Consider the following 56,456-nt stretch of genomic DNA (forward strand, 5'->3'; position numbering starts at 1 on the left):
CCAGTCTATAGCACTGGCGTGTGGATTGGCATCATGTGATGAGCTGGCAAGCGCAGCAACCTGTCATACAGGCCGCCAGGCGGTAGGCGGACGCAACCACTCCTGCGTGGTCGGCAACAAAAAAGCCCGCCGAGGCGGGCTTTTGCTGATGTAGCGCGTGCTTAGCGAGTACCAAACACCACTATGGTCTTGCCGTGTGCCGAGATCAGATTCTGATCTTCGAGCATCTTCAGGATCCGGCCGACGGTTTCACGGGAGCAACCGACGATTTGGCCAATCTCTTGGCGCGTGATCTTGATTTGCATGCCATCTGGGTGGGTCATGGCATCTGGCTGGTGAGCCAGGTTCAGCAACGTCTGGGCAATGCGGCCAGTCACGTCGAGGAACGCCAGGTTACCGACCTTCTGGCTGGTCGTCTGCAGGCGACGCGCCATCTGCGAGGAGAGTCGAACCAGAATTTCCGGGTTGACCTGAATCAGTTGACGGAACTTCTTGTAGGAGATCTCGGCGACTTCGCAAGGGCCCTTGGCACGCACCCAGGCGGTACGGGTGGGGTTTTCGCTGTCGTCGAACAGGCCCAGTTCACCGATAAAATCGCCCTGGTTCAGATAGGACAGGATCATCTCCTTGCCTTCTTCATCCTTGATCAATACAGCAACCGATCCCTTGACGATGAAGTAGAGGGTTTCCGCCTTCTCGCCAGCATGGATCAACGTGCTCTTTGCAGGGTATTTGTGAATATGGCAATGAGACAGGAACCATTCCTGGGTCGGGTCGGATTGCGGTTTGCCAATAACCATTGTGAGTCCTCTTGATTACACCACCCGATGAGGGACACCGGGTCTGTCTTATTGTTGTTGCCCTAGCATACGGGGCTTCAGCCCCAAATGGCAAGGTTCACACCCGATCGGTACTACGATGTCGAGCACGGTCAACGGCCACTGCGCCGCACTCATCCGACAACCGGGAGATGGCCCATCATACGCATTGAAAATCACAAACTGAAGGCTTACTCCGGTCAGGATCCAACCGGTAGATGAGCTTGTGATCCTGATCACTGGCACTTTTTACCGACTTAGTCTAGCAGACTCGAAAGCGGCTGGTTATGAACCGACTGGACATTCTTCTCTTCCTGGCCCATAGCTAATGAGCGGTACAACAACCTGAGGACAGGCGTGGTTTGCATGCCCTTTGGGCAAGGTAACAACCAAGGAGCTGTTATGAACAAGAGTCTGCTGTGTCTGGTATTGGCAGGCCTGGCTGCCTGTAGCAGTCAGGATAAGCCACAAGTCGAGATCTGGAATTATCAATGCGGGGATACCCCCTTGATGGTGCGACATGATACCCGCGCGGATATGGTCGATTTTATGGCTGGCGGTATTATGCACAAGCTGGATCGCGTCGCGGATGACGAGGCACTCAAGTATAGCGATGGGCGCACCCTGTTCTGGAACAAGGGCGCCACGGCCACATTGGAGCAGGGGGGGCAGCCGTTGCTCAGTGCCTGTCAACAATCCTCCGGTCCGAGCGCTGTGGCTTCGGCGGCGGAGCCTGTCATGCCGGCCAGCTGATGTGACTCATGCGCTGTGTGCAACACAACAAGGGCCGGTCATTCCGGCTCTTGAGCGTTGCGTTTGACCTCGACGCGAAATTGAGCTGCCGGCATGATGTTGACCGTCTCGTGTAACTCGCTGAAAACCAGCACCACTTCCCCGCGTTGCAATTGGGCTCGCACCTGTTCGACTTTCTCGGCCAGACTGGCTTCGACCTCGCCATAATCGGTGCCTTCGCGTAACACAAAATGCTCGATCAGGTTATCCAGCGTATCTTGATTCAGGGATTGCCAAGGTATCAACATCCATCACCTCTACAGCAGACTGGCTTGCGGTCCGCTACTCTCCAGCAATGATGCTAGTGTCGTCAAGGCCTGTTCCAGTGAGGCCATATCCAACGGATGGCTGATAGAAAGCCTGACTGCCTGGGGTGCATTGAAGTGTCCTGCCGCAAACAGCTCGGCACCGGCCAGACCTATGCCTTCGGCCTCTGCCGCGGCAATGAAACTGGCTGCGCGCCATTGTTCTGGCAACTCCAGCCAGGCATGCATACTGCCGGGTGCGTATCGCAAGGCAAAGTGGCCCAGATGGTACTGCAAGCGTTCGGCTCGCTGTGCCAATTGCTGACGTTGTTGCCGTAATAATGCGTCGGCTTCGCCTCCTTGCATCCAGCGACAGGCCAGCTCGATCAGTAACGGACTGACCATCCAGCTGGTGGCGCGAATGGCCTGCTGTGCCGCCGTATGCAAAGACAGCGGCACCAGCATGTAGCCGATTCGCAAACCGGCACTGGTTCCCTTGGAGAAACTACCCAGGTAGATGACCCGCTCCGGAGCCAGGTTGACCATGGCGGGGGGGCGATCGGCCGGTAGCAGTCCATGCACATCATCTTCAATCACCCAGAGTTGATGACGGGCACAAATGGCCAGTATGGCCTCGCGACGGGCAGTGGACATGACGGCTGTGGTCGGATTTTGTAATGTGGGAATCAGATAGATGGCGCGGAATAATCCATCCTGACAGGCCTTATCCAGCGCGTCGGGAATGATCCCTTCTGCATCCATGGGCAGACCTCGCAACTGTAGTTTCAATGTCTGCGCCAGTGTCATGAGTCCAGGATAGGTCAAGCCTTCACAGAGCAGCGCCTGGCCGCTAAGACCCAGCATCATCACGGCCAGGAGCAATCCATTTTGCGCCCCGTAGTTAAAAAACAACCGTTCTGCCGAGGCGTCGATTTCGTGGCGCTGTAACCAGTCGGCAAAACAGTGACGTTGCTCGAAGTTGCCATCGGCACTGTCGTACTCCATCAGGCCATTGATACAGTCACTCTCCTGACTGAGGGCCAGTATCGCGTCGCGAAAGGCTGCACTGCGATCGAGGGCGACAGGCAGGTTTTGCCACAGCTCGATGCGTCCGGGTTTTTCCTGACGTAAATGCCACACATGCGAGGAGGATTGCTCGGCGTCGCGGACATAGGAGCCTGAGCCGACGCGGGCGGTAATAAGACCACATTGCTCAGCCTCATGATAGGCGCGGGTGATGGTCCCAACTGTCACACCGAGGCGGTCGGCGAGGGCTCTGTGAGTCGGTAAACGGCTGCCGGCACTGAGTTCGCCATTTTGGATGGCCGAGCGCAGTGCTTCGAGTAATTGTCGGTATAGCGGGCCACGCCCGGAGAGTGTCGGAGTCCAAATTGTCATCGTGACAATAAAACAATTGATCATATTGTTTGTCAATATTACCGTGATTGTGTGCTGTTTGCAGCACAAAATGTTCTTCACAATGATTTTGTATCGATACAATTTGCATCCGGATGCGTTTCCCTTCATCAAGGAGACGTGCAAATGATGATGGAATGGTTATGGCCGCTGGCGGTATTTGCTGCGGTGAGTTGTATTACACCTGGCCCCAATAACCTGCTACTGACGCAGTCTGGTGCCAGATTCGGTTTTCGTCGCAGCGTACCGCATGTCTGTGGCATCGCAGCAGGAATGGGGGTGATGTTGCTGGCTGTCGCCAGCGGGTTGGGTTCGTTGTTTAACTCCTTACCCTGGTTGCAACAGGCGATGCGTATCGGCGGCACCCTATATCTGCTGTGGTTGGGGTATATGATTGCCATTGCACCACCGTTAACGGCTAAAGCAGCGGATGAGGGGGGGATGGTGGATTCACCCTGGCGGTTTTATCAGGCGGTGCTTTTTCAGTTTATAAATCCGAAGGCGTGGCTGATGTCCATCTCGATGATTGGCAGCTTCACGTTGTTGGGACGAGAGTACTGGTCGTCTGTGGGCTGGATGGTGCTGGTCTTTAGCCTGGTCTGTTTACAGTGTTGTCTGGTGTGGGCACAGTTCGGGGCTCAGGTCGGCCGCTGGTTGCGCACCCCACAGGCATGGAGCTGGTTCAATCGCATTATGGGAGCCTTGACGGTCGTCTGTGTGGTGATGATCTGGCTTTGATTGGCTTAAGGTGCGTAACTTGCTATAACAGCCCGCCATTGGGAGGCGAGTTCGCCTATTGAGTGTGAGGCTGGGAATGGATTTAAGCTGGTTTTTACCTTTATTGGGTTTTGCTTTGGTTACCTGTGGGACTCCGGGGCCGAACAACATGCTGTTGACGGCGGCGGGAGCGAACCTGGGCGTTCGAGCCAGTTTGCCGATGCTGCTTTCTGTGGTTAGCGGACTCAACCTGATTATGTTGGCAACGGCATGTGGTCTCGGCGCGCTGTTCGAGGCCATGCCGGCTCTGCATTTAGCGTTGAAGTTGATCGGCAGTGGTTATCTTTTATGGTTGGCGTGGCAACTGGCGCAAGCTGGCGTGCCTGGAGAGCGCAACGTCAGGGATATGCCGCACTGGTTGCAAGCGGCCTGCCTGCAATGGGTCAACCCCAAAGGCTGGTTCATGGCAATTTCAGCCATTGGCGGTTTCACGTTGGCTGGGCAGCATTACTTTGTCTCCGCCGTGGGGATCTTGCTGACGTTCTTCCTGATGGGGCTGTTAACTGGGCTGTTTTGGGTATTGTTCGGTGCTCAGGTGCGTCGCTGGATCAAAAGCCCACTGGGCTGGCGTCGGTTTAATCGCGGTATGGGGATACTGACGGCGGCGTGTATCTTTATGATTTGGTTATAGCTGGTCGGCGCTGTTTTCCCGGCATCGGACTAGTGTTTGCGGCAAATGGGTGTAAAATTTGCGCCGATTTTGCGCCCATTTGATGATAAAGACCCCAACCATGACTGAAGCCTTGAAGCCCGCCGATTTGTTTGCCGATATTCGTCCGTATCATGATGACGAGGTGCCTGCCGCCCTTGAGCGTCTGATGAATGATGACGAGTTACTGGCGGCCATCGCTCATTTTCGTTTCCCTCGCCTTTCCCGGTTTTTGGGTGTTCTGCTCAAGCCGATGATTCGTCGCGCGTTACATAAACGCTGGGCTCTGGTGCGAAGCGTGCGTGATGTGCAGACGGAAGTTGCTCATTTTATGGAGCAGATGATTGCTTCCACCACACAGGGAGTGACGTACTCCGGGCTGGAACATCTGGAGTCGGGCAAGAGTTATCTGTTTATCTCCAACCACCGTGATATTGCGATGGATCCGGCGTTCGTTAACTGGGGTTTGTATAAGTGTGGGCTGGATACAGTACGCATCGCCATTGGCGACAACCTGCTGCGCAAACCTTGTGCTACTGAGCTGATGAGACTGAACAAAAGTTTCATCGTCAAGCGCTCGGCCAAAGGGCCACGCGAGATGATGAAAGCGTTCAGTGAGCTTTCTGCCTATATTGCTCATTCATTGCAAGAGGGGAGCTCAATCTGGATTGCGCAGAAGGAAGGCCGGGCCAAAGACGGTGACGATAGAACCGACCCGGCGATTCTCAAAATGTTTTACATGGCAGGAAAGCATCAGAAGATCCCCTTTGCCGATTACATGCAGGGTCTGAACATAGTGCCGGTCGCGATCTCCTACGAGTTTGATCCTGGTGATGAGGCCAAGGCTCGCGAGTTGGTTGAGCGTGCGCAAAGTGGTAGCTATGAGAAGGGTGAATTTGAGGATATTGACAGCATTGTCGCCGGCATCGTCGGCTTCAAGGGGCGGGTTCATGTCAGCATCGGCAGCCCGTTGAGTCAGATCCCGGATACGCCGGAGGCGCTGGCCGAGAGCTTGGATCGGGCGATTCATGGTCAGTATCGACTGTTCCCGAGCAACTTGCTGGCGGCTGGGGAGAGTCAGGGTATCAGCGAAGCGGAACGTCAACAGTTTGCCAACCGGATCGCGGCGATGCCAAGTGAGTTGCAGTCTACCGCCCGTGCCATGTATGCACGCCCGGTGCTAAATCAGCGGCAGTCGCTTGAAAACTGAGTCAAATGAATAACAGACAGGGCGCCTTGAGGCGCCCTGTTTCATTGCTGTTGCGGCTATTGTGGGGTAAAGCTTATGCCACGGCTTTCAACGCACTGGCATCGCTGTCAATGACCAGGATGTTAGCACGCCGGAAAAAGTTGAATTCGGTGGCAGAGGCCCAGGTATAGGCGCCCATCATGCCACCGATCACCAGATCGCCGACATCCAGTTCCGGTAACATGATCTCATCTGCTATCACGTCAATGCTGTCGCAGGTCGGGCCGGCCAGCACCGATGCCTGGCGCTCACCCTTGGCATACGGAGCACTCTTCGGGTAGTCGATGTGATCGAACAGTTGGCCGCTGTAGCTACCGTATAGACCATCATCCAGATAGTACCAGGTACGGCCAAAGCGCTCGGCTTTGCCCATGACACTACTGATCGAGGTCATGGCTGGTGCCGAGATGAAACGGCCGGGTTCGGCCAGTAGACGGATCCCCTCGGGGGTATTGGCCAGCGCGGCGCGAATCGGGGCACAGAAGGTGCCGATATCGAACGTCGCGCCTGAATAGTCGACCGGGAAGCCGCCGCCGATGTCCAGTACCTGCAATGGCATGCCTTCAGCCTCGGCCTGGCGGAGCAACCCGTTGCATGCCTCGATTGCTTCCACATGACGACGGGCATTGGGTACCTGAGACCCTACATGGAATGACAGGCCGATAACATCGATACCCAGAGCCTGGGCTTCGCGGAGCAGCGGCAGCACCCTGTCCGGGGTACATCCAAACTTCTTGGATAGGTCGACTTTAGTTTCCGGATTGGGGAAGCTGACGCGCAGCAGCAGACGAGCCTGATGCCTGTAGGCAACAAACTTGTGCAACTCAACCGGGTTATCGAATACAAAAACATTGCAGCCGAATTCGAGGGCATGGCGAATATCAGAATCGCGTTTAATCGGATGGGTATGAATGCAATCGTTCGGGTCAATTTGGGCATCGCGCATCAGGTCGACTTCACCGTTCGTTGCGAGATCGAAACAGGCGCCTTCGGCTTTGAGTGTTTCCACTACCCCCATGTGAGGTAATGGTTTTAGCGCGTAATGCAGTGTCACTCCTGGCAAGGCTGCTTGCAGCGAGCGATATTGATGGCGGACTGCCGCCTGATCCAGCACCAGCAGCGGTGAGCCGTATTCGGCCACCAGGCCGCGGTAATCCATTCCCGGAACGAATTGGCTGTTCATCTTATGCACACACCTCACAAAAGGGCCATGGCCCTGAGCCTAGTTAGGCTCCGACCTTACTGTCGGAGCAGCGTTAGTTTTGAAATCGCGCGCATTATCTGGCATCTGCCTAGCTATGCAATAGTGCTTATTGAAGATGCAGATATGGTGAGGGGTGTAAGGTAAATGAATACAGTGTTTATGCTTGGCATATATCTGGTTATTCGACAATTAAATCTGAAAATGTCGACCTGTAGCGGATAAAAGGTTGTCGATCTCTCGGTTTTTGGGCTTTTACGAAGAATATTGTTGCAAAGTGACTTTGATGAATAAAATTTCTCAAAAAGAGAAGAAAATGCCAGATTCAAGACCTGAATACCTTGCGGGTTCTTGAGGCGGAGTGCCTGCGCGCAACGAGATGAGGCATTGCAACTAAGGGCGATTCAAGCATGGATGGCAAGTGCTGTCAGAGCCTCAAGGTTGCCAACGGAGGGTTATCTGCGCCAGATGTGGCCAATTCAAAGTGCCGTTCAGCCATCTCACTGATCGGCACGAGGACGGGAGAGCCCCAGACTACCAGCATTCCGCTTCGGCAGCCGTTTTGGTTGCTGTCTGGTCTAGCTTGAAGGTTCCGCAGCTGTCGCCACTCATGTTTCCGGTGGGTACTGCCTCTAACGTATAGCTGGCACTATCGGCCGCCGGGGAGCTGGCCAGTCGCAAATCATAATATTTGGTTCCGCCGTCGCGAGGCACCTGAGTGAAGGGCAGCGTTATGGTTTCGCTGGCACATTTATAACAACCATCGGCACTAAACTTGCGTTCCATAAACTGCGACAGCTCGAGCAGCGCGGCTTTGGCTTCCCCTCTGCGGGTTGACTTGACGTGCTCCAGATAGCTGGGATAAGCGATTGCTCCCAATATGGCCACCACACCGACGGCGATTATCAGTTCAATCAAAGTGATCCCGCGGCAAGGTTTGTTGTGCATGATGGTGTCCTTATTGTTAGTGGCCGATCCTGATCCCAGGATCGGCCTGAGTGATCATTATCGTAGTTGCCGCCAGGACTGTCGGCCCTTTGCGCTAGGACTGATGGCTTCCAGGGTCTGTTTAATTGTCCCTGAAGAGCCACTGGCGTATTTAATCTCAGTCTTGCTATCGCTCTTTTCGACAAACGTTGATTTGGTCAGAATTTCGTCAAAACTCTTGCCGCTGACAGGTAAGGTCCCATCACTGGTTGTCTGGTTGTCGGTGTCGTTAATATAACCGTCGATGTTGATGTCAAATACGGGATAACCCAACCGGGAGCCAGTTAGCGGGGCTAGCTCAAGCAACCATGACTTGCCACCGTAATCGCAGGGATCGGTTGATGGCAGCATGGTGGTGACAATCAACTGATCCTCACGCAGTTGCAGGTCATTGACGACGCGCTCTCCGACAGGTGAACTCAGGCCGGGTGATATCAGATTCAGGTACCAGCCATATTTTTCGTTGTAGTTGACCTCGTTATTGGAGATGACCCGCACCGAGAGTCCTGAATTACTGGTGGCGGTGGTTTCCGTAACGATGGTTTGTTGTACCAGTTGGCTCTTGGTGAGTGCCGTGGGACTCGCTTCAAGTTTGTCCCATACCCCGTACAGGGTTTGTAGTTGTGTCGCGGTGCGGTCACCATCCCGGAAATAGCTGCCGGTACCAAATAGCACCATGACACCACCGTTGGGATGGGCGATCACCATGGGGCGTGCCGTGATCGGTTGGCGATTACTGGTGGTACAGGTCGCATCGACACAGGCCGTGATGATCTTGTTGACGGTCCAGTTATTACTTTGGCTGGCGCGTAGATCGAAACGCCACAAGTTGCCTAACAAATCGCCGGCATACACCAGATCAGTGACTCTATCGCCATCCAGGTCGACAGGGATCGGCGTACTGAGTCCGTTCATGTTGCCACTGGTACTGGCCTCTGTGCCTGCCAGTACTTTGAGTAGATTCGCGTTTTGTAGATTCAAGACAATCAGCTTGGCGGCCCGGGCATCTTCGTAACCATTCGGCACTAACGCCGTCCAGTTTCCTCCTGATAGTTGACCCAGCGTCGGCTGTGGAATGGTAAATCCTAGTTCGCTGCTGGTGTATTCCCACAGGGCATTGCTGGCACCAAAGCTGTCAGGATTGGTCACGTCGAGGGCGAACACTGTCTTGCCGCCAGCCCCCGTGGTGCCTAACAGTATGGTTTTCCAATTACTGCCAAACTTGGCATCGCCAACCTTCGGGCTGCCATCCACCAGATACTGGTGATTTTGTGGGTAATTGGCATCTGTTAGTTTATTGAGTTTCAGCACTGTCTCGGCAGGAATGTAGGCAAAGCGCTCGACACCATCCGACTCCCGAAATGCGTGCAGCATGCCGTCATTGGCACCGACATACAGCATGGCGGTGCGGCCGGCCTTGGTGGCTGTGAAAGCATCGTCGCCGACGCCATAGTCTTGAGTGCTGACCAGGACGGGGCTGGAATTGACAATGTCTCCGAGTCGTTTGCTGCGAGTGCGGAAAATGCCATTGGTGACATTAAGCTCCTGACTCTGGTCTCCGCGCAACCAGGCGACGCGTGCTTGTCCCTGACTATCCGTGGTGCCATCGGCCTTTTTATTCAAGGCTGTTTGTTGTGTGCTATCCAAATTGGCCCACAAGAAACTGACGACGGAACCATTGGTTTTGCGGGTATAGATATTCCGTGAGCTGGCGGTCGGTATATTGGACGAAGCCAACCAGGCAGGTGTTGCTCCTATGGTGCCATCGGTTGCAATGGGATAGGCCGTCAGCTCGCCACTCCAGTCGCCAGAATTAAAACTGGCTTGATATAGTCGGCTGTTACTGCTCAGGCGTGCGGTGTTGCTCACGGTCGCGCTGGAGGAGCCGGTGCGCGCCTGTACCTGGGCAAAGGCATCCGTCAGTGCATCGACAAAGGCCTGGGGATCGTTGGCATTATAAAAACCTCCTCGGCTGTTGACTGCCGCATGCCAAAGGTCGTCTATTTTTTTCGGAATCTCGCTGCCAAATTCACCACTGCTAATAGTTGGCCATGACAGGGTGCCCGCCTTTAATTGTGCAAAGGTGGCATCGCTGTAGGTCAACTGTCCATTGAGGCCGTAACTGACGGTGAAATTGACCATGTGCTGCCAATAGGCGGGATCATCGGTTGATGCTGGAACCTTGTTCTTGATGTTGGGTTGTAAATCCCGCTTCCAGTAATAGGCCGCGACATCCGCCAGCACATTACTGCTGCTGTCGCGATACGGCGGTTCGGCTTTGAATTTAATCTGGGCACCACCACTGTCATTGGTGATATAGCTGCCATCGACGTTGTCGACATTGGCGGTGGCATCCGTGGTATTGGCCTGGGAACTGTTCCAGTAACCATCCGTCATCAGAATATGGTAACTCTGGCGGCAGGTCTTGAATTCGCCGTAAGTGCTCTGCCCGGGGTTATCTGCCCATGGGCTTGAGCTATTGGTTGTGCGCTCAAAGTACTTGCCAACATCATCCATGGCGCGTCGCAAGGGGGTATAGCCATTGGCATTGACGGCATACAGCCAGCTGAAAAAATCGCTACGTGCCGTGCCTGTGAATTTTCTAACCCCCTTATAGATAGTCGCGGTTGCGACGTTATCTACAGTACGGCTACCCGAGTTGATACTGCCATAGCCGACTCTGACCTTGTCGTTTAACGCATAAAAAGCTCGCCCAATACCGGCTTTGGCTGCATCCAGACGGGTACTGTAATAAAGCTGCCAGGTGAGGAAATTTTTCTGTTCTTCAGTAAAGGTGCAGGTTGGCCTGTTGGCGCAATCAGTGCGATTTGGACCCCCGGTATAAGAGGTCACCCCCGAATAGATCCGTACCGCTGTCCCTGACTCGTTGTAATACACGCAGTTGTATGTGTAACTCCCGACGCGTCCCGTGCGGGTGCAGCTATTGGTGGGATCCGGATATTCGCTGCCATCACTGTTGATCCAGGGAAGGTAGGTGACTTTGGGGTTGTAATACAGCTTGTTATAGGTCACCGATTTTGCGTTATTTCCGCTGGGTTGGGAGTTGTCATTGGTCAGGTAGGTGTCGTCCATCGAACCAGAGTCATCGATAGTGAACATGATATTGGGTTCAATGGCATTGTCGCTTTGTAAATAAAGTGGTTTGTTGGCGATGACATCCGCGTCGGCTGCTGGCGCAACGAGTGATGATACCGATAACCACAGCATTATCATCAGTGTGTTCGGGAGCATTACTGGTTTCATGTTCAGGATCCTTATTCCAGAACCGGTTAACGCCGGAATGTGGATTGCAATACAGCCCGGCTATGTGCGGTTTGTCCGACGGCACTGGCGGTAACCCGGTAGATGATCGTTGTCTCAAGCGGTGTATCTGCTTCTAGGCTCTTCCCTTTATTGATGACTTCGGGCAAGCGTTCTACAAAATAATGAGGCGTGTCAGCGATACCACTGATGGCGGAACCACTACGCCAGATGGTTGTGTCGTCACGCCAATCGGTGGCGGTGGCACCACTCGCCATCTTGTCGTAGAGGCCATTGCTGCCATTCGCGGCAAAGGTCAGGGTGGCCCCCGAGGTCGCAATCAGCTCTTCCCCATCTCTGAGCACCGCTTCAGCGGCTAGAAAGGCATGTTCACTATCGCGGCTGTTACTGGTCATTTTCTCTTGCAGGGAGCTGCCTTGCATCGCGACAAGCCCTGTCAGGGTCAAGAGCAGTAACATAATGAGGCAGATGACGAGTACCATGCCCCGTTGATGTTGATAGCTCGACGATGTTCTCATGCTATCTCCTAATTCAGACGATTGCGCAGCACGGCAGTGACCACAGTGGGCATGTACCAGCGATCGTCGCTGGTGGTCATGGCGCTGCCATTGAAGGTCAGGGTTTGTGAACCGGTAACAGCCCCTGTCTCAGACGAACCGAGCAGAAGCTCCATTTGGATTGTTAAAACCTGACTCCATGCCGTTACATTGGGGGCTGTTACATATCGGTCAGTCTGCCGATCGGCATTGGTATCAATGCCATACAGAATCTGCAGGTCATATACGCCGTCTTGCATCACAGTGGCCATGCCGCCATTCAGCTTGCGAAAGAGGGCCGGTCTGCCGCTCACACTGTTCGTCGCCAAGTAATATGTCTCGCTGCCATAGCGCATGATTTCGGCATTGGTGCTGTAAATATTCAGTTTGTTGTTAGGATCCCAACTGGCAAGGCTGCTTTGATTGCCGGGGGTTAAGCTGCTGACACCATGCACTATGTTTGCTTTGCCGCCGGAGAGCGTAATATTTGTCACCTGGAATATATGGCCCTTATTGCAGTCAGTGACGATGGCGATATCGCCGACGGCTAACACGTCATTGGCCTCTTCGACTGCGAATAACTGGGCGGCATTGTTGGTGGCGACGATGCTCAGTGGCTGGGAGTCCGGGCGCTGGACAATCAACAAGTCGGTACCCGTCAGAGGGGCCGGATCGCCGGTAAGGTGCGCCGCAAGTTCTGTCGGCAGAGCCGTACTGAGATTGTCATAGCCAAGAAGACCAGCATTGAAGTTATAGGTGACGGTACTGGCGTTGTTCAGGGTATTAATTAACGTGATGTCCTGTTTGCTTAGGCAGCCGCGATATCCAGCCATGCGTAATTGTCGCGGCAACTCGCTTTGTAAGTATCGGGCGGCCTCCTGCACTTCCGAAACGGCCTCGCCAGTCTTATAGGTTCGATTGTTGGCGACAAACACCTGCAAGACTGCCGCGGTCAACAGCAGACCTAGCGTGATTGAAATCATGATTTCAACCAGGCCAAAACCCTGGTAGCGAGCAGTTGACGTCCAACGAATCCGGCTCATATCTATAGCTCCGTACGGTATATGAATTGTTGGTTGGACGGCGCGTCTTTAAGCCGTGATTCGTTCCACTCAATTGTAATGATGAATTCAGCACCAGAGCGGCTCACACTCCCATCCCCATCGGGGAGTGTTGCCAGGCGTCGTTTCCAGTTTTGCAGATCTACAGCATTGACAGCGGTGCCGGTGGGTGCCGCACTGGCTAACGCTATGTCATAACTGCCTGCTCTGGCGAGGGTCTGATTGGCTCGCATCAAATCGGTGATTTCATGTGCCAGCTCAGTCGCCAGGCTGCGCGTCATCGCGGTCTGGTTACTTTTTAGCGATGTGGTTTGCAAGGCCATCATTCCCAGCACGCCTAGCGCCAGAATGACCAGTGCAATCAGTACCTCCAGTAAGGTGGCTCCATGCGATTTTGAATAGCGCGGCTGTTTCATATCGCCTCCAATGCCTGGTCAACTGCTGCAACTGACACGCGTCACACGCGCTCGCCCTGAAAGCTCAATCGTTATTTGCCGTTGTTCGTTGTTTTCACAACCGCTGGGCTTTAGCCGGAGAGTGACGGCCGAGGAAGGGATAACCAGATTGCCTTGACCTGAGAGTTCTATGCGCGCCGGGGCATTGGTAATTGTGCTCTTGAGCGGATCGAAGCGGCGAAACAGTTCGTCGGCGCCGGAGTCGAATACGTCGTCGCCATCGTCGATCCTGATCTCCCATCCGGATGACCAGTCATTCGTGGTCAGGGGGGATATCCAAACCGGGACGCCACGTTTAACCGCTTCGCTGCGTGCCAGATGAATGGACACCAGCAACATGTTGGCTTCCGCTTTAGCGCTGCTATCGCGGATAAGATTGTTAAAGGCCGGCACTCCGACTGTGGCGATGATAGCGACTATGGCTATAGAGACCATCAGCTCGAGGAGCGTGAACCCCAAAGTGCATATTTTTGGCATTATTCCCCCGATAGGCGGTTGGCGCGTTAAAAATTCAGCTACTCGGCTCTACCTGTTTGGATTGTCGGAATTGCCATGTCGGCTGACAAGGCCGCGTTCTATCGCTCGTTGAGCGAACTCATCTTTCTTTCATCCCTTTTCTTTCCTTATTTTAGTCGCTAAGCCAGATATCCTCCTGTCGGAAAGCCTTTTCTTTGTAATTAAAAGTTATATTAGGTAAAGCAAATAGACTCAGAAGGATGGTTGTGGCGGAGTCTTTAGCTCGGCGTGGAAAAGCGATTTTCTTCACTGTGTAATCGATTACCCTGATATTTATCCTGCAAGGAGGGATGTTTTTATGAGGGTTTTTAATTAATTCGGCGGTTTCGACTTCAATGCGGTTCGTTTTTTGTTTTTGAGTAAAAAATCTTTATTAAGTTAATGTTTTTTTAGTTATTTATTTTATTGGTTTCTTAGTTTATTAAATGGTCTGGTGCCGTTGTGCGTGGCAATAGCCCAGAACGCCCCGGTTTTTCACGTGTTTTGGGTACTGAAAAAAAACAACTCATCCTTGTTTATCAATCGAAAGCGGATTAGTTAATGAATCGCTATCTGCCTCGCAAAACGGGATAAACAAGCTGTGTATTTGTTGAGTACGACAAAGATTGATGCCAAAGTGGCAAACGGCTTCGATAGGAGCCTTGAAGCAATGTATAGAGGTTTGTCTATGAACAGGCGGCTGATCATCGGTGGTACGAAGTACATCAGGGGTGTGACCTTGATCGAGCTGTTGGTGGCGATAGCCATAGTTGCGATCATGTCCGCAATTGGTATCCCGTCATTTCAACGCTACAAGCTGGAACAACAGGCTGAAGCCCAACGAGAGGCAATGTTGAACAGTTTGTCCACGGCAAGGGTCGCGGCGCAGCGTTTTTCTGTTCCAGTCAATGTCTGCCCTTCCAGCGATGCGGCCAGTTGTGGCAATGATTGGAATCAGGGATGGATCGTGTACTTGGATAATGATCGAGATGACCAGTTGTCCAACGGTGAGCAAGTGCTGTTTGCGCACCAATACCAAGGCAAGATTCAGATCCTGACAGCGAATAGCCGTTTTCGCTTTTTGCCAAATGGGATGACGACGACCGCCAGCCTCAACATCTGTTCCGATGACATGTCTGAATTGAACCGTGCCATCTCGATCAATCCGGTTGGTGCCATTGAATTGCAGGGAAGTAGCGATGCCAATTGTGCAACACCTTGATCATGGCCGCCGGCATGGTGGCTTTACCTTGGTGGAAGTCCTGGTTGCCGTGGTGGTCATCGCCATTGGGCTGCTGGGATTTGCCTCTTTACAAATGACCGGTATGCAACGCCTGGAAGAGGCGAAATTCAGTCGCACTGCGGGCGGTTCGGCTCGCGACCTGATTGAGCGCATCAGCTCATTACCCGATCTGGTCAAAGATGGCAGCTTTGATTTCACCAACCTTGATAATGGTACCAGTCCGCAATGGGATACCGATTGCAGGACCGAGGCTTGTACGCATGCCCAACTGGCAGCCATGGAATTGGGGTTGTGGTTTGAAGAGCTCAGAACGTTTGCGCCTTCTCCCCGTTTCTCGGTGGAAAGCCAGGCCCAGGCCGTCGGGACTCTGGTTACGATAAATCTGGTTTGGGATGCAGCGCGTACCGGTGCAGGGGCGTCCGCTTGTCAGCAAAATGGCAATGTTTTTGTGGCGGACAGCCATCAGTGTTCCCGTTTGGAGTTGGTGATTCCATGATGCAAAACAGAGTCCGCGGATTCGGTCTAGTCGAAATCATGATAGCCATCGTTCTGGGGCTGTTTCTGGTGATGGGGCTGTACACCATGTTGAGCAGCAGTCAGCAGAGCTATGCCTTGGGGCGAGCCAATAGCAGCTTGAGCAATTCCGGGCAACGGGTGAATCAATTAATCTGGAACCAGCTGCATCAGGCTGGATTTGTGAATTATCAGCGCAGATTGTTGAATCAACCCTTGCCGGCAGCAAACGGGTGGTTAAAAAACCAGAGTGTTAGCGGAGATAACGATCTCAACACTGCGGGTGTGATGGCGGATACCGATCGGCTGCGCATTCGTTTTCGCGGCTCGAGTGTTGGCGATAATGATCCTGCGCAGTCCGCGGTCACAACGGCCGATGGGCGCATGGTTAACTGTAACGGTACCGCGATCGGCAACACCCAACTGTTGACGGTCACCTTATTCGTCAATACCAGCAACGAATTGATCTGCGAGGACAGTATGGGGAACTCGGTTGTAATGGACCGTAATATCGAGTCCTTGCAATTTCGTTTTCGCCGTAGTGGCAACGATGAGCCGTTTGTTACGGCGGATAATGTCGGTGCGGCCAACTGGGCTTCGATTGTCGCGGTAGAGTTTTCGGTTCTTGCATCCATGCCTTCCGGGCAGCGCGTTGAAGCAACCGCTCGCGACTATCAATTGCTGGACAAATCCATTGACGCTGCCGCAGACAGAAATTTACGGCAGGTGCTCAATGGCAGTATCACACTGCGCAATCTTGGAGTGGATTAATAAACCGATGAAACAACAAGGAATGGCACTGGTCGTGGCGTTGGTCATCACCCTGATAATTGGCATTATCGCTGTCGCCATCGGGAAAACCGCGCTGCAAAACCAGCAGAACGCGGCGGCAGAGCTGGATTCACTCAACAGCTATACCCTGGCCCAGTCGGCGATGAATACCGCTGAGCGTGTATTTAGAAATACCGTCATCAGTGACAAGGAACGTATCTATAGCGACCACGCCAACACCATATCAACCACGATTGATGCCAATGCCGACTGGTGGCGGGATACCAGCAATTGGGCGTCAAACACCGTTTCTGTCGCTGGTCTGGAAGGAAATGCCCCGCAATATCGCATTGAAGAGCGCGAATTTGCTCCGCTGTCGGCCGACCTGGAAGAAAAAAATGGCCGCCAGTTTTTTCGGGTGACCAGTCGTGGTGAAGGTAAAGGTGCGGCGGTAACCATATTGCAATCCTATATTGGTGTCCTGGCTCAGAAGCGGGAATAACGAGGCGTAACGGGATGAAGAAACAACATGTGGCGGGTTTTACTCTGATTGAGGTGATGATCACTGTCGTGATCGTTGCCATTTTGGGCAGTATTGCGGTGCCGTCCTATTTGTCGCATGTCCGCGACTCGCGTCGGCAGGAGGCCAAGCGGGCGATGCTGGAAGCGGCTCAGACCATGGAGAGCTTCTATGCCATGAACATGACCTATGTCGGTTCATCGAATGGTACCACCCCCTCCATTTTTGCAACCAAGGTGCCGAAGGATGGTAATGAGCGGTACTACACCTTGAGTTTTGATGAAGAGCCTACTGCCACGACCTATACCCTCAAGGCCGAGCCCTACGCCGGACAAGTGGATGACCGCTGTGGCACTCTGACATTGACCCGGGCTGGCGCGAAAAATGCGGCCGAAAGCGATTGTTGGTAAAGGAGTTATTGATGAAACGGATCACCGGATGGCTGAGCGCGGCCGCGCTCCTGTTGGCCACACCCCTGACATCGGTTGGCGCTAATTTATCGTTGCCGGATGCGCCGCTGTTTGTTCCGGGGCAGAATATTGCGCCTCTGGTAATGCTCGTCATGGGCCGGGATCATACCCTGTATTACGAAGCCTATAACGATGCCACCGATCTGGATGGCGACGATGTGCTGGATACCTATTTCCGTCCAGTTGCCAATGAAGATGGGGCCGCCATCCGCTATTACGGTTATTTCGATATCGATAAATGCTACAAATATGAATCGAATATCTTTGTTCCAACGGGCATCACCTCCAGTGGCAAATGTAAGACAGAAGGGGGAGGGGGTCGTTGGAGCGGTAATTTCCTGAATTATCTGACAACGAGCCGGGTCGATGCATTGCGCAAGGTGTTGTATGGCGGCATGCGTCAGAGTGACAGCTCCAACACGCCAGTGTTAGAGCGCGCCTATATTCCGCAGGATGCGCATAGCTGGGGGAAAACCTGGAATCCCAAGTTCATGAATACGTCAGCCAAGGGCAATCTGTTGCTGTCGGATTATTCGGATCTGGACGACAGCTATGGCTATCTGTTTGCCAATACTACGCTGATGGGGAGTACTAACAGCGAATCTTCGACCAATCCGCCTTTGCTGCGCGTGCTGAAGTTAACGAGCAACATGGCGTTGACCTCCGAGTCGTTAAGCAGCGTGACCACCCTCTACTACAGCGGTAGCACCAACAGCTGGGGCAAGACGGCCATGACGTCGCTGGGTAACGGCAAATGGCAGATCAATGTAACCCTGAACGGTTCGAGCAGCTTTAAGTTTTATGCCAACCCGACGATCAGCCGAAACGGCAATGTCGGCAATGATGGGACTTGGCTGGGGGATTCATCCTCTATGCCGGACGGCATTGCCGAAACCAATAGCTCGAACATCGAATCCAGCCTGAGCGGTAGCAAGTGGATTATTTTTAATGCCAACACCTATCGCTACACCATCTCTGATACCGCAGAGACCGCCAGCAGCTTCAATCCGTTGACCGATGCCCGCTACCTGGTATGGAACTGGTTAAGTAAAGAGAGTCCGGTGGCTGGCAGCACTATGGTGCTGGGCTCGGGGACAGTTTCTGTGGCACCCACCGATTACAACGTCCGGGTACGGGTGTGTGCGTCCGGTTTGCTGGAGAGCAATTGCAAGGCCTATACCTCGGGTTCGGGGTCCAGCACCAACTATTTCCCCGTTGGCCTGCTGCAGAATTACGGTGAGGGCGATGCGCCGAAGATGTACTTCGGCCTGCTGACCGGCAGTTATAAGAACAATACCCAAGGTGGGGTGCTGCGCGCCAAGATTGGCAAAATCGACGATGAAGTCGTGCCGACCACCGGCAAGTTCAAGACTCGGACCGGCGCGACCAACGGCCCTGGCATCATCGCCACTCTGAATAAACTCAGGGTGACGCAATTCAATACCTCCCGCAATTATTCAAACTGCGGATGGGTCACAACGCGTGCGATAAATAATGGCGAATGTACCTCATGGGGGAACCCGATCGCCGAAATGTTATATGAGAGCCTGCGCTACTTTGCCGGAGCCAAGACGCCTAGCAGTGCTTTCACGGTCGGTTCCGGCGATGAGCTGTCGTTGCCGGAGGACTCCTGGGATGATCCGTTTGCCCTGACCGATGGCCAGGGCCAGCCACAGTGCGCCAAGCCGGTCAATCTGGTGATCAGCGATGTTGGCACCTCGTATGATTCGGATCAGCTCCCGGGCTCTGCCTTTGCCAGCTATTCCGGCAACCTGCCGACCAACATGGCGGGGCTGAATGTCAGCACCTGGACCCAGACCATCTCCAGCCACGAGGGGGTGAATGGCAAGCTGTTCTTCATCGGTCAGGTGCTGGGGCAGGATAACGCCGGGATCCCGAGCGCCAAGAACATCAGCACGCTGGCCGGCATCCGTGGCCTGGCACCGATGGAGCCGACCAAGCAGGGCAGCTACTATGCCGCCGGTCTGGCCTATTATGGCCATCAAACGGATGTTAACCCCAGAAGCGGCAGCCAGAAGCCGCAGACGGTTGTGGTCGCGATGGCATCACACCTGCCGCAAATCAAGATCCGCGCCAGTGGCAAGGTCATCACCCTGATCCCGTTTGCCAAGTCGGTAGGCGGTGATCAAATCAGCTCCGCCCAAACGGCCTTCCAGCCGACGAACACCATCGTCGACTTCTATGTGCAATCCATCAGTGAGACCGAGGGGTTGTTTCGCGTCAACTACGAGGATGTGGAGCAAGGCGCCGACCATGACATGGACATGATCGTTCGCTACCACTACAAGGTGCTGGATAACGGCCAGTTGAGCATCACCTTGAGTTCGGAATATGCCGCGGGGGGCATCAAGCAGCATGCCGGCTACGTGATCTCGGGTACCACGGCGGACGGCGTCTATCTGGATGTGCGAGACCAGGATACCGGTGCAAGCAGCGACGTGGCCTACTATCTGGATACCGCGTTGGCCACTGACGCGCCCTATCCTAACAATGCGCGCAACCTGTCGTCGAATACGACGGCGTTGCCGCTGGAACGGACGCGGACCTTTAGCGTCAACACCTCAAGTACTGCGAGCACGGCGGATTACCTGCCATCACCGCTGTGGTATGCCGCCAAGTGGGGCAGCTTTGTCGATGTCAATGGCAATGGTGTGCCGGATACCACCGAGTGGGACGAGGATGGCGATGGCGAGCCGGACAACTATTTCCTGGTGACCAACGCCAACAACCTGGAAAGCCAGCTGCAGAGCGCATTGGATGGGGTGAGTGATCTGGCTCGTTCGGCGACGTCTGTCTCTTATACTTCCAGCGAGCTGACCAGTGATTCCCAGGCCTTTATTGCAACGTTTGAGGCCAAGGATTGGTCTGGTGATCTCATCGCCTATCCGATCAGCTCAGGAGTCATGCAGGCGACGCCCAGCTGGAAAGCCAACACTGTGCTGACCAGTCAGGGCGAGAGCAACCGCATCATCTACACCATGGATTCGGATGGTAGCAAGCGGTTGTTTACCGCCCCGACCAGCTTGACCGGAAGCTCCTCCGGGCTCAGTCAGGCACAGATTACGGCGCTGTTGGCGGGCTATCCAACCAACTCTGCCACCACCTACAAGCTGTCGTATGTACAGACGTTGGTGAACTATCTGCGCGGTAATCGGACCTACGAGAGTGATGCCTATACGGTGCCGGGGCTGGGAACGGCATTCCGTGAGCGGAATGGATTGCTGGGTGATAACGTGCACTCCAGCCCGGCCTATGGGGTCTCGGCCGGTGACGGTGTCAAGTTTGTCATCTTTGGTGCGAACGACGGTATGGTGCACGTGTTGAACGCCACCACAGGGCGGGAGATCTTCGCCTACATCCCGTCGACCAGTTATGCGAATCTCTACAGTCTGGCGTCCAAGGACTATAACCATAAGTACTTTGTGGATGGCACCATCAAGATTGTCAACGCCACTGTAGGCTCGACCAGCAAGACGATCGCGGTCGGAACCTTTGGTCTCGGCGCTAGAGGGGCATGGGCTCTGGATCTGACCAATCTAAGTGATGTCTCCAACAGCCAGAGCGCGGCGCAAAGCCATCTGTTGTGGGAGTTGACCAGCAGTGCGTCAACCAGCATCGGCTTCATCCCCAATGCCCCTGCTATCACGTCTCTGGGGTCAGGTGGCAATACCACCTGGTTGGCGATTTTCGGTAATGGGTACAATGCGACCGATAGCAACGGCGAGGGGGCACTGTTAGTGGTCAACCTGTTGACAGGGGCCCTGGAGAAGACACTGCTGACCGGAGTGAAGGCGAGCAATGATCCGACCGGTGCCAATCGCTCGAATGCGGTGACCGAACCCGTCATTGCAGACAGCAACCTCGATGGCGTCGGAGATTACCTCTACTCCGGAGACCTGTTTGGTAATGTCTGGAAGGTGGACATTACGGGCTCCGATCTCAGCAGTTGGAAATTTATCACCGACATCGATGGTTCAACCGATGGTTCGACGCCAAAACCGTTGTTCAAGGCGGTGAGCCGAGAAGGGACGGCGCAACCGATAACCGTCAGACCCAGCGTGGCTCGTCATCCAGACAGTGGCTTGTTAGTCTTTGTTGGTACTGGCAAGTATGTTGAAGCCAGTGACACCTCTGTGGTCAGCCAGCCGACGCAAACGGTGTACGGCATATGGGACAAACCCGGCCGCACAGCCGATTTCACGCGCGAAACCATGCTGGAACAGACGCTGGAAAATGAAAACACCAGCGTGACACCGCATCAAAGGGAGACCAGCAAGAATCTGATCGACTGGAGTGTCCATGACGGTTGGTATCTGGATCTTTACTACGATGGCAGCAACAACGGTGAACGGATCAATTACCGCATCCTGGTTACCAACAGTACGGCGGCCATCACCTCAATGATTCCGAGCGATGATATCTGCTCTGGCGGTGGTCGCGGCTGGTATATGGAGGTCGATATCTACAGCGGTAGCAATGATGGTCTGGTCGAGAACTCGATGGAGCTGGAACGTTTGCCGTCGGAGCCGGTGTACAAGTACGCGGTGAATTCCGATGGTGATTACGTCGCGGGCAAGACCATAGTGATTGATGGTGGTGAGGTGGTGAACACCCCGACCTCCATCATCAAGACCGGTATGGCCTCCTGGCAAATGCTCTACTAACGGACGCTGACATCATCACATACGGAGGAGTCCAGCTGGGCTCCTCTTTTTTTTGTGATTGTTGGCCACGTCTGCGGCGCTGTTCCTATTTTGATTGCTGCAGCAGGCGATGCGCTGCATAAGGTGTCGAGTGTCACAGGGTATGGGGCGCAAGCCATGCCAGAAGTGACAAGCGCGCCTTAGGCTGACGCCGCCTATGCTCCCGGTGGGTTGGACGGGGGAGCAGGGGATGAATACTCGGGGTGTGACTTTGATTGAGCTGCTGGTGGCAATGATGATCATCGGCGTGTTGGTGACGATAGCCTATCCCGGGTATCAGCACTGCATGCACCAGAGCCGGCGAGGAGAGGCGATAAACCAGTTACTGGCGTTGCAGTTGCGACAGGAGGCGTACCGGGTCGAGCAGGGGCAATACAGTGTGTCGCTGAGTGACCTGGGCCCGGCAAGCGATGAACACTACCGTTATGCGCTGCAGGAGTCGGCTGCCGGATATCAGCTGACCGCGGAAGCCAAAGCGCACTCACCACAGCGTGAGGACAGCGGATGCCAGCGGTTGACACTCGATGGAGATGAACAACGTTGGCCTGCGAGCTGCTGGCCTTGAGCTAGCCCATGGTCAGCAGGCTGGCGGACAGGCAGTCTTCATGGGTGTCATAACAGAGCCGGTGCCAAGGTGCCGGCTCGGTTATTTGCCGCCCTGTGGTGGCGGAGGATTAGCGGGCGTTACTGCGGCCTCACCAACCATTCAACGCGGCTGTTGGCCGCGGCGTGTTGTGCCAGACGATCCCGCAGCCGTGGCAGCAGACTCTCGAGCTGCGTATCGAGCTGCCAGGGCGGATTGAGGATCAGCATGCCGGAACCGTCCATGCCCCATTCTGCCTGTTGTGGTGCCACCTGCAGCTCGGCCACCAGTTGCGGACAGACCAGTCGCTCCTGACAGGCCTGCAGCAGATCGCGGCTGCGGTCGTTGGCTGCGGCCAGGATCGGGTACCAGACGGCATAGATACCGGTGGGCCACTTGCGCAGTGCCTTCTGCAGCGTACTCACCACGCGGCCATAGTCCTCCTTGAGTTCATACGGCGGGTCGATCAGCACCATGCCGCGGCGTGGTGTCGGTGGCAGCAGGCCGAGCAGCCCTTCGAAGCCATCGCGGTGGTGCAGCGCGGTGCGCGCATCGTGGCCCAGATGGCGGCGCAGGATCTCGATCTCCTGATTGTGCAGCTCCATCAGTGCCAGCCGATCCTGCTCGCGGGTCAGGTGACGCGCTACCTCCGGCGAGCCGGGATAGAAACGCAGCGTCTGCTCGTTCAGCGTTTCGATCACGCTGAAGTAGTCGGCCAGCTCGGGCCAGTCGGCGCGCTCCTCCCACAAGCGGGCGATGCCGTCTTGGTATTCGGCCTTCTTCTGTGACCAGTCGCCGCTGAGGTCATAACAACCGCCGCCGGCGTGGGTGTCCAGATAGCAGAACGGCTTCTCTTTTTGCCGCAGTTGGGCCAGCAACAGTGTCTCGACGGCATGCTTGAGCACGTCGGCATGGTTACCGGCGTGAAAGGCGTGGCGATAACTCAGCATGGGGGTCTCCTGTTTCAGTCAGCGCTCACCACTATGGTCAGCATAGTGGCAATATTTACTCCGCAGCAGCAAACTCCTGCTCGCGTTGTTGCAGATCTTCACTCAGCGTCATCCACTCCAGCTCAATCGCTTCCAGCTCGCCCGTCAGCGGCCCCTGTTCGGCCAGCAGGGCCGTCAACTTCGGCTTGGCGCCATCGGTATAGATCTCGGGATCCGCCAGATCAGTTTCGATCTGTTGCAGGCGCAGCTGGATCTTCTCCATGCGCGCTTCGAGTTTTTCCAACTGCTGTTTCAACGGTCGGATCGCCTGGCGGAACTCGGCTTCGCGCCGCTTCTGATCCTTGCGTGCCGCGGCCGAGAAGGCGCCCGCCTCGGCGGGTTTGTCGGCGGCCGCCTGGTTGCGCTCCTGCTCCAGCAGCCACTTGTGGTAGTCGTCGATGTCACCATCGAATGCCTCGACGCGGCCGCCGTGCACCAGATAGAACTCGTCGGCGGTACTGCGTAGCAGGTGGCGGTCGTGCGAGACGATGACCATGGCGCCCTCGAACCCTTGCAGGGCCAGGTTCAGCGCCTCGCGCATGTCCAGATCCAGGTGGTTGGTCGGTTCATCCAGCAGCAACAGGTTCGGCTTGTTCCACACCACCAGTGCCAGCACCAGCCGTGCCTTTTCGCCGCCGGAGAAGGGGCCGACCGGCTCCAGTGCCTTGTCGCCGTGGAAACCGAAGCCGCCGAGGAAGTTGCGCAGCTCCTGCTCGGGACGATCCGGGGCCAGCCGGGTCAGGTGGGCCAGCGGGCTGTCGTCGTTGCGCAGGAACTCCAGCTGATGCTGGGCGAAGTAACCGATGCGCACGCCCTTGGCCGGCTCAAGGCGGCCGGAGCGCGGCGCCAGCTCACCGGCCAGCAGCTTGATGAAGGTGGACTTACCGGCGCCATTGCGGCCGAGCAGGCCGATACGCGAACCGGGTACCAGGTTGAGCTTGATCTTGTCGAGGATCAGGTTGTCGCCGTAACCGGCGCTCAGGTTCTCCATGACGATCAGCGGCGTGGGCAGCGCATCCGGGGCTCGGAAACTGAACTGGAACGGTGAGTCGACGTGGGCCGGCAGTATGCGCTCCATGCGTTCCATCGCCTTTAATCGGCTCTGGGCCTGACGCGCCTTGGTCGCCTGGTAGCGGAAGCGGTCGACATAGGACTGCATGTGCGCCAGCGTCTGCTGCTGCTTGTCGTACATCGCCTGTTGCTGTGCCAGCTGTTCGGCGCGCTGCAGTTCGAAGTCCGAATAGCCACCCGTGTATTCGTTGAGCTTGCCGTTCTCGATGTGAATGATGCGTTCGATGACGCGGTCGAGGAAGTCGCGGTCGTGGGAGATCAGCACCAGGGTGCCGCGATAACTCTTTAACCAGCCTTCGAGCCAGATTACCGCATCCAGGTCGAGGTGGTTGGTCGGTTCGTCGAGCAGCAGCAGATCGGAACGGCACAGCAGCGCCTGCGCCAGGTTCAGGCGCATACGCCAGCCGCCGGAGAAGGCACGCACCGGCGACGCGTGCTGTTCGCTGGCAAAGCCCAGGCCGTGCAGCAGGCTGCCGGCGCGGGCCCGGATGCTGTAACCGCCGATGGCCTCGATGCGGCCGTGCAACTCGGCGACGCGCAGGCCGTCACCGTCACGCTCGGCCTGCTGCAGCGCCGTCTCCAGCGCGCGGTATTCGCGGTCGCCGTCGATGACATACTCCAGCGCCGGTTTGTCCAGCGCCGGGGTTTCCTGGGCGACACTGGCCAGCTGCCAGCCGGCGGGCACCGACAGGCTGCCGTTATCGACCGTCAGCTCGCCCTTGAGCAGCGCGAAGAACGATGACTTGCCGCAGCCGTTCTTGCCGACGAGGCCAACCTTGTGGCCGGGGTAGATGGTGGCGCTGGCGTTATCCAGCAGCAGGGTATTGCCGCGACGCAGCTCGATCTGACTGGCGATGATCATGAGGATGTCCGTGCTGAAAGCGGGGAGGGTGCCAGATAGCGTTGCTGGCACTGCTGATACTGGGCGGCGCTGGCCAGGCCGGCCTGGCGCCAGGCCGCCTCTTCACTGTGGCCCTGGCGCAACAGGGTCTGGGTCTGCAGCAGTTGCCACTGCTCCTGCCAGCCGATCAGGCTGCAACCGAGCTCGTGCTGGAAGAGATCCATCACCTCGCGCGGCGACAGTCCCTGTTCGCGCAGGCAGGCGTTGGCAATCGCTGTCAGATCCTGGCCCTGTATCAGTTGCTGCAGCGCAGTCTGCAAGCCGGCCGGCAGTGCGCGCTGTGGCTGGCTGTGTACCTGCCACTCCGGCAGCAGATCACCCAGCAGGCGCAACAGGCGCCCGGCGTGGCCCTGCCAGTCATGGGGTTGCGGCAAGTGCAGCAGTCGCTGCAATGTGGCGACCAGCAGCGCATCACCATGGATAAAACCGGCGGCAGCGGGGCGTGAGCCGCTGACCCGCAGCGAGAAGCGGATGCGGCTGAGACAGGCGCCTTGCCACAGCGTCAGGCCATGCAGGCAATCGGCAGGCAGCCAGAACAGATCGCCAGCCCGCAGCACCTGTTCGTGGCGTCCGAGGCGCAGCAGGGCCGAACCGGCGCTCAGGTAGAGCAACTGGTCGGCGACGGCACGCCGGCGGCCGAGCGGCAGCAGGATCGGCGTAATTTGGGTGTCAATGTGAACCGGATAGAACATGGAGGCCTGTCGGCTGCGTTGAATTGGCGCCGATTATACGGAAAAAGGGGCCTGGGGACACATTTTCACGCCAAAAGCGCCGTGTCAGCGCCCTGGCTGCGGTAGGCGGCGGTTTTTTTTTCCGGTATGCTGGTGCGCAGTTTTTCCAGCCGCTCATGGGGCGGCGCCAACAGCGGGAATCCGACATGAAAGTAAGCCACCTGAGCGTAGTTACCCTCGACTATACCGTTTCTGATGAGTCTGGCGATGTGCTGGACAGCACCGAAGGCCGCGAGCCGCTGGTCTACCTGCACGGCGCCGGTTTTCTGGTTCCGGGCCTGGAAAAAGCCCTGTATGACCGTGCGGTCGGCGACAGCTTCGAGCTGAACGTCGATGCCGCCGATGCCTATGGCGAATATGACGAAGATTTGGTGCAACAAGTGCCGGGCGAGCTGTTCGATGGCATGGAAGTGGCTGAAGGCGATACCTTCGTTGCCGATACCGATGATGGTCACCGTCCGGTGACGGTCGTCGAAGTGGCGGAAGATTTCGTCAAGGTCGATGCCAACCACCCGCTGGCCGGCGTTAACCTGCATTTCAACGTCACTGTGCGTGATGTGCGAGCGGCGACGGCCGAAGAGATTGCCCACGGCCACGTACACGGCCAGGGCGGTCATCACCACGAACATGAAGGCTGCTGTGGCGGTCATGGTCATGACCATGGCGACGATCATGAGTGCTGTGGTGGCCACGGCCACGCCCACAAGCATGAAGATGACCACGAATGCTGTGGTGGCGGTGGTTGCGGTCGTCACTAAGCGCTGCAGCCCGTACGCGGCTGGTGCCTGGAAAAAGCCCTCGCGAGCGAGGGCTTTTTTGTTGCTGTTGGCCGCCGTATCGCGATATTCGCCATCATCATTGCCGCGATGACAGGGGCGGGCGTGATGAATTCGACTCACCGCCGTCAATGATATATTTAATGCGACCGGCGCAGATTATTTTTTAATTCGAGTATTAATATCGCAGTTAATTCCAGAGCGCTTTATTTTTTAATTAATATCCTGATGTTTAAATAAAAAATATATTCAATCTTCGTGCTATTTATTTAATATTCCGTCGATGGATGTTGGCTAAATATTATTTCATTGGTGCGGAAATAAATAATATAACGGCCGCAGTGAGCGGCCGTTAAGGGTAGCGTGAGCGGGGCTGGCTGGTTCAACCGGCCAGGAAAGCCTCGATCTGGCGGCGGATACCGGCGCTATCGAGACCGTAGGCGGCGAGGATCTCCTCCTGGGTGCCCTGTTCGATGAAGCGATCCGGCAGACCCAGTGTCAACACCGGCTTCAGGCAACGCAGACGCTGCAACGCCTCGATCACCGCCGAGCCGGCACCGCCCATCAGGGCGCCCTCTTCCAGCGTCACCAGCAGGTCGTGGCTGGCGGCGAGTTCGGCCAGCAGTACTTCATCCAGCGGCTTGACGAAGCGCATGTCCGCCAGGGTGGCATCCAGCGCCTCGGCGACCGGGGCGGCCTGATGCAACAGGGTGCCGAAGGCCAGCAGGGCCACGCGCTGGCCTCGACGCATGACCCGTGCCTTGCCAACGGCCAGTGCCGTCATCGCCGGCTGGGGCTGGGTGCCGTTGCCGGCGCCGCGCGGGTAACGCACTGCGGCCGGCGAATCCAGCAGAAAGCCGGTGTAGAGCATCTGCCGGCACTCGTTTTCATCCGACGGCACCATCAGCGTCATGTTCGGTACGGTGCGCAGTGCACTGATATCGAAAGCGCCCTGGTGGGTCTGGCCGTCGGCGCCGACGATTCCTGCGCGGTCGATGGCGAACAGCACCGGCAGGTTCTGCAGCGCCACATCGTGGATCAACTGGTCGTAGGCGCGTTGCAGGAAGCTCGAGTAGATGGCAACCACCGGCTTGAGCCCTTCAATGGCCATGCCGGCGGCCAGCGTGACGGCATGCTGCTCGGCGATGGCGACATCGAAATAGCGCTCCGGAAACTGCTGCGAGAACTCCACCATGCCCGAGCCTTCGCGCATCGCCGGCGTGATGCCGATCAGCCGCTCGTCGGCGGCGGCCATGTCACACAGCCAGCGGCCGAAGATCGCCGAGAAGCCCGGCTTGCCGCCGCTGCTCTTCGGCAGGCATTCGTCGTCCGGGTTGAATTTCGGTACACCGTGATAACCGATGGGGTCTTTTTCGGCCGGCTCGTAGCCTTTGCCTTTCTTGGTCATCACGTGCAGCAGCTGTGGCCCCTTGAGCTGGCGCATGTTGCGCAGCGTGCGGATCAGCGCATTCACGTCATGGCCGTCGACCGGGCCTATGTAGTTGAAACCGAACTCCTCGAACAGGGTGCCGGGGATCACCATGCCTTTGAGGTGTTCCTCGGCACGGCGCGCCAGCTCCTTGACCGGCGGCAGCCCGGAGAGCACCTTCTTGCCGCCTTCGCGGATCGTGGTGTAGAGCTGGCCGGAGAGCCAGCGCGCCAGGTGATTGTTCAGCGCGCCGACGTTCTCGGAGATCGACATCTCGTTATCGTTGAGAATCACCAGCAGATCTTCATGCAGATCGCCGGCGTGGTTCAGTGCCTCGAACGCCATGCCGGCGGTCAGGGCGCCATCGCCAATGACGGCCACGGCCTTGCGTCCTTTGCCCTCCTGGCGGGCGGCGATGGCCATGCCCAGCGCGGCACCGATTGAGGTGCTGGAGTGGCCGACCGACAGCGGGTCGTACTCGCTCTCTTCGCGCCACGGGAACGGATGCAAGCCGTCCTTCTGGCGGATGGTGTGCATGCGATCGCGGCGGCCGGTGAGGATCTTGTGCGGGTAGGCCTGATGGCCGACATCCCATACCAGACGGTCAAACGGCGTCTGGTAGACATAATGCAGGGCCACCGTCAGCTCGACGACGCCCAGCCCGGAGGCGAGGTGGCCGCTGCTGCGGCTGACGGAGCGCAGCAGGAAATCGCGCAGCTCGGCGCACAGCTCGGGCAGCTTCTCCGGCGGCAACTGGCGCAGCTCGTCGGGGGTGTTGGCCTGCGCCAGCGTCGGGTAATCGGCAATGTTCAGACTCATGGATTTATTGTCAGACTCTCAATAGGTGCGTTCGACGACATAGTCGGCAAAGGCACGCAGGATATGCGTGTTATAGGGCAGGGTCGCCAGGGCGGCCAGTGCCTGTCGGTGCAGATCGCGGGCCATGGCCTGCGCCTGCTCCAGCCCCATCAGTGCCGGATAGGTGCTCTTGTCCAGCGCCTGATCCGAACCTTGTGGCTTGCCGAGGGTGGCGGTATCCCCCGTGATATCCAGGATGTCATCCTGCACCTGGAACGCCAGTCCGATAGCGGCGGCGTACTGCTGCAGCGCGGCCAGCTCGGCCGGAGGCAGAGCATGATGGCACAGGGCGCCGAGCGTAACGGCGCATTCGATCAGCGCGCCGGTCTTGTGACGGTGGATCTGCTCCAGCGCCGCCAGACCGACTTTTTGTCCTTCTGCGGCCAGATCCAGTGCCTGCCCGCCGCACATGCCCTGATAGCCGGAGGCACGGGCCAACTGGCTGACCATCTGCAGCTGGTTGCCCAGCAACGGCGTCGGCAGCGGTGTGTCGCTCAGGATCGAGAAGGCTAGCGTCTGCAGGGCATCGCCGGCCAGAATCGCGGTGGCCTCGTCAAACGCCTTGTGTACCGTCGGGTGACCACGGCGCAGATCGTCGTCGTCCATCGCCGGCAGGTCATCGTGGATCAATGAATAGGCATGGATGCATTCGATGGCCGCCGCCGGGGCATCGAGAATGTCGTCGGCGACACCGAGCAGTTGGCCGGTGGCATAGACCAGGAATGGGCGAACCCGTTTGCCACCGAGCAACAAGCCATGGCGCATGGCCGCTTTCAGCGTAGGACACAGTTCCGGTTGCGCATCGATGTGCTGCTGCAGCAGTTGGTCTATCCGTTGCCGATAGTGGCGTTGAAAGCCATCGAGGTTCACTTACTGCTCTCCTTGTGTCGGGTCGAAAGGCACCAGCTGCTCTTCTCCATCCTGATCTGCCAGCAAGATGCGCACCTTCTGTTCGGCCTGGCTCAGTCTGGCCTGGCCGGTGCGGACCAGCTGGATGCCGCGCTCGAACTGCTTGAGCGACTCATCGAGCGGCAGGTCACCCTGCTCCATGCGTTGCACTATCTGTTCGAGCTCCTCGAGGGCCGCCTCGAAACTCAGCGTGTCTGCTCGCTTGCCGGCCATGTGGTCTCCTGCGTGGTCGGGATGACAAAACGGCGCCATCTTAACACCTCCTAACACGAAGCGGGAGCAAGTGAGGCAACTGACGTCACGGAAGCGAATTGTCACACGCTATTTGGGGTCGGCCGCCGGCATGAGTATAATTGCGACCCTGCGCCGCCCTGGCGGCGTCACCTTGCTGTCGGCATGCCTTGCGGCACTCCGGCCTTGCCGCTTTGCGGCCATTATTTATTGAGTCCACGTTATGAAATTTATCGTCAAGCTGTTCCCGGAAATTACCATCAAGAGCAAGTCGGTTCGCCAGCGCATGATCAAGGTGCTGCAGGGCAATGTGCGCAACGTGCTGCGCCGGATCGAGGCGACGGCGCGGGTGCGTATGGATTGGGACAAGCTGGTGGTCAGCTGTGATGACGACAGCAAGCGCGATGCCGTGGTCGAGGCGCTCTCCTGCACTCCGGGCATTCAGGCGTTCCTCGAGGTGCAGGAGTTCCGTTACCACGACCTGCATGACATCTACCTGCACACCGCGGCGGCCTACGGCGATCAACTGGCCGGCAAGACTTTCTGTGTGCGCGTCAAGCGTCATGGCCAGCATGCGTTTACCTCCATCGAAGTCGAGCGCTATGTCGGTGGCGGCCTGAATCAGAACCACGTCACCGGTGGCGTGCGCCTGAAGAAACCGGATCTGCAAATCAATCTGGAAATTGAAGACGACAAGCTCTATCTGATCACCCAGATCCACCCCGGGCTCGGCGGTTATCCGCTGTCGACCCAGGAGGATGTATTGAGCCTGATCTCCGGTGGTTTCGACTCCGGCGTCTCCTCCTATCAGTTCATCAAGCGGGGCTGCCGTGTGCACTACTGCTTCTTCAACCTCGGTGGCGCGGCCCATGAGGTTGGCGTCAAGCAGGTGGCCTATTACCTGTGGAACAAGTTTGGCGCCTCGCACAAGGTGAAGTTCCTGGCAGTGCCGTTTGAGCCGATCGTCGCCGAGATCCTCGAGAAGATCGATAACGGCCACATGGGGGTGGTGCTGAAGCGGATGATGATGCGCGTGGCGGCCAACCTGGCCGAGCGCATGAACATCGAGGCACTGGTGACCGGCGAGAGCCTGGGTCAGGTTTCCAGCCAGACGCTGACCAACCTGTCGGTCATTGACCGGGTCACCGAGACGCTGATCCTGCGGCCGCTGGTGACGATGGACAAGCAGGACATCGTCGATACCGCCCGCCGCATCGGCACCTTGGAGTTTGCCGAGACGATGCCGGAATATTGCGGCGTCATCTCCAACAAACCGACGGTCAAGGCACAGATGAGCAAGGTGCTGGAAGAGGAGAGCAAGTTCGACTTTGCCATCCTCGAGCGCGTGATCGCCGAGACTCGCTGGATGGATATCCGCGACATCGCTAACCAGACCCGTGAGCAGGTGCAGGAAGTCGAGACAGTGCAGGCGTTGTTAGCCGATGAAGTGATCCTGGATATCCGCTCCCCGGATGACCATGAGGATCGGCCGTTGGTTGTGGCCGGCCATGCCGTGGTGCATCTGCCGTTCTACAAGCTGGCAACCCAGTTCGGCGATCTGGATCAGAGCAAGACCTATTTGTTGTATTGCGACCGCGGCGTGATGAGCAAGCTGCAGGCGCTCTACCTCAAGGAGAAGGGCTTCAACAACATCAAGGTGTATCGCGCCAACTGAGACATGCCCTGTCGTAAAAAGCGCCTGCGGGCGCTTTTTTTTTGGCCGGTCTCCACCTGGTGACCCCGTGATGATAGCGACCTGGGTGCCATTTGCGGCAAAGACGATACAGATGGGGCTGGCACCAGTTGAGTACTTTTGTTGCGAATGTGATCTGGGTCACCATCGCCAGGGGTGAGGGCAGGGGGTCGCTGTGTGATGCCCGTCACGTTAATCACCGGATTTGACCGCCGGTTAACAATCTATTTACCAAATTACGTGATCGCGATCGCGCTGGATGTGGGGGGGTGCTGGTGGAATAGTGATGAAAATCGCAAAAAAAACCCGTTCTTGGCAGCGCTTTCAGGTGGAGTGGTACATTAATCGTGCACCAACTAACTCGGGGTAGACGGTTCGGCAAAACCGGGCACCCCTCCACTCAACCATTCAACAATGCTTCAAACGGGGTGTTGATATGCTATCACCGGATACCAAGGTCAAGATACAGAATTTTGGCCGCTTCCTTTCCAACATGGTCATGCCAAACATAGGCGCCTTCATCGCCTGGGGCTTTCTGACCGCACTGTTTATCCCAACCGGCTGGCTGCCGAATGAGACGCTGGCCAAGATGGTCGGCCCGATGATCACCTACCTGCTGCCGCTGTTGATCGGCTTTACCGGCGGCAAGCTGGTAGGCGGCGATCGTGGCGGTATCGTCGGTGCCGTGACGACCATGGGGGTCATCGTCGGTACCGATATTCCGATGTTCATGGGGGCCATGATGGTCGGCCCGCTGGGTGGCTGGGTGATCAAACGCTTCGACCGCGCCATTGATGGCAAGGTCAAGTCCGGCTTCGAGATGCTGGTGAACAACTTCTCGGCCGGTATCATCGGCATGCTGCTGGCGATTGTGGCATTTTATCTGATCGGGCCCTTCGTCAAGGTACTGTCGAACATTCTGGCCGGTGGGGTCGGTATGCTGGTGCAACACCACCTGCTGCCGTTGACCTCGATCTTTGTCGAACCGGCGAAGATCCTGTTTCTGAATAACGCCATCAATCACGGTATCTTTTCGCCGCTGGGTATCCAGCAAGCCACCGAGCATGGCAAGTCGATCTTCTTCCTGATTGAGGCCAACCCGGGTCCTGGCTTCGGTATCCTGCTGGCCTACATGATGTTTGGCCGCGGCAATGCCAAGCAATCGGCGGCCGGTGCCTCCATCATCCACTTCCTGGGCGGGATCCATGAAATCTATTTCCCGTACGTGCTGATGAACCCGCGCCTGATTCTCGCGGTGATTGCCGGCGGCATGACGGGTGTGTTCACGCTGACGCTTTTCGATGCGGGTCTGGTCTCACCTGCGTCACCGGGCTCGATCTTTGCCGTGCTGCTGATGACACCGAAGGATTCATTGCTGGGCGTGCTGCTGGCGATCGCAGCGGCCACCACCGTCTCGTTCCTGGTGGCAGCGGTGCTGCTGCGAGTGCAGAAGCCGGTGACCAGCCATGAAGATGATCTGGAACAGGCTACCCGCAAGATGAAGGCGATGAAGGGCGCGGGCAAGCGTGCACCGGCCGCCGGTCACGCGGCGCCGGCGGCTAACGACAGCAGCAAGCCGATGTCGGCCGTCCAGCGTATCGTCGTGGCCTGCGATGCCGGTATGGGCTCCAGCGCCATGGGGGCCAGTCTGTTGCGCAAGAAAATCCAGCAAGCCGGCTTGCCGATTGAGGTCACCAATCTGGCGATTAACAACCTGGATGACAGCGCGGATCTGGTGATTACCCATCAGGACCTCACGGAGCGGGCGCGTCGGCATGCGCCGCAGGCCCGCCACCTCTCGTTGCAGAATTTCCTCGACAATGGGCTCTATCAAGGCCTGGTTCAGGAGTTGAAAGCGGCGAATGATGATGTGTATGCCCATCCTGCGGCAGTGGCCGCCAACGACGATCACTATCAGGTTCCAGCTGCGACACTGTTTACACTGAGTGCCGACAACATCCGCCTCGGACTCCAGGCGGCGGACAAAGAGAGTGCGATTCGTACCGCTGGGCAACTGTTGGTGGATGGCGGGTTTGTCGAGCCCGATTATGTCGACGCCATGCTGCAACGGGAGCAGTTGGTCTCAACCTACCTTGGAGAATCCATTGCCGTACCGCACGGCACTATCGAAGCCAAAGACAAGGTGAAGCGCACCGGGGTGGTGATTTGCCAATACCCGGCAGGTGTACGCTTCGGTCAGGAGGCAGACGAAGTGGCTCGTCTGGTGATTGGCATTGCCGCCCGCAATGACGAACACCTGCAGGTCATCAATAGTCTGACCAATGCGCTGGACGATCCGGACCTGATCGAACAGCTGGCGACCACGTCGGATCCGCATTTTGTGCTGGATCTGCTGAGTGGTCATCGCGCGGCCTGAGCCCTGGCCGGGGCAACCCGGCCTCACCCTTGGAAACGAATAGCAGGAGTTCTTCATGAAAGCTTTACACTTTGGCGCAGGCAATATCGGTCGAGGTTTCATCGGCAAGTTGCTGGCTGATTCGGGTGCCGAGTTGACGTTTGCCGATGCCAACCATCAGTTGGTCGATCAGCTCAATCACGCCCAGCAATATCGGGTGCATGTGGTCGGTGTGGACCAGAGAATCGACACCGTCAGCAACATACTGGCGCTGGATGCCGGCAGTGAGGATGTGATCGAGCGCATAGCCGTGGCCGATCTGATCACGACCGCGGTGGGCCCCAATGTCCTCGATCGCATCGCCGATACACTGGCGCGCGGTCTGTTGCTGCGCTTTGAGCGCGGTAATGCGGCGCCGCTCAACGTCATTGCCTGTGAGAACATGGTCCGTGGCACCGCTCATCTCAAGGCCGCTGTCCTGGCGCGCTTGCCTCATGGTTATCATGCTGCGCTGGAACAGTGTGTCGGCTTCGTCGACTCGGCTGTGGATCGGATTGTGCCACCCGCGGCTGCGAATGATGGGGATCCGCTGGAGGTGACCGTCGAGAGCTTCAGTGAGTGGATTGTCGACCGCGGGCAGTTCCGTGGCGATATTCCCCAGGTGGATGGTATGGAGCTGACGGACAATTTGCTGGCGTTCGTCGAACGCAAGCTGTTTACCTTGAATACCGGCCATATCATCACCGCCTACCTGGGGTCGCTTGCTGGTTACCGTACCATTCGCGAGGCGATTTCGGATCCTGCGATCCGCCTCAAGGTGCGGCAGGCTATGCACGAGAGTGGCGAGGTACTGGTGCGTCGTTATGGTTTTGATCGTCAGTTGCACCATGCCTACATCGAGAAAATCCTTGGCCGCTTTGCCAACCCGCATCTGGTGGATGAGATCGAACGCGTCGGCCGGCAGCCATTGCGCAAGCTCGGTGCCGAGGATCGTTTGATCAAGCCGTTGCTTGGAACGCTGGAATACGGTTTGCCCCATGCGGCATTGGTGGAGGGTATCGCTGCGGCGTTGTGTTATCAGAATGCGGCGGATCCGCAAGCAGTTGAGTTACAAGGCTGGATTGCGCAAGATGGCGTCTCGCAGGCATTGAGTCGCGCCTCGGGGCTGGCGGTCGATGCTGCCGTGGTAGGCGAGATCGTTGAACATTATCAGGCGCTGCGTCAGGGATAAGGCGCTGTCTACCGGCGGCGGGCATGGCGACCCGCGCCGGTCTTCGTTTTCCACAACACATAATAACCATGCATGACCTAACCAAAGAAGACGAGATTCTGGAACGATTGGCTGGCCTGGACAACCCGCGCGGGTTCTTCATGGAGACGGTCTCTATTGTGGCGGAGGGGGTGGAGCAGATGCTGCGCCGCGCCTTCCGGCAGGAGGAGTATGCCGTCAAATATGCCATTGAACCGCTGCTGAACCGCGAGGGTCCCTTGTCTGAACTCTCGGTGCGGCTGAAGTTGATGCTGGCGCTGGGCATGCTGTCGGCGACGGCGTATCAGGATCTGGAGCTGTTTATCAAATTGCGGGATTGGTTATGCGATAGCCGCAAGGATTACCGCTTCTCTGACGAGGCGTTGTTCAACCGGTTGACCGCATTGTGCAGCCTGCAGGCAGTTGGCGTGCCCCGGTTACCGAACGCCGATGCCGCTGGCGATGCGCTGCTGTATGCGATGCAGCGTGATCGCCAGGATCAGATGACGCGTTCGGCCTTGTTGTTGTGTGTCACACGCGTAGTGAGCGAGCTGGGCAAGGAGAGCCCGATTTAAGGAGCCGTCCCGACCGGGGGCTCCCTTTTTTCGCCAGTGGGCAACCCCATGCAGAAGCGGTTCAGCTTAGGGCAGCGGAACCAGTAGCCCTTTGGCCACTTGCTGTGCCATTTTCTCTCCCAGCAATGCCTGCAAGGCCGCCAAACCAAATGCCAGCGCAGTACCAGGCCCCTGACTGGTGATCAGCTTTTCGCCGGCATCAACCACGACATCGACATTGCGATACCCCTTGGCCGGCAATTTGCCTTCGGTACCGGGATAGCCGGTAACATGAGCCGAGCCGATCAAGTCATGATGGGCCAGCACCACGGCTGGGGTTGCGCAGATCGCGGCACGCCAGGCGCCACGGGCATGTTGCTGGCGCAGTCGTTCAATGACTAGCGGGTTGTCGCGCAGGTATTCCGCACCCGGTAGACCACCGGGCAGCAATAGCAGATCGAACTCCTGACCGGCCAGCTCCTCCAGCAAGGCATCGGCGACCAGTTTGACGCCGCGCGAGGCGGTGATCTGCAGGCGCCCCTGCGGGCAGATGGAGGCGGTGGTCACCTGGATGCCGCCACGGACCAGGATGTCGATGCTGGCAACGGCTTCGAGCTCTTCGCAGCCCGGGGCCAGTATCACCAATGCGGTATGGGTCATGTTCTCTCCTTGGCCTTGATGGCCTGATAAAGCTGCTGATGCAGGGGGAGATGCAACTGTGCCTCCTGCGCCTCACGTAACAAAAAACCGGTGATGTAGTCGATCTCGCTGTCGCGTCCGGCATCCAGATCCTGATGCATCGAGGAAAAATTGTCGGCCGTCAGCCGGGCCACGTTCAGCACCTTGTCGCGCCAGAAGGCTAGCTCACCACTCAGACCGTGGCGCTGCAGCAGGGGTAATAACTCCTCGCACAGGGCTTCGACTTCATACTGCCGTGCCAGCAGGCTGCCATTGCGCTCGCCACTGAGGGCGGTCAGCGGGTTGATGATGGCGTTGATCACCAGTTTCTCCCATTGCCGCAGTCGGATCTCCTCGCTCCAGCCGGCGTGGGGCAAAGCGCGGGCCAACAGCTCGGCCAGCGGCTGCCAGACGCGCGCCGCTTCATTGGCGGGGCCGATCCAGGTTTCGCCGGCGCCGGTGTGACGGAACTCCTCGTTGCCGAGACGCAGCGCCCCGTTGCTGGTGACAGCCAGCAGTACCGGGTTGTCAGGGAAGGCTCGGTGCACCCAGGACTCGGTTCCCATGCCGTTGTGCAGCAACAGAATCGGTGTCGCGCTCGGCAGCACGCCCACCAGGGGTTCCAGCGCGGACTGCACCTGATATGCCTTGGTGGTGACCAGCAACAGCCGGATATTGGCGGCATCCTTGGCTTGCAGGAAGTCGGGTTCAAAGCTGTGCTGCTGGCCCTGCAAATCCCACCAGGTCAGCAGTAACGGCAGACGGACCGCGGCGTCGTTGGTTCGCAGCAGGCTGACCTGATTGCCGGCCTGTGCCAGCAAGCCGGCGAGTACGCCACCGAGGGCGCCACAACCGAGCAGGGTCCAGTGATCAAGATGGCGTGGCATAGGGGTCTCCTGCAGAGGAAAAGCTGGTTTTATCTTAGAAGGTCTGTCGTCACAACCCAAGCAGTCGCGAATGGCGTCGGGATTGGGTGTTGGTTCTAATTCTGCTACATTGTGGGCCTTTTCGTTTGCCGATACAGGATGTGACCATGCCCTCTTTTGATATTGTCTCCGAAGTTGCCATGAACGAGGTCCAGAATGCGGTCGACAATGCCAACCGTGAACTGCAGACCCGGTTCGATTTCCGTGGCGTTGAGGCCTCGTTCGAGCTGAACAAGGAAGAGATCAAACTGGCCGCTGATGCCGATTTCCAACTCAAGCAGATGCTCGACATACTGCGGGACAAGCTGATCAAGCGCAATATCGAGGCGACCAGCCTTGAGATTGGCGACTCGGTGCACTCCGGCCGGCGCTATTTCCTCGACGTCAAGCTCAAGCAGGGTATCGACAAAGAGATGGCCAAGAAGCTGGTCAAGCTGCTCAAAGACGCCAAGATGAAGGTGCAGGCTGCCATTCAGGGGGATGAGGTACGCGTGACCGGCAAGAAGCGGGATGATCTGCAAGAAGCGATTGCGCTGATCCGCAGTTCCGACCTCGGGCAGCCGTTCCAGTTCACCAACTTCCGGGACTGAGCCGTCGAGAGTAAAAAAAACGGAGCCGAGGGCTCCGTTTTTTGTTCCATCCGCGGCGGATTAGAACTTGTAGGTGACGTCGAAGTAGTGACCGAAGCCAGTGGTCTTCAGGCCGTAAACGCCGTTTTGCAGACCATAGACATCGTTGAAGTACTTCAAGCCGTAACCGACGGCGTAACGGTCTGAATGCCAGTACAGGCCGTGGAAGAAGCCGGTGCCATCGGCAGAGGTGTCCTTGGCGCCAAACATGTAATCCAGGTAGCCCTGGTAAGCCAGGAAGCTTTGGTTGGAGAAGGTGTAGAACGGCTTGAACCAGTTCATGGAGTATTGGTAGCCGTTCCAGCCGGTGGTGGCGCCTTCCTGTACGTGACGTGCGTACAGGTTCATGCCGACCTTGCCGAACCAAGGAACTTGAACATCAGAACCCAGACCGATAAAGCTCTCGAACAGACCGTCCGGACCACCGATGCTGTTCAGGTTGGCAATGTACAGTTCCTGAACCGGACCGAAGGAGAGATCCTTGCCGGTCAACGCATCCAGTGACAGACGCGGTGCGAACTTCATGTACAGGTTGTCGCCCTGGTGCTTGTCGTCGTGGCGGTTGTTCAGCACGTCGAACACGTCAACGTAACCGTACAGATCCCACATACCAGAACGGCCACCGAACTCCATTTCCATGTAGGTGTCGTTGTAACCACCGGCAGACTTGCTGTACGGCAGTTGATCGATGGTGTGCATCAGGTTGAACTGCATCCACTTGTAATCGTTCTTGTGGATGTCGCCGCTGTAGTCAGCGGCCAGAGCGGGGGTAGCGGTAGCCGCAGCCACCAGCAACGCCACCAGGGATTTGCTGAATTTGACCATGTTGTGTCTCTCGTCTTCTGCGTTCTTGTTGGATTCCGTAACGCTCAATTAAAACCGTGAGCGCGGCGGCATTTTAGTGTGCGCGCCGGGTCAAGAGAAGGGGCATTTCTAGCCAATTGGTCACGCACTGAGCAATTTTGGCATTTTTTTTACGCCGAGATGAACATCTGGCCACGATCGGCCATCAAATAAACGTTTTCTGCCACAGTGACGGGGTGAAATGGTGCTGAATGATACCCTGCAAACGGTTGCCGCAAACGCTTGCTCAAATGTGTCTGCTCCTCGGATTGTGCCGCCGTATACGGCTATGCCCGGATCGTGCGCCGCTCTGTTCTGCTTGCGTCCCATGGGGTAAGGTAGCGGCCTTGAATCTTGTCTGGAACCTGCTCATGAACCCTGTTTCCTGGCAACAGCTGCTGTTCTCCCGCCGCATGCTGATTTGCATTTTTACCGGCTTCAGCTCCGGTTTGCCGCTCTATTTGCTGATCAATCTGGTGCCAGCCTGGCTGAAAACGGAAGGGGTGGATATCAAAGCCATCGGCTTCTTCGCCTTGATTCAGTTTCCCTATACCTGGAAGTTTATCTGGTCCCCGCTGCTGGACCGCTTTCCGATCCTCGGGATGGGGCGGCGTCGAGGTTGGATGCTGCTGACCCAACTGGCACTGGTGGCGGCGATCGCGGCTTTCGGCCTGTTTGCACCGGAACGGGACTTGTGGTCGATTGCCGCCCTGGCGGTCGGCGTGGCCATCTTCAGCGCCAGCCAGGACATAGTGCTGGATGCCTACCGTCGCGAACTTCTGGATGATACTGAACTGGGGTTGGGTAATTCGGTTCACGTCAATGCATACCGCATCGCCGGTTTGGTGCCGGGGTCATTGTCATTGATCCTGGCGGATCATCTGGCCTGGAGCAGTGTGTTTATGATCACTGCGTTGTTCATGCTGCCCGGTGTGGTGATGACGATTCTGGTCCGCGAACCTCAGCGCGCCGTGGTGCCCAGGAGCCTGCGCGAGGCCGTTGTCGAGCCCTTTCACGAGTTCATTACCCGCCAGGGCTGGCAGTCGGCGCTGCTGATTCTCGGCTTTATCTTCTTCTATAAGCTGGGGGATAGCATGGCGACGGCGCTGGCGACGCCATTCTATATGGAGATGGGGTTTAGCAAGACCGACATCGGTATCATCGCCAAGAATGTCGGCCTCTGGGCCAGTGTCGGGGGCGGCTTGCTGGGCGGCATCTGGATGGTGAAGCTGGGCATCAACCGGGCGCTCTGGTTATTCGGGGTCGTGCAATTGCTGTCGATCCTGGGCTTTGTCTGGCTGACCGGAACCGGGCCGGATCGGCTGGCGCTGGCGCTGGTGATCGGCTTCGAAGCATTGGGTGTCGGCCTCGGTACGGCCGCGTTCACCGCCTTTATTGCCCGCAGTTGCGATCCTCGCTATACGGCGACGCAGTTTGCGTTGTTTACCTCACTGGCTGCCGTACCGCGAACCTTCTTCAATGCCAGTACCGGCTATCTGGTGGAACAGTTTGGCTGGAGCGGTTTCTTTTGGCTGTGCACCGGATTGGCCGTGCCAGGCATGTTGCTGTTGTGGTGGGTGGCACCGTGGCAGGAGGCGTCAGCAGCCGCAGATAAGCTGGACCAGCCGGCCGGGAAATAATGGCTGCCGGGCATGTTCATTAATAAGCACGAGTTAAGCGAAAATAATAACGTCTTGCTTATCAGCTGGTTATGCTTTTTCTAGCAGCCAGAGGCCGGCTGTTTACGCGTGGCAGGCCTCTTCAAAAGACTCATCCCGCGTTAAGCGGGATGAGTCGTGATGGCCCCCTGTCCTCGTTGACAGTCACATCGCCGGTTACTGGCTGATGCTGGCCTTGATGATCTGCAACGGCTCCACCGGTACATCCGGAGCCCCCAGTATCGGACTGACACCGGTCGGCTTGGCGGCGATGGCATCCAAGACCTCAAGTCCCTTGGTCACCTGTCCAAACACGGTGTAACCACTCGCTACCTGATTGCCATCCAGTGCCGTGTTATCGCGCAGGTTGAAATAGAACTGGCGCGTGGCACTGTCCGGATTGGCCGTCCGGGCCATGGCCAGCGAGCCACGGACGTTGCTCAGACCATTGTTGGATTCATTCTCCACCGGAGAGCGGGTCGGCAGTGGCTGATAGTGGCTGTCGTAGCCGCCGCCCTGAACCACAAACCCGGGGATGACGCGATGAAACAGCGAGCCGTTGTAGCTACCGTCGCGGACATACTCCAGAAAATTGGCCACGCTCTTTGGCGCCTTGTCGGCATCCAGCGCGATGACAATTTGTCCCAGCGTGGTGTCAAAAATCACGGTCGGTTGTTTGGCGGCGGGCGTTGCCGCCGCCAGTGCCAGGGTTGGCAGCAGGCTCAAGGCCAGTAACCAGCGGCGCATCAGTAAGCACCACCCTGGATGGCACCACGGATCTGGCTGTCTGCCAGCATGTCGTTGAGCAACTTGGAGCACTGCTCATTCAGCATCAGCTCGATATCACCGATATCCGGCTGGGTGGCGCTCTCCTTCATGGCCGACTTCTGATAGGTCTTGACGATGCCGCCACCGTTCTTCTGCACCTGCAACTTGATCTCCAGCTTGACCCGGGTCTTGTAAGCCAACCCTGGCTTGGTTACTTCGGCCAGCATGTTTTGCACGATGACGGTCAATTGGGTATCGGCCTGCGGACTGACGCTGGCGCCTTGGGCCGTCAGCCCTTTCTTCAGGCGATCGGCCAGGACCTGATCCGGGCCGATGTTGTTCGGGATCAGCACCACGGGTTCGTCTTTCTTGGCGATCTTGATGATCTGGGTGCCGACCCGGCTGTCCTGGCTGGATACGGAAACCAGCTTGCCGGTCAGCAGGGTATCTGGCTGGTCATTGATTTGCGGATTGATGCTGGCGCTTTCCGGCCAGGTGTTGGCGCAACCTGTGGCCAGCACGGCCAGCAGGGCAAACAGTACTGATTTCATGGTGACTCCTATCGTTTGGTTGCGCGTAAAATAACAAACTTCTGGTTGGAGGCAACAGTCTCCACCTTGGAAAACAAGCGTTTGAGCTTGATGTGGTAGCCCAGATGACGATTGCCGATCATCAACAAGGCTCCGTCCGGCTGCAGGCAGCGCCGGGCATCGGTGAACATCTGCCACGCCAGCTGATCGGTGATGGTCTGCTGCTGGTGGAATGGCGGATTGCACAGCACCAGCGCCAGAGAGTCGTTGGCCACCCCCTGCAGACTGTTGCCGAGGCGAAATTCACAGCGCGCGCGATCGTGCGGACGGTTCTGTTCGACGTTGAGACGACTGGAGGCGATGGCCATGTGGGACTCATCGACGAACCACACTTCGGCGCCAGGGTTGTGCTCCAGCGCCATCAGGCCGAGGACGCCATTGCCACAACCCAGATCGGCGATGCGTCCGGTCAGATTGTGCGGCAAATGTTGCAGCATGAAGCGGGCACCGATATCCAGGCTACCGCGGGAAAACACATTGGCATGATTGGCGATCCGGTAGGGGGTCGATTCCAGTGACCAGTAGGTCGGGTAGGGGCTGGCGGCAGCCGCGGGAGCCTGCCACTGCGCATGGATCAGGCGCGCCTTCTTCCAGGCCAGCGAGGTCTGCGTCTGGCCAATCAACTGTTCAAACAGCTTCAGCGTCGAGGTATGGATATCTCGCGCCTTGGCAGCGGCCACGATCCGTGTGCCAGGTGTGACCACGGCGCGTAGTTGATGCAGCTGGTGTTCGAGCAGAGCCAGCGTCTTGGGAACCTTGATCAATACCAGCTCCGGTGCCGCCGGCAAGCTGGCCAGCGCATCATGTTGCTGCACGACGTCGAGCGGCAGCTGGTTGGCCTCAAGGTTGCGCCGGCAGGCCTCTTCGGCCAGGAACGAGTCGCTGATACAGACAGGTTGATAGCGATGCAGTGCGCAGGTCAGTGCTCCAAAGCTGTCGTTCAGAATCAACAGGCGTCCCGGAGTCAGGGCGGGCAACTGCGCGCTGATGTCGTGCAGCAGGTACTCGTCAGCCGCCTCCCAGGCTTGCAGGCTGGGATCGCTGTCGTGCGGGTAACGGTGCAGGGTCAGCGTCTGTCCCAGCAATTCGACTTGGCTCATAGACTCTCGATGAGGTGATAGCAGATGGGGGGCTATTCTAGCGGTAGCGCGTGCCATCACCAAATTACCAGAATACGCGCCCCCGGGCTGAGAGGCAGAGGCTTGAGTCAGGCGCCAGATGCAGGTAGGGTGCGTTAACAAAGCGTTAATTGCATGATAAATGGAGTGGCAGTATGGCGATGCAACAGCAGATTGAAAGCAAGGTGACGGCGGCGCTGGCCCCGACATGGCTTGAAGTGATCAATGAGAGTTTCATGCATCGCGTCGCGCCGGGCGCAGAGTCGCACTTCAAGTTGGTGATCGTCAGTGAGCAATTTGCCGGTCTGCGTCTGCTGGCCCGGCACCGCCTGGTCAATGCACTGCTCGCCAGCGAGCTGGCCGGCGGAGTGCATGCCTTGGCGTTGCATACCTACACGCCCGAGGAGTGGCAAGACAAGGGCTCGGCGCCACGGACTCCCTCCTGTATCGGCCGCCCGGATGCCGATTAGTCCGCTTTTTCTGTGAGCTTCAGGACAAATTGACCTCAATCAGAGCCGGGACCACCCGGCTCTGTGCTAGGATGCTAGGGCGATGGATAGCATCTGCATGATTTATGTAGTTTTTTAGGTGCATTGTTAGTCAATTTCAGCCATCTCATTCTTCGGTGGTCGGTCCGGCGTGATCGACCTCTTCTAGCTACTGGGAACGACTATGATCACGATCAAGAAAGGATTGGATCTGCCATTGGAGGGAGGGCCTGCCTCCCAGATTGAGTCGGCGGCCACACCCCAATCGGTGGCCCTGACCGCAGAAGGCTTTCCGGGATTGCGCCCATCGATGCGTGTCCGGGTTGGCGATGAAGTCCAGCGCGGCCAGCCGTTGTTTGAAGACAAGAGCAACCCTGGGGTTCTGTTCACGGCCCCGCTCGCCGGGCGTATCCAAGCCATCCACCGCGGGCAGCAGCGCGTCTTTCAATCTCTGGTCATCGAGGTTGACGAGACCCTGGGACAGCTGACGTACCCTCGCCATGACATGACTGAGCTCGATGGGTTGAGCCGTGACGCGGTACAGGCGCAATTGCTGGCTTCGGGATTATGGACTGCACTGCGAACCCGCCCTTACAGCAAGAGTCCGCTACCAGGCTCGGTGCCGGGGGCTATTTTCGTCACGGCGATGGATACCCGACCTCTGGCCGCCGATCCCGTTGCCATCATTCATCAGCAACCGGCCGCGTTTCTCGATGGCCTGGCGGTACTGACCCGGCTGACTGACGGCAAGGTGTTTGTCTGCAAAGGCGAAGCGAGCCTGCCGCGCTCTCCCCATCCGCAGGTACAGGAGCAGGTGTTTGTCGGTCCACATCCGGCCGGTCTGCCAGGTACCCATATTCACTTTCTGCAACCGGCGTCGCTGCAACGTGTGCAGTGGCACATTGGGTATCAGGATGTGATTGCCATCGGTCACCTGTTCAGCCGCGGCGAGCTGGATACGACCCGCATCATCAGTCTGGCCGGGCCAGGGGTCACGCGGCCACGTCTGCTGCGCACCGTGCTGGGGGCCAATGTCAGCGGCCTGGTGGCCGGCGAGCTCAAGGCTGGCGAGCAGAGGGTGCTGTCCGGGTGTGTGCTCTCCGGCTTGCCGGCGACAGGGCCTTTTGACTACCTCGGCCGTTTTGACCTGCAAGTTTCGGTATTGCCGGAGGGGCGAGAAAAGGCGTTTCTCGGTTGGGTGATGCCGGGGCGTGACAAGTTCTCGCTAACGCGCAGCTTTCTGGGGCATCTGTTGCCGAAGGCGCATTTTCGCTTCACAACGGCAAAACACGGTAGCGATCGCGCCATGGTGCCGATTGGCAGCTTCGAGCGCGTGATGCCGCTGGACATCTTGCCGACCCTGCTGCTGCGTGACCTGCTGGTGGGTGATACCGACAGTGCCCAGCAACTGGGGTGCCTGGAACTGGATGAAGAAGATCTGGCGCTGTGTACCTTTGTCTGTCCCGGCAAGAGCGAATATGGCCCACTGCTGCGCCAGTGCCTGACCAAGATTGAACAGGAGGGCTGAGATGAGCCTCAAGCACCTGCTCGAGAAGATCGAGCCGCATTTCACCTCTGGTGGCCGTTACGAAAAATGGTTCCCGTTGTATGAGGCGTTTGCCACCCTGATGTTTACCCCGGGTACCGTGACCCGGCGTTCATCCCATGTGCGCGATAGCGTCGATCTCAAGCGCATCATGATCATGGTCTGGCTGTCGGTGTTCCCGGCACTGTTCTGGGGGCTGTATAACGTCGGTAACCAGACCATCCTGGCGTTGGGACATCAGGCGCCGCTTGAGTTGACCAGCCTGCTCGACGGCCACTGGCATTTCTGGTTGGCCGACTTTCTTGGCGCCACGCTGGATAGCAGTGCCGGTGTCTACAGCAAGATTCTGATTGGTGCCCTCTATTTCCTGCCCATCTATCTGACGGTGTTTGTCGTCGGTGGCTTCTGGGAGGTGCTGTTTTGTATCGTGCGCCGGCACGAGGTGAACGAAGGCTTCTTCGTTACCTCGATCCTGTTTGCGATGATAGTGCCACCGACGTTGCCATTGTGGCAGGCTGCATTGGGGATCACCTTCGGGGTGGTGGTCGCCAAGGAGCTGTTTGGCGGCACTGGCAAGAACTTCATGAATCCGGCCCTCGCCGGACGCGCCTTTCTGTTCTTTGCCTACCCGGCACAGATTTCCGGCGACGCCGTCTGGGTACCGGTTGATGGCTATTCTGGCGCCACGGCACTGAGCCAGTGGGCGGCAGGGGGCCAGCATGCGTTGATGCACAACGCCACCGGGCAACCCATCAGCTGGCTGGATGCCTTCCTTGGCAATCTGCCGGGCTCGATCGGTGAAGTCTCAACCCTGATGATCCTGCTCGGCATGCTGATGATCGTCTACATGCGTATTGCCTCATGGCGCATCATCGCCGGCGTGCTGCTCGGCATGGCGGCAACGGCCACCCTGTTCAATGTGATTGGCTCCGAGACCAATGCGATGTTCTCGATGCCGTGGCATTGGCATCTGGTTCTCGGCGGCTTTGCATTCGGTATGGCCTTCATGGCTACGGATCCGGTCTCGGCGTCGTTTACCAACACCGGTAAGTGGTGGTATGGCGCGCTGATCGGGGTCATGGTGGTGCTGATTCGTGTCGTCAATCCAGCTTTCCCGGAGGGCATGATGCTGGCCATCCTGTTCGGTAACCTGTTCGCACCGCTGTTCGACTACCTTGTGGCACAAGCCAACATCAAGCGGAGGATTGCCCGTGGCCAGCAATAATGACTCCATCATCAAGACCTTCGTCGTGGTCGGCGCCCTGTGTCTGGTCTGCTCAATTCTGGTGGCCGGCGCCGCGGTTGGATTGCGGCCATGGCAGGATGCGGCGAAAGCCCGGGACCGTCAGGCGAACATCTTGAGCGTAGCCGGCCTGCCATTGCAGGATGTGGCCAGTACCTATCACAGTCGGATCGAGGCCCGCCTGCTCGATCTGCAGACGGGGCAGTATGTGGCAGGCGATGCCAACCGCTATGACATGAAAAAGGCCTCCAGGGATCCTGCCTTGAGCGTGGTCATCCCCGCCGAGCTCGACAAGGCCGGGCTCAAGCGCCGGGCCAAGCTGATGCCAGTCTATCTGGCCAAGGATGCTCAAGGGCAGGTCGAGAGCCTGATTCTGCCGATCTACGGCCAGGGGCTCTGGTCGACCATGTACGGTTTTGTCTCCCTGGCGCCAGATGGCAATACCGTCAAGGGCATTACCTACTATGACCACGGTGAGACTCCGGGTCTGGGCAGCGAAATCGAGAATCCGCGCTGGCAGGCACTCTGGATCGGCAAGTTGCTGTATGGCGAGCAGGGCGACGTGGCGTTGAAGATCATCAAGGGCCATGCCCCGGAGGGGGATCCGCACCGTATCGATGGGCTGTCGGGAGCCACCCTGACCAGCAATGGTGTCCAGCACACCTTTGATTATTGGATGGGGCCGAATGGCTATGGCCCGTTCCTTGCCACCTTGCGCAATGGAGGTCAAAACCATGGCTGATAAACATGAAACCCGGCGCGTGCTGGTTGAGCCGCTGCTGCAGAATAACCCCATCATGCTACAGGTGCTGGGGATCTGTTCTGCATTGGCGGTCACCAGCAAAATGGAGACGGCATTCGTGATGGCGCTGGCGGTAACGGCAGTCACCGCCTTCTCCAACCTGTTCATCTCCATGGTGCGTCACCAGATTCCAAACAGCGTGCGCATCATAGCGCAGATGACCATCATCGCGTCGCTGGTCATCGTCGTCGACCAGTTGCTGAAGGCGTTCTCCTACGAGTTATCCAAGCAACTGTCGGTGTTTGTGGGTCTCATCATCACCAACTGTATCGTCATGGGGCGAGCCGAAGCCTATGCGATGAAGTATCCACCCCTGCCGTCGTTTCTTGATGGCATCGGCAACGGCCTGGGCTATGGCCTGATCCTGTTGCTGGTCGGGACCGTGCGGGAGATTTTCGGCTCCGGCTCCTGGTTCGGCATCACGCTGTTCGAAACCGTCAACAACGGTGGCTGGTATGTGCCGAACGGGATGCTGTTAATGCCGCCGAGCGCCTTCTTCCTGATTGGCCTGTTGATCTGGGTAATCCGGACGTTGAAGCCGGAGCAACAGGAACCGGCGGATTATGATGCGCACAAGGAGTAAGTGATGGAGCACTATCTGAGTCTGTTTATCAAGTCGATCTTCATCGAGAATCTGGCGCTCTCTTTCTTCCTTGGCATGTGCACTTTCCTGGCGGTGTCGAAGAAGGTGAAGACGGCAATGGGGCTGGGGATTGCCGTGGTGGTGGTGCAGGTGATCGCCGTGCCGGCCAACCAGCTGGTGTACAGCCATGTGCTGAAGGAAAACGCCCTGATTCAGGGAATGGATCTGTCGTTCCTTGGTTTCATCACCTATATCGGCGTGATCGCGGCCCTGGTGCAAATCCTCGAGATGTTTCTCGACAAGTATGTTCCGGCGCTCTACGGCGCGCTGGGGATCTTTCTGCCGTTGATCACGGTGAACTGCGCCATCTTCGGCGGTGTCTCCTTCATGGTGCAACGTGAGTATACCTTTACCGAGTCCGTGGTCTACGGCCTTGGCTCCGGTATTAGCTGGGCGTTGGCCATCGTGTTGATGGCGGCGATCCGCGAGAAGATGAAGTACTCGGATGTGCCGCCTGGACTGCGGGGGCTAGGCATCACCTTCATCACGGCCGGGCTGATGGCCCTGGGATTCATGTCCTTTTCCGGCATCTCGCTGTAAGGAGTCGCTATGCAGGAAATCATACTCGGTGTGGTCATGTTCACCGTGATCGTCCTGGCACTGGTGGTGCTGATTCTGGCCGCCAAGTCGCGCTTGGTCAGTGCCGGTGAAGTGCGGATCAGCATCAACGATGATCCGCAAAAGAGTATCTCGACCTCGGCCGGCGGCAAATTGCTGGGTGCCTTGGCGGCTCACGGCATCTTTGTATCCTCGGCCTGTGGCGGTGGCGGGACCTGTGGTCAGTGCCGTTGCAAGGTGTTGTCCGGTGGCGGCGATGTGTTGCCGACCGAGATGAACCACCTGAGCAAACGCGAGGCCAAGGCGGGAGAGCGGTTGGCCTGCCAAGTCACGGTGCGCCAGGACATGGCCATCGAACTTCCGGAGGAGATCTTCGGCATCCGCAAATGGCAGTGTACCGTCGTCTCGAACGATAACGTCGCCACTTTCATCAAGGAGCTGAAGCTGGCCATCCCGGAAGGGGAGGACGTGCCGTTTCGCGCCGGGGGCTACATTCAGATCGAGGCCGAGCCTCATCATGTAAAGTTTGCCGATTTTGATGTCCCCGCCCTTTACCGCGCGGATTGGGAACGCATGGGGTTGTTCAACCTGGAATCAAAAGTGGATGAGCCGGTGACCCGAGCCTACTCCATGGCCAACTATCCGGATGAAAAGGGCATCATTCTGCTCAATGTGCGGATTGCGACGCCCCCGTTCAACACCATGTCGGCACCACCAGGCCAGATGTCGTCGTACATCTGGTCACTGAAACCGGGCGATCAGGTAACGATCTCCGGGCCATTTGGCGAGTTCTTTGCCAAGCAGACGGCCGCCGAGATGGTGTTCATCGGTGGCGGGGCAGGTATGGCGCCGATGCGTTCGCATATTTTCGATCAGCTCAAACGCCTCGACAGCCAGCGCAAGATCAGTTTCTGGTATGGGGCCCGTTCGGTCCGCGAGATGTTCTACGTGGAGGATTTTGACGCCTTGGCGGCGGCACATCCGAATTTCAGCTGGCATGTGGCCCTAAGCGATCCGCAACCCGAGGACAACTGGGACGGTTATACCGGCTTCATCCACAATGTGCTGTTTGAGCACTACTTGCGTGACCATGAGGCTCCGGAAGATTGTGAGTTCTACATGTGTGGTCCCCCGGTGATGAATGCGGCGGTGATCAAGATGCTCAAGGATCTCGGTGTCCCGGACGAGAATATTCTGTTGGATGACTTTGGCGGTTAACCGCAGTTTGTCAGCCTTGCCACAAAGCCAGCCCGCGCGCTGGCTTTGTGATGTTCCGGCGCTGGCTCCAGACTGACGATGCGACGGCGAGGTATCTGTTTATGCTGATTTTTTTACTGACGTTTGCGCTGTTCTTGCTGGTGTTTTTATTGATGGCCATCGGCTATTTACTGCAGCGCAAGCGCATTAGCGGATCGTGCGGAGGCCTTGGTGCCATTGGCATCGATAAAGAGTGTGACTGCCCGGAACCGTGCGACGCTCGCCTGGCGCGCGAAGCGGAGCAGGCGCGCCGTCAACGTCTGCAACAAGGGGAGCGCATCCTGTAAGCAAGAAGGCTGGTCCTGTTCTTGCCTGTTACCACCCATATCATCTTCCGATGCGCGTTTATGTCTCAAGGAGTAGGTTGTGAATCTGAAATCACCGAGTTGGATCTTGTGTGCCATGGTATTGCTGCTGGCCTGTGAACGGACGGCATCCACCTCATCTGAACTCAAGGTCAGTGGCCCGACGATGGGGACCCACTATGCGGTCAAGGTGGTCGGTGATTACCCCGGTGGGGAGCCACAACTGCAGCATGAGGTGGAACAGGTACTGCAGCGGATCAACGATCAACTGTCGACCTACAAGCCGGACTCCGAACTGTCACGCTTCAACCAGCACAAGGCCACCACGCCGTTCCCGGTATCCCAGGACTTGGCCGATGTGGTCATCGAAGGGTTGCGCTCGGGGCGCATGACGCAGGGGGCCATGGATATTACGGTCGGCCCGCTGGTCAACCTGTGGGGCTTTGGCCCGGATAAGCGCCCGGTGACGATCCCGGATGCGGCACAGATAGCCGCGGCACGCCACAAGACGGGTCTGGGCAACCTGCACGCCGAGATCAGTGCCGATACCGCCACCCTGCGCAAGGATATCCCGGATCTGTATGTCGATCTGTCAACGCTGGGTGAGGGATTCGCCGCCGACAAGGTGGCCGACATGCTCGAGCAGCGTGGCATCCGCAACTATATGGTGGAGATTGCCGGGGCATTGCGGTTGAAGGGGGTAAATGGTCAGGGACAACCCTGGCGCATTGCGGTGGAGAAACCCACCGGCGAGTTGGGCTCAGTGCAGACCATAGTGGTGCCAGGCGACAACGGCATCAGCACGGCCGGCAGTTATCGCAACTATTACGAACAAGCAGGGCAGCGCTACTCGCATATCATAGATCCGGCCAGCGGCAAACCGATCCAGCACAAGTTGGTGTCTGTCACCGTGATCGCGCCGCGGGCACTGCATACCGATGCGCTGGATACTGGCCTGATGGTGATGGGGACCGAAAAAGCACTCTATTTTGCCAACGAACACAACCTGCCGATCCTGACCATTACCAAGACCGAGCAAGGCTTCAAGACCCAATACAGCCGAGCCTTTGCCCGCTATCTGGCTCAGGAGTAAGCGCATGGCCGGGGCGCGATATCAGTACAGTGTCAGCAAGTTGGCATAGTCATTGTCGCGCCCATACCGCAGATAGATTTGTTGCAACTGCCCCTGGTCGCGGAGTTGGGGGAGTTGTTGATCCCAACGGGCACGGTTTTGCCGTCCCTGAGGCGTATCAGGAAATGCCGGATAGGTCAGGATGGAACGGTAATAAAGGGCGACAATATCGGATGTACATGTTTCAGGTAAATTATCTTCTTCAAGAATCAAATAGTCATAACGATGGATCTCTAATAGTTTTTGTGCGTTATTTATATTGCTTGCAAAATTAAGACTCGAGTCGAGTGGTATTAAATTTACATACTCTTGATTGTTTTTTAATAATAGTATTTTTTTGTTTTTTAATGAGATGTTTCCTGCCGTTGTGGGCGGCATGTTATGGCGATTCACTAGCAGATAGATGGCATCATAACCATCTGGATTATTAGGGTAGAGCATATTTTTTATTTCGTCGTTATAACTCCCGAGAATGACGTCTGCAAGGCCTTGTTGGGCCGAGAAAATAGATCGCTTATAGGGTAGGACTCGTTTTTTTATATCGGAATATTCTGCGCGATAAACGGCGTCAACGATATCAAAATAAATACCACTGCCATCTGGATTACAGTAGTCTTTCCACTCCGCGCATAGCACCTCGAGTTCACTGGCCGCAGCCCAGGATGAGAGCGTGCAGAATAACCAACCCACTATGACCCTGTTCATGGCGATACCGCCGTCCGGTTCGAATGCGACCTTTCAAGCTTAGAACAGGCGGCGATGATGTCGCTGTGCTGGCCATTACATCGCCATCAATTTCTGCCGGGCGATGGCTTGTGCTTCGGCGCGGGTGCGGATGCCGAGCTTGGCATACAGGTGGTTGATGTGGGTCTTGATGGTTGAGGGAGCGACAAACAGTTGACGCGCCATCTGCTCATTGCTCAGCCCTTGGGCGATCAGCCGCAGTATCTGCCACTGCCGCTGGCTGAGCTCGCCATCGTCGGGTTGTTCGACCTGTGCTTGCAAGGGGCGGGTGAGCCAATCCAATGCCTGTTGCGCCAACGCCAGCACGGCGGGTCGGGTCGCCGGCCAGCGTGCGACTTCCTGAAGCGGGGCCACGGCCTCAGGTCCGGCCAGCAGTAGTGGCAACAGGGCGCCGCGACCGGCAAACCAGCCCAGCGTCTCTTGCCATGCCTCGGCGACAAAGGGGCGCTGTAGCAAGATCAATAACTCGAACTGCCGGGCTAACCAGCCGGCCTGCCATTCATCGGCCAGCAGTTGTAACGGTTGCAGTGCCTGCACGGGTTTGGGCACACCACTCATCTGGGATAACCAACCGGCCAGCAGGTTATCGAGCAGGTCATACACGGAGTCAATCTGACTGTGCCAACTGGTGCGCTGTAACAGCCGGTGCATCGCCTGCTGATCCCCGCGCTGTTGATAGCCAAGCGCCAGGGTATACCCGACCCGGAACTGCCACAGCCGGCAATACTGCTGGCTAAAACGTTGTTGCTCCAATTGCTCGAGCCGGGTAGCCAGCTCGACGCTTTCACCGCGCCAAATCAGGGTCAGGCAGCGATGGGCCAGGTAGGGCAACTGCCAGTAATTACCGAGGGGTTCGGCATGGGAGGAACCCTGCTGTAGCCAGTAATCGGCCTCGTCGGCTTTGCCTTGATACAGGGCCAGCTCTGCCAGCAAGCGGTAGTAAGACTCAAAAATGGGATCGCCGAGCAATTGATGCTGGCTGGCAAATTCCAGCCCCAGTTGTGCGGTCTTGCTGCATAGCTGCCACTCGCCCTGATAGAAGTAGAGTTGTGCCAGCCGGTACCAGCCGGCCAACTTGGTATGGTATTGCTGCTGGCAATCGGCCCAACTGATAAGCAGCTCCAGCATGCTGCGCGCCCGAGGAAATTCACCGCAATACAGCAGATAACTGGCCTGGGTCAGGCGATAGGGGGCCAGCAACGGCTGCGGTAACTCCTGCAGGCCGGCCAATTGCTCACCGGTACAGGGCAGATGGTCGAAGTTGAAGCTGACCATGGCTTTGAGCAGTTGGCTGCTCTTGGCGATCTCCTCGCTTAACGGTTGCTGTCGCAATCGATTCAGCAGCGTTTCGGCGCGCTCGGATCGGCGCAAAACTTCGACTTCCAGCCAGGCCTGCAGCAGGCACAGGGTTGGCTGCTGTTGCAGCCAGAGAGCAGGCAATGCAGCAAGGCGGGCTGCCAGCCAACGGCCCTGGCTTTGCTCGATACAGCGCAGGCCAATGCGTCCCAGCAGGGCCAGTTCCAGTTGTGGCAACGGCGTAACAGGCAGATGTGCGACGATCTCCGGCAGTGGCAACTCCGCCAGCAGTTGCGCCAGCGTATCCCAATCCAGCGCCGGCTGCTCGCGCCAGAGGGCCAGCAGCTCGGCGATCCAGGGTTGCCATGTATCGCCTTGCGCTGTCTCCAGTAGCCAGCCGGCATTGAGCAGTTGCTGCCGCAGCGGGCGCCACTGGCCACGCGTGCAGCCGGCCAGCCGTAGCAGGCTGTTTTCGTCCAGGGATGCCCGCTCGGCCTGCAGTGCCAGCGCCTGCTGTAAGGGTTGCGGCAGTTGCTCCATCTGTTGCTGTATCAGATCCAGCCCCCAGCGTTGCAGCAACTGTTCGGCATTACCGTGGCACTGCAGCGCCTGATGCCATAACTGCCAGGCCAGCGGCCAATGCCCCAGACGGTGCCGCCAGGCTTCGGCCTCTGCGGTGGCCACGCCCTGCTGCTGCCACCACAGCCGTAACTCGTTGTCATGCCATTGCAGCCGGCGTGCATCCCAGCGTTGCGGATCCCAGCCGGAGGCGCGCAATGGCCCCTCCAGCGGGGCGGCAGGTGAGCTGCAAATGAGGCAGATGCCGGGACGCTGCGCCTGGTCGGCCAACCAGGCGAGGAGTGCCTGTCGTTCATCCTCGTTCAACGCTTCCAGGCAAGGAATCACCAGCAATTCGTCATGCTGTGGATAGGCCGGCCACAGGCTCAGTGGCGACAGCTGTTGCTGCAGCTGCTGACACAAGGCCGGTTGATCATAGCCCTGAGGTGCACATAACCAGACCAGCGGATGTTGTTGCAGCGCCTGTTGCAGTGCGACGAGATGAGGTGACATCGGTTTCCTCCCAAGGTGGCTGACTGCTCTATCTTAATCGCTAAGCAGTGCGACTCAATGCCGCTTGGCGGATTCCACCTGCACTATCCGCCATGCCAGCGGATAGCCAGTTGCGCGCCGGGTGCCAGAATAGACAAGTCAGAGTTTTTTTGTGGGGAAAGAGGATGAATAGTCGAGTTCATGCCCGTCAGCAGGCTCAGTTGGCCTGGGACATCAGTGGTCAGAATCTGATCGTGGGACAGCGCGAGGCGTGCCCGCTGCCGCCGGAGGTGCTGGCCACGCTGACCGCCGCGTCGCCCTATGTCATTCAGAGTTTTGGCGGCGGGTTGACGGCACAGGTGTTGCGACTGTCGATCGACGGCCGGGAATATACGCTGAAGCAGAAACGCGCCGAGGCCCGAGTGCAGAATATCGACGGTCAGACCTCGTTTCTCAATGAGGTGCAGCGACGCGCGGACTTTACACGCCTGAAGGCGGATCCCGTATGGGCCGCACGTCTGCAGCACATAGTTCCGACCCTGTATGCCGACTACCGGTTGGGGATCATCTTGTCGCCCTGGCTGCCCGGTGCTCCGCTGGCGCGTTTCGATACCGCGATTTTCCGCCAGATCCTGCAAACGGTCGTCACCTGTGAAGAAGCGGGCTTGATGGAGTGGGATCTCTGTCCTGGCAATATCATTGATGATGACGGTCATGTCTGGTTATTCGACTTTGGCTATATGTACCCGTTCGATCCGTTGCGCGAGTTCAACAGCAACGGGCTGAGTGACCCGCTGTTTCATGCCTGTGAACGCTTCGAGACCCGCAATTTTTTTGGCTGGCTATTAAAACAGTCTGTGCAGCAACCGAATGCCGAGTCTTTGGCGCTGTTTCGTGCGCTCAAGGAGGTTGCCGTCGAGGTGTATCAGCACAAGTTATGCTGGCTGCAGCAACAGGAGGCCAGCGCGGTTGTCTGTGACTGGGTGCGAGACATCACGCAGCGTTGGCAGGCGGCACTGGTGGATGACGAGGCCTTGGCGGCGTTGTTTGAGATTGAGTATTTTCGCTCTCAGGTGCTGGATATCGAAGACGATTTGCACGGAAAAAGTTGCACCGAGCTGACACTGCGTCGCTTTGCGGTGGTCGAGCAGTGCCTGCAGCAGCGGTATGCCGCGCTGCAGCAAGGCGGGGCCTTGTTCTACGATAATGCTGGCAAGAGCCAGGCCGAATTGCTGACGCTATATCGTCACAAGCGGGCGCTGGCCGAGCAGTACCAGTTACGCTGAGGCGTCTGGCACAGCGGCGAGCCAGGAGCCACACTGACAGGGTAACTTCGAAACAGGATGCTCTGGATGCGAACCCTGCGGCTGATGGTGTACCTGGTTTGTTTCTCGTTGCCGATACAGGCGGCCATTACGCTCAAACTCGATACCAATCTGGCGCCGCCGTATCAGATCAACCGCGATGGCGAACTGTCGGGGCTGGCGGTCGACGCCTTGCAGTGCGTGCTGCAGCGCCTGCAGGTTGGCTATGACATTGAGGTTGTGCCATGGCGACGGGCGCAGCGCAATCTTCGCGCCGGGCTGACCGATGGGCTATTCAGTGTCATGCCTCTGCCGGAAATGGAGCCTTACGCGCGGCTATCCTC

General features: G+C 57.5%; 53 protein-coding genes and 1 pseudogene (1 of these 54 cut by a window edge). 29 read left to right on the top strand and 25 right to left on the bottom strand.

Translation table 11 applies throughout. The features are described from left to right. Window positions 1–161: 161 nt before the first annotated feature. Entirely contained in the window at window positions 162–800 is a 639-nt protein-coding gene (gene crp, locus ACFOSS_RS15190; protein WP_377154145.1) for a cAMP-activated global transcriptional regulator CRP, read from the bottom strand. A 420-nt stretch (window positions 801–1,220) separates the two neighbouring features. On the opposite strand from crp, the gene ACFOSS_RS15195 reads away from it, so the two are divergent. Continuing rightward, complete coding sequence (locus ACFOSS_RS15195; RefSeq protein WP_377154148.1) at window positions 1,221–1,571, top strand: MliC family protein; 351 nt, start codon at window positions 1,221–1,223, stop codon at window positions 1,569–1,571. A 38-nt stretch (window positions 1,572–1,609) separates the two neighbouring features. Here the strand turns inward: ACFOSS_RS15195 and ACFOSS_RS15200 are convergent, their stop codons facing one another. Further along, a complete protein-coding gene (locus ACFOSS_RS15200; RefSeq protein WP_377154150.1) occupies window positions 1,610–1,858 on the bottom strand; it encodes a YheU family protein in 249 nt (82 codons plus the stop codon). Window positions 1,859–1,867: 9 nt separating this feature from the next. Further along, the gene (locus ACFOSS_RS15205) at window positions 1,868–3,253 is read right to left on the bottom strand and encodes an aminotransferase-like domain-containing protein (RefSeq protein WP_377154152.1); all 1,386 of its coding nucleotides are present in this window, start codon (window positions 3,251–3,253) and stop codon (window positions 1,868–1,870) included. A 144-nt stretch (window positions 3,254–3,397) separates the two neighbouring features. Between ACFOSS_RS15205 and ACFOSS_RS15210 the strand changes: the two genes are divergently transcribed. From ACFOSS_RS15210 to ACFOSS_RS15220, 3 genes are all read left to right on the top strand, one after another. Beyond that, window positions 3,398–4,009, top strand: a complete 612-nt coding sequence (locus ACFOSS_RS15210) for a LysE family translocator (protein ID WP_377154155.1) — start codon at window positions 3,398–3,400, stop codon at window positions 4,007–4,009. A 76-nt stretch (window positions 4,010–4,085) separates the two neighbouring features. Beyond that, on the top strand, window positions 4,086–4,679 hold the full coding sequence (locus tag ACFOSS_RS15215; protein ID WP_377154156.1) for a LysE family translocator: 594 nt from the start codon (window positions 4,086–4,088) through the stop codon (window positions 4,677–4,679). 112 nt (window positions 4,680–4,791) lie between these two features. Then, window positions 4,792–5,907 carry a 1-acyl-sn-glycerol-3-phosphate acyltransferase gene (locus ACFOSS_RS15220; protein WP_377154768.1) on the top strand — a complete coding sequence of 372 codons (1,116 nt, stop codon included), beginning with the start codon at window positions 4,792–4,794 and terminating at the stop codon, window positions 5,905–5,907. 73 nt (window positions 5,908–5,980) lie between these two features. Here the strand turns inward: ACFOSS_RS15220 and ACFOSS_RS15225 are convergent, their stop codons facing one another. The 8 genes and pseudogenes from ACFOSS_RS15225 to ACFOSS_RS15260 all read right to left on the bottom strand — a co-directional run. After that, a complete protein-coding gene (locus tag ACFOSS_RS15225) occupies window positions 5,981–7,129 on the bottom strand; it encodes a type III PLP-dependent enzyme (protein ID WP_377154158.1) in 1,149 nt (382 codons plus the stop codon). Window positions 7,130–7,681: 552 nt separating this feature from the next. Continuing rightward, a complete protein-coding gene (locus ACFOSS_RS15230; protein ID WP_377154160.1) occupies window positions 7,682–8,095 on the bottom strand; it encodes a type IV pilin protein in 414 nt (137 codons plus the stop codon). A gap of 57 nt (window positions 8,096–8,152) precedes the next feature. Beyond that, window positions 8,153–11,398, bottom strand: a complete 3,246-nt coding sequence (locus ACFOSS_RS15235) for a pilus assembly protein (protein ID WP_377154162.1) — start codon at window positions 11,396–11,398, stop codon at window positions 8,153–8,155. A gap of 26 nt (window positions 11,399–11,424) precedes the next feature. Continuing rightward, a complete protein-coding gene (locus ACFOSS_RS15240; protein WP_377154164.1) occupies window positions 11,425–11,934 on the bottom strand; it encodes a pilus assembly PilX family protein in 510 nt (169 codons plus the stop codon). 8 nt (window positions 11,935–11,942) lie between these two features. Then, window positions 11,943–12,995, bottom strand: a complete 1,053-nt coding sequence (locus ACFOSS_RS15245; protein ID WP_377154167.1) for a PilW family protein — start codon at window positions 12,993–12,995, stop codon at window positions 11,943–11,945. 2 nt (window positions 12,996–12,997) lie between these two features. Further along, window positions 12,998–13,429 carry a type IV pilus modification protein PilV gene (gene pilV, locus ACFOSS_RS15250; RefSeq protein ID WP_377154169.1) on the bottom strand — a complete coding sequence of 144 codons (432 nt, stop codon included), beginning with the start codon at window positions 13,427–13,429 and terminating at the stop codon, window positions 12,998–13,000. Between the two features lie 18 nt (window positions 13,430–13,447). After that, window positions 13,448–13,807 (bottom strand): GspH/FimT family protein, encoded by a 360-nt coding sequence (locus ACFOSS_RS15255; protein WP_377154770.1) that lies wholly within the window; start codon window positions 13,805–13,807, stop codon window positions 13,448–13,450. Between the two features lie 57 nt (window positions 13,808–13,864). Beyond that, a pseudogene (locus ACFOSS_RS15260) lies at window positions 13,865–13,945 on the bottom strand (prepilin-type N-terminal cleavage/methylation domain-containing protein); the annotation flags it as partial. 619 nt (window positions 13,946–14,564) lie between these two features. On the opposite strand from ACFOSS_RS15260, the gene ACFOSS_RS15265 reads away from it, so the two are divergent. The 7 genes from ACFOSS_RS15265 to ACFOSS_RS15295 all read left to right on the top strand — a co-directional run bounded on the left by ACFOSS_RS15265 (window position 14,565) and on the right by ACFOSS_RS15295 (window position 22,769). Further along, a complete protein-coding gene (locus ACFOSS_RS15265) occupies window positions 14,565–15,185 on the top strand; it encodes a GspH/FimT family pseudopilin (protein ID WP_377154172.1) in 621 nt (206 codons plus the stop codon). Then, complete coding sequence (pilV, locus tag ACFOSS_RS15270) at window positions 15,163–15,702, top strand: type IV pilus modification protein PilV (protein WP_377154175.1); 540 nt, start codon at window positions 15,163–15,165, stop codon at window positions 15,700–15,702. Before ACFOSS_RS15265 ends, pilV (ACFOSS_RS15270) begins: the two co-directional genes overlap by 23 nt. Continuing rightward, entirely contained in the window at window positions 15,699–16,490 is a 792-nt protein-coding gene (locus tag ACFOSS_RS15275) for a PilW family protein (RefSeq protein ID WP_377154177.1), read from the top strand. Before pilV (ACFOSS_RS15270) ends, ACFOSS_RS15275 begins: the two co-directional genes overlap by 4 nt. Window positions 16,491–16,497: 7 nt before the next feature. Then, entirely contained in the window at window positions 16,498–16,992 is a 495-nt protein-coding gene (locus ACFOSS_RS15280; RefSeq protein WP_377154180.1) for a pilus assembly PilX family protein, read from the top strand. A gap of 14 nt (window positions 16,993–17,006) precedes the next feature. Further along, the gene (locus tag ACFOSS_RS15285) at window positions 17,007–17,420 is read left to right on the top strand and encodes a type IV pilin protein (RefSeq protein ID WP_377154182.1); all 414 of its coding nucleotides are present in this window, start codon (window positions 17,007–17,009) and stop codon (window positions 17,418–17,420) included. An 11-nt stretch (window positions 17,421–17,431) separates the two neighbouring features. Beyond that, window positions 17,432–22,165 (top strand): pilus assembly protein, encoded by a 4,734-nt coding sequence (locus tag ACFOSS_RS15290; protein WP_377154184.1) that lies wholly within the window; start codon window positions 17,432–17,434, stop codon window positions 22,163–22,165. 229 nt (window positions 22,166–22,394) lie between these two features. Next, window positions 22,395–22,769, top strand: coding sequence for a type IV pilin protein (locus ACFOSS_RS15295; protein WP_377154187.1), 375 nt, complete (start codon window positions 22,395–22,397; stop codon window positions 22,767–22,769). 119 nt (window positions 22,770–22,888) lie between these two features. On the opposite strand, the gene ACFOSS_RS15300 is transcribed toward ACFOSS_RS15295, so the two are convergent. The 3 genes from ACFOSS_RS15300 to ACFOSS_RS15310 are packed head-to-tail and all read right to left on the bottom strand — an operon-like array spanning window position 22,889 to window position 26,440. Next, on the bottom strand, window positions 22,889–23,737 hold the full coding sequence (locus ACFOSS_RS15300) for a 23S rRNA (adenine(2030)-N(6))-methyltransferase RlmJ (protein WP_377154190.1): 849 nt from the start codon (window positions 23,735–23,737) through the stop codon (window positions 22,889–22,891). A gap of 55 nt (window positions 23,738–23,792) precedes the next feature. Continuing rightward, complete coding sequence (locus ACFOSS_RS15305) at window positions 23,793–25,709, bottom strand: ABC transporter ATP-binding protein (RefSeq protein WP_377154193.1); 1,917 nt, start codon at window positions 25,707–25,709, stop codon at window positions 23,793–23,795. Next, entirely contained in the window at window positions 25,706–26,440 is a 735-nt protein-coding gene (locus ACFOSS_RS15310) for a cupin domain-containing protein (RefSeq protein WP_377154196.1), read from the bottom strand. The genes ACFOSS_RS15305 and ACFOSS_RS15310 overlap by 4 nt, the downstream gene beginning before the upstream one ends. 185 nt (window positions 26,441–26,625) lie before the next feature. Here ACFOSS_RS15310 and slyD point away from each other — a divergent pair, with 185 nt between their 5' ends. Beyond that, a complete protein-coding gene (slyD, locus tag ACFOSS_RS15315) occupies window positions 26,626–27,237 on the top strand; it encodes a peptidylprolyl isomerase (RefSeq protein ID WP_377154199.1) in 612 nt (203 codons plus the stop codon). Between the two features lie 400 nt (window positions 27,238–27,637). On the opposite strand, the gene dxs is transcribed toward slyD, so the two are convergent. The 3 genes from dxs to xseB are packed head-to-tail and all read right to left on the bottom strand — an operon-like array spanning window position 27,638 to window position 30,664. Beyond that, a complete protein-coding gene (gene dxs / locus ACFOSS_RS15320; RefSeq protein ID WP_377154202.1) occupies window positions 27,638–29,503 on the bottom strand; it encodes a 1-deoxy-D-xylulose-5-phosphate synthase in 1,866 nt (621 codons plus the stop codon). A gap of 18 nt (window positions 29,504–29,521) precedes the next feature. Further along, complete coding sequence (gene ispA, locus ACFOSS_RS15325; RefSeq protein ID WP_377154205.1) at window positions 29,522–30,412, bottom strand: (2E,6E)-farnesyl diphosphate synthase; 891 nt, start codon at window positions 30,410–30,412, stop codon at window positions 29,522–29,524. Then, window positions 30,413–30,664 (bottom strand): exodeoxyribonuclease VII small subunit, encoded by a 252-nt coding sequence (xseB, locus tag ACFOSS_RS15330; protein ID WP_377154207.1) that lies wholly within the window; start codon window positions 30,662–30,664, stop codon window positions 30,413–30,415. Window positions 30,665–30,905: 241 nt separating this feature from the next. Here xseB and thiI point away from each other — a divergent pair, with 241 nt between their 5' ends. The 4 genes from thiI to ACFOSS_RS15350 all read left to right on the top strand — a co-directional run bounded on the left by thiI (window position 30,906) and on the right by ACFOSS_RS15350 (window position 36,555). After that, window positions 30,906–32,357 carry a tRNA uracil 4-sulfurtransferase ThiI gene (gene thiI / locus ACFOSS_RS15335; protein ID WP_377154210.1) on the top strand — a complete coding sequence of 484 codons (1,452 nt, stop codon included), beginning with the start codon at window positions 30,906–30,908 and terminating at the stop codon, window positions 32,355–32,357. Between the two features lie 454 nt (window positions 32,358–32,811). Further along, window positions 32,812–34,752, top strand: a complete 1,941-nt coding sequence (locus tag ACFOSS_RS15340; RefSeq protein WP_377154213.1) for a PTS mannitol transporter subunit IICBA — start codon at window positions 32,812–32,814, stop codon at window positions 34,750–34,752. A 55-nt stretch (window positions 34,753–34,807) separates the two neighbouring features. Next, window positions 34,808–35,962, top strand: a complete 1,155-nt coding sequence (locus ACFOSS_RS15345; protein WP_377154216.1) for a mannitol-1-phosphate 5-dehydrogenase — start codon at window positions 34,808–34,810, stop codon at window positions 35,960–35,962. A 68-nt stretch (window positions 35,963–36,030) separates the two neighbouring features. Then, a complete protein-coding gene (locus ACFOSS_RS15350) occupies window positions 36,031–36,555 on the top strand; it encodes an MltR family transcriptional regulator (protein WP_377154219.1) in 525 nt (174 codons plus the stop codon). Between the two features lie 66 nt (window positions 36,556–36,621). Here the strand turns inward: ACFOSS_RS15350 and ACFOSS_RS15355 are convergent, their stop codons facing one another. Both ACFOSS_RS15355 and ACFOSS_RS15360 read right to left on the bottom strand, forming a co-directional pair. Then, window positions 36,622–37,194: a DJ-1 family glyoxalase III gene (locus tag ACFOSS_RS15355; RefSeq protein ID WP_377154221.1), complete on the bottom strand. Its 573-nt coding sequence runs from the start codon at window positions 37,192–37,194 to the stop codon at window positions 36,622–36,624. Beyond that, the gene (locus ACFOSS_RS15360; protein WP_377154223.1) at window positions 37,191–38,099 is read right to left on the bottom strand and encodes a ketopantoate reductase family protein; all 909 of its coding nucleotides are present in this window, start codon (window positions 38,097–38,099) and stop codon (window positions 37,191–37,193) included. The genes ACFOSS_RS15355 and ACFOSS_RS15360 overlap by 4 nt, the downstream gene beginning before the upstream one ends. Before the next feature lie 146 nt (window positions 38,100–38,245). On the opposite strand from ACFOSS_RS15360, the gene ACFOSS_RS15365 reads away from it, so the two are divergent. Continuing rightward, entirely contained in the window at window positions 38,246–38,728 is a 483-nt protein-coding gene (locus tag ACFOSS_RS15365) for a YajQ family cyclic di-GMP-binding protein (RefSeq protein WP_377154225.1), read from the top strand. Window positions 38,729–38,788: 60 nt separating this feature from the next. Here ACFOSS_RS15365 and ACFOSS_RS15370 read toward each other — a convergent pair whose 3' ends face one another. Further along, window positions 38,789–39,592, bottom strand: a complete 804-nt coding sequence (locus ACFOSS_RS15370; protein WP_377154227.1) for a nucleoside-specific channel-forming Tsx family protein — start codon at window positions 39,590–39,592, stop codon at window positions 38,789–38,791. 389 nt (window positions 39,593–39,981) lie between these two features. Here ACFOSS_RS15370 and ACFOSS_RS15375 point away from each other — a divergent pair, with 389 nt between their 5' ends. Next, on the top strand, window positions 39,982–41,250 hold the full coding sequence (locus tag ACFOSS_RS15375) for an AmpG family muropeptide MFS transporter (RefSeq protein ID WP_377154229.1): 1,269 nt from the start codon (window positions 39,982–39,984) through the stop codon (window positions 41,248–41,250). Window positions 41,251–41,445: 195 nt separating this feature from the next. Here the strand turns inward: ACFOSS_RS15375 and ACFOSS_RS15380 are convergent, their stop codons facing one another. Genes ACFOSS_RS15380 through ACFOSS_RS15390 form a run of 3 tightly spaced genes read right to left on the bottom strand, consistent with a single transcriptional unit; the run spans window position 41,446 to window position 43,726 of the window. Then, window positions 41,446–42,018: a peptidylprolyl isomerase gene (locus tag ACFOSS_RS15380; RefSeq protein WP_377154772.1), complete on the bottom strand. Its 573-nt coding sequence runs from the start codon at window positions 42,016–42,018 to the stop codon at window positions 41,446–41,448. After that, window positions 42,015–42,587: a YajG family lipoprotein gene (locus tag ACFOSS_RS15385; protein ID WP_377154231.1), complete on the bottom strand. Its 573-nt coding sequence runs from the start codon at window positions 42,585–42,587 to the stop codon at window positions 42,015–42,017. The genes ACFOSS_RS15380 and ACFOSS_RS15385 overlap by 4 nt, the downstream gene beginning before the upstream one ends. A gap of 8 nt (window positions 42,588–42,595) precedes the next feature. Beyond that, entirely contained in the window at window positions 42,596–43,726 is a 1,131-nt protein-coding gene (locus tag ACFOSS_RS15390; RefSeq protein ID WP_377154233.1) for a methyltransferase, read from the bottom strand. A 173-nt stretch (window positions 43,727–43,899) separates the two neighbouring features. On the opposite strand from ACFOSS_RS15390, the gene ACFOSS_RS15395 reads away from it, so the two are divergent. From ACFOSS_RS15395 to ACFOSS_RS15435, 9 genes are all read left to right on the top strand, one after another. After that, the gene (locus ACFOSS_RS15395; protein WP_377154236.1) at window positions 43,900–44,214 is read left to right on the top strand and encodes a BolA family protein; all 315 of its coding nucleotides are present in this window, start codon (window positions 43,900–43,902) and stop codon (window positions 44,212–44,214) included. A 202-nt stretch (window positions 44,215–44,416) separates the two neighbouring features. Beyond that, entirely contained in the window at window positions 44,417–45,760 is a 1,344-nt protein-coding gene (locus ACFOSS_RS15400) for a Na(+)-translocating NADH-quinone reductase subunit A (protein WP_377154239.1), read from the top strand. Between the two features lies 1 nt (window position 45,761). Beyond that, window positions 45,762–47,003, top strand: a complete 1,242-nt coding sequence (locus ACFOSS_RS15405) for an NADH:ubiquinone reductase (Na(+)-transporting) subunit B (protein ID WP_377154241.1) — start codon at window positions 45,762–45,764, stop codon at window positions 47,001–47,003. Then, window positions 46,990–47,763 (top strand): Na(+)-translocating NADH-quinone reductase subunit C, encoded by a 774-nt coding sequence (locus ACFOSS_RS15410; RefSeq protein ID WP_377154244.1) that lies wholly within the window; start codon window positions 46,990–46,992, stop codon window positions 47,761–47,763. The genes ACFOSS_RS15405 and ACFOSS_RS15410 overlap by 14 nt, the downstream gene beginning before the upstream one ends. Further along, entirely contained in the window at window positions 47,756–48,406 is a 651-nt protein-coding gene (locus ACFOSS_RS15415) for an NADH:ubiquinone reductase (Na(+)-transporting) subunit D (protein WP_377154246.1), read from the top strand. Before ACFOSS_RS15410 ends, ACFOSS_RS15415 begins: the two co-directional genes overlap by 8 nt. A gap of 3 nt (window positions 48,407–48,409) precedes the next feature. Further along, on the top strand, window positions 48,410–49,006 hold the full coding sequence (gene nqrE, locus ACFOSS_RS15420; protein ID WP_377154248.1) for an NADH:ubiquinone reductase (Na(+)-transporting) subunit E: 597 nt from the start codon (window positions 48,410–48,412) through the stop codon (window positions 49,004–49,006). A gap of 9 nt (window positions 49,007–49,015) precedes the next feature. Continuing rightward, window positions 49,016–50,242 carry an NADH:ubiquinone reductase (Na(+)-transporting) subunit F gene (gene nqrF / locus ACFOSS_RS15425; protein WP_377154250.1) on the top strand — a complete coding sequence of 409 codons (1,227 nt, stop codon included), beginning with the start codon at window positions 49,016–49,018 and terminating at the stop codon, window positions 50,240–50,242. A gap of 101 nt (window positions 50,243–50,343) precedes the next feature. Then, window positions 50,344–50,568, top strand: a complete 225-nt coding sequence (gene nqrM, locus ACFOSS_RS15430) for a (Na+)-NQR maturation NqrM (protein WP_377154252.1) — start codon at window positions 50,344–50,346, stop codon at window positions 50,566–50,568. Window positions 50,569–50,683: 115 nt separating this feature from the next. Beyond that, window positions 50,684–51,679, top strand: coding sequence for an FAD:protein FMN transferase (locus tag ACFOSS_RS15435; RefSeq protein ID WP_377154774.1), 996 nt, complete (start codon window positions 50,684–50,686; stop codon window positions 51,677–51,679). Between the two features lie 21 nt (window positions 51,680–51,700). On the opposite strand, the gene ACFOSS_RS15440 is transcribed toward ACFOSS_RS15435, so the two are convergent. Both ACFOSS_RS15440 and ACFOSS_RS15445 read right to left on the bottom strand, forming a co-directional pair. Then, window positions 51,701–52,423, bottom strand: coding sequence for a hypothetical protein (locus ACFOSS_RS15440; RefSeq protein WP_377154254.1), 723 nt, complete (start codon window positions 52,421–52,423; stop codon window positions 51,701–51,703). Window positions 52,424–52,498: 75 nt separating this feature from the next. Continuing rightward, on the bottom strand, window positions 52,499–54,829 hold the full coding sequence (locus ACFOSS_RS15445; RefSeq protein WP_377154256.1) for a helix-turn-helix transcriptional regulator: 2,331 nt from the start codon (window positions 54,827–54,829) through the stop codon (window positions 52,499–52,501). A gap of 164 nt (window positions 54,830–54,993) precedes the next feature. Here ACFOSS_RS15445 and ACFOSS_RS15450 point away from each other — a divergent pair, with 164 nt between their 5' ends. Together ACFOSS_RS15450 and ACFOSS_RS15455 are read left to right on the top strand one after the other, a co-directional pair. Beyond that, window positions 54,994–56,094 (top strand): hypothetical protein, encoded by a 1,101-nt coding sequence (locus tag ACFOSS_RS15450; protein WP_377154259.1) that lies wholly within the window; start codon window positions 54,994–54,996, stop codon window positions 56,092–56,094. Window positions 56,095–56,160: 66 nt separating this feature from the next. Beyond that, window positions 56,161–56,456, top strand: the 5' end (the start) of a protein-coding gene (locus tag ACFOSS_RS15455; protein WP_377154261.1) for a substrate-binding periplasmic protein. It continues 994 nt past the right edge of the window; only the first 296 of its 1,290 coding nucleotides appear in the window; the start codon lies at window positions 56,161–56,163; its stop codon lies off the right edge, out of view.

The organism is Pseudaeromonas sharmana (assembly GCF_042649925.1).
GTDB lineage: Bacteria > Pseudomonadota > Gammaproteobacteria > Enterobacterales > Aeromonadaceae > Pseudaeromonas > Pseudaeromonas sharmana.

What these genes read in the sequence shown, in the direction of transcription:
- crp (WP_377154145.1), bottom strand. Translation starts at nt 800, where the DNA reads ATGGTTATTGGCAAACCGCAATCCGACCCGACCCAGGAATGGTTCCTG.
- ACFOSS_RS15195 (WP_377154148.1), top strand. Translation starts at nt 1,221, where the DNA reads ATGAACAAGAGTCTGCTGTGTCTGGTATTGGCAGGCCTGGCTGCCTGT.
- ACFOSS_RS15200 (WP_377154150.1), bottom strand. Translation starts at nt 1,858, where the DNA reads ATGTTGATACCTTGGCAATCCCTGAATCAAGATACGCTGGATAACCTG.
- ACFOSS_RS15205 (WP_377154152.1), bottom strand. Translation starts at nt 3,253, where the DNA reads ATGACAATTTGGACTCCGACACTCTCCGGGCGTGGCCCGCTATACCGA.
- ACFOSS_RS15210 (WP_377154155.1), top strand. Translation starts at nt 3,398, where the DNA reads ATGATGATGGAATGGTTATGGCCGCTGGCGGTATTTGCTGCGGTGAGT.
- ACFOSS_RS15215 (WP_377154156.1), top strand. Translation starts at nt 4,086, where the DNA reads ATGGATTTAAGCTGGTTTTTACCTTTATTGGGTTTTGCTTTGGTTACC.
- ACFOSS_RS15225 (WP_377154158.1), bottom strand. Translation starts at nt 7,129, where the DNA reads ATGAACAGCCAATTCGTTCCGGGAATGGATTACCGCGGCCTGGTGGCC.
- ACFOSS_RS15230 (WP_377154160.1), bottom strand. Translation starts at nt 8,095, where the DNA reads ATGCACAACAAACCTTGCCGCGGGATCACTTTGATTGAACTGATAATC.
- ACFOSS_RS15235 (WP_377154162.1), bottom strand. Translation starts at nt 11,398, where the DNA reads ATGAAACCAGTAATGCTCCCGAACACACTGATGATAATGCTGTGGTTA.
- ACFOSS_RS15240 (WP_377154164.1), bottom strand. Translation starts at nt 11,934, where the DNA reads ATGAGAACATCGTCGAGCTATCAACATCAACGGGGCATGGTACTCGTC.
- ACFOSS_RS15245 (WP_377154167.1), bottom strand. Translation starts at nt 12,995, where the DNA reads ATGAGCCGGATTCGTTGGACGTCAACTGCTCGCTACCAGGGTTTTGGC.
- pilV (WP_377154169.1), bottom strand. Translation starts at nt 13,429, where the DNA reads ATGAAACAGCCGCGCTATTCAAAATCGCATGGAGCCACCTTACTGGAG.
- ACFOSS_RS15255 (WP_377154770.1), bottom strand. Translation starts at nt 13,807, where the DNA reads ATGTTGCTGGTGTCCATTCATCTGGCACGCAGCGAAGCGGTTAAACGT.
- pilV (WP_377154175.1), top strand. Translation starts at nt 15,163, where the DNA reads ATGCCAATTGTGCAACACCTTGATCATGGCCGCCGGCATGGTGGCTTT.
- ACFOSS_RS15275 (WP_377154177.1), top strand. Translation starts at nt 15,699, where the DNA reads ATGATGCAAAACAGAGTCCGCGGATTCGGTCTAGTCGAAATCATGATA.
- ACFOSS_RS15280 (WP_377154180.1), top strand. Translation starts at nt 16,498, where the DNA reads ATGAAACAACAAGGAATGGCACTGGTCGTGGCGTTGGTCATCACCCTG.
- ACFOSS_RS15285 (WP_377154182.1), top strand. Translation starts at nt 17,007, where the DNA reads ATGAAGAAACAACATGTGGCGGGTTTTACTCTGATTGAGGTGATGATC.
- ACFOSS_RS15290 (WP_377154184.1), top strand. Translation starts at nt 17,432, where the DNA reads ATGAAACGGATCACCGGATGGCTGAGCGCGGCCGCGCTCCTGTTGGCC.
- ACFOSS_RS15295 (WP_377154187.1), top strand. Translation starts at nt 22,395, where the DNA reads ATGAATACTCGGGGTGTGACTTTGATTGAGCTGCTGGTGGCAATGATG.
- ACFOSS_RS15300 (WP_377154190.1), bottom strand. Translation starts at nt 23,737, where the DNA reads ATGCTGAGTTATCGCCACGCCTTTCACGCCGGTAACCATGCCGACGTG.
- ACFOSS_RS15305 (WP_377154193.1), bottom strand. Translation starts at nt 25,709, where the DNA reads ATGATCATCGCCAGTCAGATCGAGCTGCGTCGCGGCAATACCCTGCTG.
- ACFOSS_RS15310 (WP_377154196.1), bottom strand. Translation starts at nt 26,440, where the DNA reads ATGTTCTATCCGGTTCACATTGACACCCAAATTACGCCGATCCTGCTG.
- slyD (WP_377154199.1), top strand. Translation starts at nt 26,626, where the DNA reads ATGAAAGTAAGCCACCTGAGCGTAGTTACCCTCGACTATACCGTTTCT.
- dxs (WP_377154202.1), bottom strand. Translation starts at nt 29,503, where the DNA reads ATGAGTCTGAACATTGCCGATTACCCGACGCTGGCGCAGGCCAACACC.
- xseB (WP_377154207.1), bottom strand. Translation starts at nt 30,664, where the DNA reads ATGGCCGGCAAGCGAGCAGACACGCTGAGTTTCGAGGCGGCCCTCGAG.
- thiI (WP_377154210.1), top strand. Translation starts at nt 30,906, where the DNA reads ATGAAATTTATCGTCAAGCTGTTCCCGGAAATTACCATCAAGAGCAAG.
- ACFOSS_RS15340 (WP_377154213.1), top strand. Translation starts at nt 32,812, where the DNA reads ATGCTATCACCGGATACCAAGGTCAAGATACAGAATTTTGGCCGCTTC.
- ACFOSS_RS15345 (WP_377154216.1), top strand. Translation starts at nt 34,808, where the DNA reads ATGAAAGCTTTACACTTTGGCGCAGGCAATATCGGTCGAGGTTTCATC.
- ACFOSS_RS15350 (WP_377154219.1), top strand. Translation starts at nt 36,031, where the DNA reads ATGCATGACCTAACCAAAGAAGACGAGATTCTGGAACGATTGGCTGGC.
- ACFOSS_RS15355 (WP_377154221.1), bottom strand. Translation starts at nt 37,194, where the DNA reads ATGACCCATACCGCATTGGTGATACTGGCCCCGGGCTGCGAAGAGCTC.
- ACFOSS_RS15360 (WP_377154223.1), bottom strand. Translation starts at nt 38,099, where the DNA reads ATGCCACGCCATCTTGATCACTGGACCCTGCTCGGTTGTGGCGCCCTC.
- ACFOSS_RS15365 (WP_377154225.1), top strand. Translation starts at nt 38,246, where the DNA reads ATGCCCTCTTTTGATATTGTCTCCGAAGTTGCCATGAACGAGGTCCAG.
- ACFOSS_RS15370 (WP_377154227.1), bottom strand. Translation starts at nt 39,592, where the DNA reads ATGGTCAAATTCAGCAAATCCCTGGTGGCGTTGCTGGTGGCTGCGGCT.
- ACFOSS_RS15375 (WP_377154229.1), top strand. Translation starts at nt 39,982, where the DNA reads ATGAACCCTGTTTCCTGGCAACAGCTGCTGTTCTCCCGCCGCATGCTG.
- ACFOSS_RS15385 (WP_377154231.1), bottom strand. Translation starts at nt 42,587, where the DNA reads ATGAAATCAGTACTGTTTGCCCTGCTGGCCGTGCTGGCCACAGGTTGC.
- ACFOSS_RS15390 (WP_377154233.1), bottom strand. Translation starts at nt 43,726, where the DNA reads ATGAGCCAAGTCGAATTGCTGGGACAGACGCTGACCCTGCACCGTTAC.
- ACFOSS_RS15395 (WP_377154236.1), top strand. Translation starts at nt 43,900, where the DNA reads ATGGCGATGCAACAGCAGATTGAAAGCAAGGTGACGGCGGCGCTGGCC.
- ACFOSS_RS15400 (WP_377154239.1), top strand. Translation starts at nt 44,417, where the DNA reads ATGATCACGATCAAGAAAGGATTGGATCTGCCATTGGAGGGAGGGCCT.
- ACFOSS_RS15405 (WP_377154241.1), top strand. Translation starts at nt 45,762, where the DNA reads ATGAGCCTCAAGCACCTGCTCGAGAAGATCGAGCCGCATTTCACCTCT.
- ACFOSS_RS15415 (WP_377154246.1), top strand. Translation starts at nt 47,756, where the DNA reads ATGGCTGATAAACATGAAACCCGGCGCGTGCTGGTTGAGCCGCTGCTG.
- nqrE (WP_377154248.1), top strand. Translation starts at nt 48,410, where the DNA reads ATGGAGCACTATCTGAGTCTGTTTATCAAGTCGATCTTCATCGAGAAT.
- nqrF (WP_377154250.1), top strand. Translation starts at nt 49,016, where the DNA reads ATGCAGGAAATCATACTCGGTGTGGTCATGTTCACCGTGATCGTCCTG.
- nqrM (WP_377154252.1), top strand. Translation starts at nt 50,344, where the DNA reads ATGCTGATTTTTTTACTGACGTTTGCGCTGTTCTTGCTGGTGTTTTTA.
- ACFOSS_RS15435 (WP_377154774.1), top strand. Translation starts at nt 50,684, where the DNA reads ATGGTATTGCTGCTGGCCTGTGAACGGACGGCATCCACCTCATCTGAA.
- ACFOSS_RS15440 (WP_377154254.1), bottom strand. Translation starts at nt 52,423, where the DNA reads ATGAACAGGGTCATAGTGGGTTGGTTATTCTGCACGCTCTCATCCTGG.
- ACFOSS_RS15445 (WP_377154256.1), bottom strand. Translation starts at nt 54,829, where the DNA reads ATGTCACCTCATCTCGTCGCACTGCAACAGGCGCTGCAACAACATCCG.
- ACFOSS_RS15450 (WP_377154259.1), top strand. Translation starts at nt 54,994, where the DNA reads ATGAATAGTCGAGTTCATGCCCGTCAGCAGGCTCAGTTGGCCTGGGAC.